Raw genomic sequence first — 57671 nt, forward strand, 5'->3', positions numbered from 1 at the left:
AAGTGGTCGGACCTCTTCACGCTCACGGAAGCCCTCGGCATGCCTTGTATCCGCTGCCTGCGGCACCCTCCGCTGCGAGCCTGTGCGGCACGCCAAACACGCAGTTTCCCGGAGCGCTGTGAGCACCCTCGATTCGACGAACGACTCCTACGCAGAAACACGGTCAACCAACGTTCGCTGGATGGTCTGCGCGATGCTGTTTGTCGCCACCACCATTAACTACATGGACCGCCAGGTCATCGGCATCTTGAAGCCCACGCTGATGCATGACATCGGCCTGAGCGAACAGAACTACGGCTACATCATCGCCTGCTTCCAGGTGGCATACGCGCTCGGCCTGGTCGCTGCCGGCCGGCTGGTCGACAAGCTGGGAACCCGCTTCGGCTACGCACTCATCATGGGCATCTGGAGCCTCGCCGGCATGGCCCACGCCCTGGTCACCACCGCGCTCGGCTTCGGTGCAGCCCGCTTCGCGCTGGGTCTGGGTGAGGCCGGCAACTTCCCTGCCGCCATCAAGACGGTCGCCGACTGGTTCCCCAAGAAAGACCGCTCCTTCGCAACGGGCCTGTTCAATGCGGGCACGACCACCGGAGCCATGGTCGCCCCCTTCTTCGTGCCCTGGATCACGCTTCGCTACGGCTGGCACGCGGCCTTCCTGGTAACCGGCCTGCTAGGCGCGCCGTGGATCGTCTGGTGGTACTGGAAGTACCGCACACCCGCCGCACACAAGACGGTGTCGCGCGCGGAGCTCTCCTACATCCAGTCCGATGAAGAAGCACCCACGGAAGGCGGCAGGCAGCCGCGCTGGCTGCAGTTGCTGGCGTACAAGCAGACGTGGGCGTGCTCTGCCGCTCGCTTCCTCACCGACTCCATCTGGTGGTTCTATCTCTTCTGGATGCCGGGCTTCCTGGACGCGCAGTACCACCTCGGCCTCTCCCACATGGGCGCACCGTTGATGATCATCTATGGCGCATCAGCCGTGGGCGGCATCGCCGGCGGCTGGATCCCAAAGGTCTTCGTGAAGAGCGGTATGCGCGAGGGCAATGCACGCCTGCTCGCGATGTTTATCTGCGCCCTCTTCTCGCTGCCCATGCTCTTCGCCAGCCACATGACGACGATCACCGGCTCCATCCTTGTGCTTAGCCTCGCCGTCTCGGGCCACCAGGGCTGGTCTGCGAATATGTACACCACCGTTTCCGACATCTTCCCGCCACGCGCGGTGGGCAGTGTCACCGGTATCACCGCCATGGCAGGATCGGTCGGCGGCGTTCTTCTGTCGCTGGAAGCAGGACACATCCTGCAGCTCACCGGCAGTTACGCATCGCTGTTCATCCTGGCCGGCAGCGTTTACATGATCGCCTGGGTCATCCTGCGCTTGTTCGCAGGCGGCCTGCAGCGCGTGAAATTGGAGGCATAAGCAAGTGAAGCATCCCCTGAGTTTGGAAGGCCGCGTCGCCGTCGTCATCGGCGGTACCAGCGGCATTGGTCACGCCATGAGCCTGGGCCTGGCAAAAGCCGGCGCAGACGTCGTCAGCACCGGTCGTCGCGTCGAGCAGGTCAACGAAGTCGCCACAGAGATTGAAGCGCTGGGCCGCAGAACGCTCCGTCAGCCCACCGACCAGACACACCGCGACCAGATTGAAGCCCTGCTGGAAGCCTGCATTCAGGAGTTCGGCAAGGTCGACATCCTGGTGAACTGTGCCGGCAAGATCAAGCGCAGCCCCACGCTGACCGTCTCAGAAGAAGAGTGGAAAGACATCATCGACACCAACCTGACGGGCATGCTGCGCGCCTGCCAGGTCTTTGGCAAACACATGATCGACAAGCAGTACGGCCGCATCATCAACATCGCGTCGCTCAACAGCTACGTCGCGTTGAATGAAGTCGCCGCCTACGCCGCCAGCAAGGCCGGCGTCCTCTCGCTGACGCGTTCGCTTGCGGTGGAGTGGTCGAAGCACGGCGTGATCGTCAACGGCATCGCCCCCGGCGTCTTCCGCACAGACCTGAACGCCGCGCTGTTGGACGGTTCGCCCCGTGGCCAGGAACTTCGCATGCGCACCCCGATGGGCCGCTTCGGCAAGACGGAAGAGCTCGTGGGCGCAGCCATCTACCTGGCAAGCGACGCAGCCTCCTTCACCAACGGCCACACCATCGTCGTGGACGGCGGCTTCCTTGCAAGCGGCGTGAACCAGTAAATCTGGTCCACCCGCTACCCCACGAAGTTGTCCTCGAAAATCGTGCGAAAGATGGAATCGCCGCGATCTTTGCAAGACAGGACTTCGCGAAGAGGGGTATCATCGAAACGTTTTTATGCGTTAGCCAAGGAGTCATCACCACCATGCAGCTACCCAAGTTTTCGCTCGGAATGGGCGACCGTTTTGCACACCAGGCAAAGGCCCAGCTACAGGCCTGCATTCTCGGTGCGGAAGCCGGTGCCGACGTGGCGCCGGTGTGGAACAAGAGCAACCGCGAGCACCTGATCATCGGCAGCGAACCCAGCGGCACACGCGCCGCGGCCGACGCAGCCGTCAAAGAGCTTGGCTGGACCAAGCCCTACTTCCTGGACGCCGACCACATCAACCTGAAGACCTACGAGCGCTTCGTAGCGCCCTGCGACTTCTTCACCATTGATGTGGCTGACAACATCGGCCAGAAGAGCGATGACGCAGAGATCGCCAAGTTCGTCGCACGTCACCCCGAACTGATCGGCGAGATCAGCATTCCCGGCATCGACAAGCCCTTCTCGCTCGACAAGGCCTTCGTCGAAAAGACCGCGAAGCAGTTCCTCGCAGCCGTGCAGCACGCCGCCGAGATCTACAAGGCCGTCGTCGAGAAGAAGGGCAACGAAGACTTCGTCGCCGAGATCAGCATGGACGAGACCGACGCGCCGCAGACGCCGCCCGAGCTGCTCATCATCCTCGCCGCGATCGCCGATGAGAAGCTGCCCATCCAGACCATCGCACCCAAGTTCACAGGCCGCTTCAACAAGGGCGTCGACTACGTAGGCGATGTGCCGCAGTTCGCAAAAGAGTTCCGCGAGGATCTGGCCACCATTGCCTACGCCATCGACAAGTACGGCCTGCCCGCAAACCTCAAGCTCAGCGTCCACTCCGGTTCGGACAAGTTCTCGATCTACCAGTCCATCCGCGAGGCGCTGAAGGACACGGGCGCTGGCGTGCACGTCAAGACAGCCGGCACCACCTGGCTGGAAGAGCTCATCGGACTTGCAGAGGCAGGCGGCGATGCTCTTGTTCTCGCGAAGGAAGTCTATGCCGAGGCCTTCGCCCATGCGGAAGAACTCTGCGCGCCGTATGCGACCGTCATCGATATCAAGACAGCAAACCTGCCCTCACCGGAGACGGTGAACGGCTGGACCAGCGAACAGTATGTGCGCGCGCTGCGACATGACGAAAACGACGCACAGTACAACGCAGACCTGCGCCAGTTGCTGCACGTCGGCTTCAAGGTCGCAGCAAAGATGGGCACACGCTACACCGATGCATTGCAGGCGAATGAGGAAGTGGTTGCGCGCAACGTGACGACAAACCTCTTCGACCGGCACATCAAGCCGATCTTCATTGGCTAACAAGATGTAGAAGTACCGCAGTCAAGACGAACTCCTTGATTGCAAAGAATCGTAAGGGCACGGCTTTAGCCATGCCGCAAAGGCACTACTGTTGAGGCGGCTTCAGCCGCTGAGGGTTGTTTGGAAACGTTCAAGCAGACCTCAGCGCTGAAGCCCACTCGATTCCGGTTCATCGTTGGCACGGCTCAAGCCGTGCCCTTACGATCCGGAACCGATCGATCATCTGCTAACGCGCGGCTTCCGCCGCTGAGGGAAATCAAGTGGCCTGGTTCAAGGTAGAAGCACCGCACGTATCGGATGCGCAGATCAAGGAAGCCTGCGATAAGCTGCTGAGCGAAGCGCGCACACGTATCAACAAGGACCTGAAGCGCGTCCTTCTGTTGCCGCCCGATCTCACGCGCGCACACAGCGGCAGCGGATGGATCACCGAGTATCTCTACAACGCTCTTCCCGACGCACACGTGGAAGTGATCCCGACGCTGGGTCAGCACGTGCCGCACACTGAAGCCGAGAACAAGTGGATGTTCGGCTCCATCCCCGAGGAGCGCATCTTCCCCCACGACTGGCGCAACGGCTGCACGCACGTCGCAACCATCCCCGCCTCGCTCGTGAAAGAGACGACGGACGGCGCTGCGGACTGGGATATCCCCGTCGACCTGAACAGCAAGCTCATGGATGAGCAGTGGGACCTGATCATCAACGTGGGTCACGTGGTGCCGCATGAAGTGCTCGGCTTCGCGAACCACAACAAGAACTACTACATCGGCCTGGGCGGCAAGGACACCATCTGCGCCTCGCACATTGCGGCCGCCGTCTATGGCATTGAGAACAATCTCGGCTGCCTCGTAACTCCCTTGCGCGCCTGCTACAACTGGAGCGAAGACGAGCACCTCGCATCGCTGCCCGATGTGTATCTGCAGATCGTGATGCAGCGCGATGAAGAGAACAAGCTCGTCACCAGCGGCATCTACGTCGGCGACGATCTCGACACCTATCTGCAGGCCGCAAAGCGCAGCCGCGACCAGAACATCACGCTCTTCGACAAGCCGTTGAAGAAGGTCGTCGCCGTCATGCAGGCAGACGAGTTCCGCGCAACATGGGTGGCCAACAAGGCCGTCTATCGCACCCGCATGGCAATCGCCGATGGTGGCGAACTGCTGATCCTCGCACCTGGCGTCGAACGCTTTGGCGAGCAGCCGGAAGTGGACGCTCTGATCCGCAAGTACGGCTACAAGGGCACACCGCGCACGCTGGCCCTCTACAAAACAGAGGCCGACATGCAGGAGATTCCGCACGGCGTCGCGCACCTCATCCACGGCAGCAGCGAAGACCGCTTCACCATCACCTACGCGCCCGGTCACCTCACAAAGGAAGAGATCGAGCAGGTTGGATATCAGTACGCCGACTTGGCCGAGATGACCAAGCGCTACGACCCGGCCGTGATGAAGGAAGGCTGGAACACCATGCCCGACGGCGAAGAGGTCTTCTACATCAGCACACCCTCCGCCGGCTTGTGGTCCACAAAGGAAAAGCTCGACAACCCCTCGCGCAAGGATCTCTCGCGCGAGCAGGTTGCCGCAGGCGACGTGGTTTAGTTTGTCATTCGATCAATGAGCAGCGTCATACGATACTGCTCGTGTTCGGAAGGGCACAGCTTTAGCTGTGCCAAAGAACGATTCTCCAACCCCTTTTCTTTGTTTCTCTGCCCGCAAAGCGGGCGGAGAAACAAAGAAGATATAACAACGGGCTTTGCGGCACAGCTAAGGTTGTGCCCTTCCAAACGCAGACATCCATGACAACCCCAGACGGCCAACTCGAAACCAATCGCACAGCCCTCCAGCAGGAGCTGCGCCGCTACGACCGGCTCGCCGTTGCCTACAGCGGCGGCGTGGACTCTGCCTATCTTGCCTGGGAGGCTTACCAGGTGCTGGGCGACCGCATGCTCGCCGTCATCGCCGATTCACCGAGCCTGCCGCGCACGCATCTCGCCTTTGCCATGCAATTCGCGCAGCAGAACAACATCCCGCTACGCGTCGTGCAGACCTCTGAGATGGACCGCGCGGAATACGTGAAGAACGACGGCGCACGCTGCTTCCACTGCAAGGATGAACTCTTCCTCACCATGGAAGGCGTGCTGCGCGAGACCGGCATCACCGCCATGGCCTACGGCCGCAACCGCGATGACAACGGAGACTTTCGCCCCGGCCAAAAGGCCGCCGAGCAGCACCACGCCGTGGCTCCGCTGAACGACGCAGGCCTTGGCAAGCTGGAGATCCGCGCACTGGCACAGGCTGCCGGCTTGACCGTGTGGGATCGCCCCGCATCCGCCTGCCTGTCGTCGCGCCTCGAATACGGCCGCCCTGTCACTGCGGAAGCATTGCGACAGGTGGAAGAAGCAGAAGAGTCGCTCCTCGCGCTCGGCTTCCGGCAACTACGTGTGCGGCACCACGGTGACCTGGCACGCGTTGAGATTGAGCGCAGTGAGCTGGCCTCTGCCCTGACGCTCGAGATGATGGCAAGCATCACGCAACGCGTGAAGTCCGCAGGCTTCACCTACGTGACGCTGGATACCGAAGGCTACCGCAGCGGCAGCATGAACGCTCTGCTGCCTGTCTCTAGCCTTCTCGCAGGCACAAAAACTCATGCAGCCTAAGAAAGCGGGTGCCCCGTACATCGCGCACCATGCGATGTGCGGGATCCAAATCCCGCGCCGCCAGAATATTTTGCATAGAACGCAGCGTTCTGAAGGGCACAGCCTGCCTTTAAAAGGAAAAGGCTGTTTCTCGGATCGGCAAAGATCGCTTTCGGATTGGCAGATATCGCGTTCGGATCGGCAAAGATCGCGTCCGGATTGGCAAAGATCGCGTTTGATACGGCACTGCTCGCGTCCGGAAGGGCACAGCTTCAGCTGTGCCAATGACCGCCTTCCACAGAGCAGGGCTTTAGCCCCTGAGGTCAGCTTTCCTCGATGCACCGAACGTACTTTCGCGGCGAAATCCCTTCGCACTGCCGAACCGCTCGGCTCAACTGCGCCCTTCCACTTCATCCAAGGTTTTCCCCATGCAGCGTGATGCTCTACTCAAACTCCTCAACGAACTGAGCGCCGGCACCCGCTCCGCAGACGAGGTCGCGGACAAGCTCGCCTCGCTTCCCTTCGAAGATCTCGACTTCGCAAAGGTCGATCACCATCGCAGCCTGCGCAGCGGCATGCCGGAGGTCGTCTTCGCATCGGGCAAGACCGCGCAGCAGACGGCGATGATCCTCGCACGCATCCACGCGAACGGCACACCCGCACTCGCCACGCGCGCCGATGAAGCAGCCTTCGAAGCCACGCGCGAACTGGTTAAGGAAGCGAAGTATCATGCAGTCGCTCGCTGCATCACCTGCGGCGAGGGCGCGAAGAAATCCGGTGGCCGAGTCGCCGTCATCTGCGCGGGCACCAGCGATCTGCCCGTTGCCGAAGAGGCTGCGCTCACCGCAAGCTTCTTCGGAGCAGAGGTCTCGCGCTTCACCGATGTTGGCGTCGCCGGTCTGCATCGTCTGCTCGCGCATCTGCCTGCGATCCGCACAGCAGACGCCGTCATCGTCTGCGCCGGCATGGAGGGCGCACTGCCCTCGGTCGTCGGCGGTCTCGTCGCTGTGCCGGTCATCGCTGTTCCCACCAGCGTCGGTTACGGCGCATCCTTCGGTGGTGTCACTGCCATGCTCGGCATGCTCAACAGCTGCTCACCCAACGTAACGGTGGTCAACATCGACAACGGCTTCGGCGCGGGCTACGTCTCCACGCTGTACGCGAACCGCGCAGTGCGATAGCCTCAGGCTGCCTGCACTCCTGCAGCGAGGCTGCTCTCTGAACGACGTTACCCCAACCAACGAACGCAGCCTGCGAGCACACCAGGCCATCACGCTCGCCCTGCTCTTCGCTGCAGGCGTCGTCAACTTCTTCGACCGCTCCTCGCTTTCCATCGCCAACACAACAGTCCGCGCGGAGCTGCATCTCTCCGGTACCGAGATGGGCTGGCTGCTCAGCGCCTTCTCCTTCGCCTACGGCCTCTCGCAACTACCGCTCATCGGCCTGCTCGACCGTATGGGAACGCGCAGCATCCTGGGTACAGGCCTGGCCATCTGGAGCGGCGCGCAACTGCTCACCGGCCTCGTCACCAGCTTCCCCATGTTCATCGCCTTCCGCATCCTGCTCGGCATGGGCGAAGCGCCGTTCTATCCCGCAGGCGTGCGCAGCGTTCGCGAGTGGTTCACCGACCGCACGCGCGGCCGCGCCACCGCCATCATGAGCAGCTCACAGACCTTCGGCCTCGCCATCGCTCCACCACTGCTGACCCTGCTGATGATCCGCACCGGCTGGCGCGTTATGTTCATGATCCTCGGCGCCGCAGGTCTCGTCGTCGCAGCCCTGTGGGTGTGGCTGCATCGCTCACGCGCACAGACACCCTACCGCGAAGCGGAAGCCGCACCGGTCACACAGAGTGCCTTCGCCGAACTCATCCGGCAGCGCACCGCCTGGGGCATGATGCTCGGCTTCGGCGGCATTAACTACACCAACTGGCTCTACACCGCGTGGCTGCCCGGCTACCTGCAGCAGGAGCGCCACCTCTCACTCGCGAAGAGTGGCTGGCTCGCCGCGATCCCTTTCCTCGCCGGCGCCGCAGGCATGCTCTGCAGTGGCTTCTCCGCAGACCTGTGGGCCAAGCGCGGCATCCGCCTGACCACCCTGCATCGCATCCAGCTCGTAACCGGCATGATCATCTCCGCCGCCGCAACGTTCTTCGTCTCACGCGCAGGCAGCACAGCCGAAGCCATCGCCGGCATCAGCTTCGCGCTCTTCTTTATTCACTTCGCCGGGACCAGTGGCTGGGGCTATGTGCAGACGGTCAGCCCCGCGCGCCTCGTCGCATCGCTCGGCGCACTGCAGAACTTTGCCAGCTTCGTCATCGCATCCGCTGCACCCGTACTCACAGGCTGGTTCTTCGACCGCACCCACTCGTTCACGCTCGGCTTCCTCGTGTGTGCCAGCGTCACGCTCCTCGGCGCCCTCAGCTACGCCACGCTCGCTGCACCCGACGGCATGCGAGTCGCCGACTAGCCGCGCATCATCCGCAGCACAGCCTCGCGCGTCGGCATCGACGGCTGCGCCCCCGCTCCCGTCGTCGAAAGCGCAGCAGCAGCACACGCAAAGCGAGCAGCAGCAACCGGCGCCTGCCCCTCCGTCAGCGCCACGGCAAAGGCTGCATTGAAGCAATCCCCTGCGGCCGTAGTATCCACGGCCCGCACCGCCGGCGCAGGAACCAGCGTGCTCGCAACGTCAGCTCCTGCAAGATAGACACCCCGCGCCCCAAGCTTCAACATCACATTGCGCACACCCAGCGCCAGCAGCCGCTCGGCAGCCTCTTCCATCGGAAGATCCTCCGCAACGCCAAGCAGCGTCCGAGCCTCCGACTCATTCGGCGTAAGCCATGCAGTCTTCCGCAGTAACGAGACAGACAGCGCCTGGGCCGGCGCAGGATCCAGCATCAGCGGCGTACCCGCAGCAGAGCAGACCTCCGCCAGCCGCACCACCGTCGCCATCGGCGTCTCCAACTGCACCAGCACCATCGCCGCTGAATCGATCGATGCCGCGTCGATCATCCCGGGCAGCAGCAGCGCATTCGCACCCGCGTAGACAACAATGCTATTGCCACCACTCCCATCGACCGTGATCGCAGCCACGCCACTCGCGCCGGGACACTCCCTCACACCAGCAACGTCGATACCCTCCGCAACCAGCCCCTGCCGCAGCAAGCCGCCAAAGCTATCCGACCCGACACACCCAACCATCCGCACCACAGCGCCCAGCCGTGCCGCGGCCACCGCCTGGTTCGCACCCTTGCCACCATGCACCATCGCAAAGCCGCGCCCGGCCACCGTCTCACCCGGCGCAGGCATACGGTCCACCGTGCTGACCATATCCATATTCAGGCTGCCGACAACAACGATCGTTCTCATAACCCTTGATAGCACGAAGCCACTTGCGCTCGCCGTCCCGCCAGCAGAGGATGATCGTGACGGACAGTCGTCCCGGAGCACTCGCCATGAAGATCCTGCAAACCTTCGCAGCCCTCGCCGTCGCGCTCGGCGTCACAGGACAAGCCCAGACCCCGCTCAAGACGGTCGATCACGTCGACCTGCAGCGCTATCTCGGCCGCTGGTACGAGATCGCCCGCATCCCCAACCGATTTGAAAAGAAGTGCGTCCGCGACGTCACGGCCGAGTACGCCATGGACGGCTCCGACATCACCGTCCGCAACACCTGCGTCCAGGCTGACGGCAAGCCCAACATTGCAAAGGGCAAAGCCAAGGTCGTCGACAAGACCACCAGCGCGAAGCTGAAGGTCACCTTCTTCTGGCCCTTCTACGGCAACTACTGGATCATCGGCCTCGACCCCGACTACCGCTGGGCCATCGTCGGCGAACCCGGACGCAAGTACGGCTGGATCCTCGCCCGCACACCGTCGCTCCCCGCCGCAACCCTCGACGCGATCCGCCAGCAGTTTGCCGCCAGTGGATACCGCCCCGCCGACCTCATCTATCCGCAACAAACCACAGCCCATTAACGCCCGCCCGCACCGCTGCAATCACGGGATAGTTTGCGCCAGTTATCATGGAAGATGGATAAATCCGGCGTGGCAGGGCTGCGCCTGTAGACAAGGAAACCGTGGCAGAGATTAAGAACCCCAATCAAGGAAAAGGCGGCACCAGCAACACCTCCTTCCTTGTCATGATGGTCGTGATGCTTGGCGTGTTTGCCGGGCTGCAGTTCTACCGCAGCAAGCAGAAGCAGCCGCTACAGCCGCCCACCGCGCAGACGCAGAGCCAGCAGTCCGCTCCCATCAGCGCTCCCACTGGAAGCAAGGCTTCGTTCAATGCAAACGCGGTGAAGGCGCCAGCAGCAAGCGCTGCGGCCGATGCCATCGCAGCCAGCGCAGAGCAGACCACCACCATTGAGAACGAACTCTACAAGATCACCTTCAGCAATCGCGGTGCGGAAGTTCGCAGCTGGATCTTGAAGAAGTTCAAGAGCCGTTACGGCGGCCCGCTCGACCTGGTCAACGCAGCCGCAAGCAAGGAATACGGCTTCCCGCTATCGCTGTACACCTACGACGCCGGCATGACGCGCGGTCTCCGCACCGCCCTCTTCGTACCCTCCGTCACCGGCAATCTGACCTCGCCGCAGACACTTACGTTCCGCTACCACCAGGGCAACGTCGATGTCACGAAGACCTTCCACTTCGACAGCACCTACGTCGTCAAGGCTGAGAGCACCGTCAAGGTAGACGACGCGCCCGTTCGCGCGCTGCTGTCGTGGCCCGCAGGCTTCGGCGATCAGGAGCAGGTAGGCGACTATAACTCCTCGCGCATCAACACCATGCGCAACGGTAAGAGCGAAGGCCTCGAGTTCAAGAAGGTCACCGGCGGCGAGACGCTGAACGCTCCGCTGCAGTACGCCGCAACGGACGACGCTTACTTCGTCGCCGCCTTCCTTCCGGACAACCCCGGCAGCGCAACGGCCGTGACCCTCCACAACACCATCGACGTCAACAAACTGATGAAGGACGGCAAGGTCTCCGGCAAGCCCGTTGACGTGCCCGTGGTCGGCGTGGCGCTCGGCGATACCGACGGCACGACCTCCACCCGTGTCTACGTCGGACCGAAGTCGGCTGAGGTTCTGAAAGCGATCCCGGTCTCCGGATCCTCCGATACCCTTGAGCCGCTGTTGGACTTCGGCTTCTGGGGACCGATCGCCAAGTTCCTCTTCTGGTTCCTGAACTGGATCCACGACCACATCGCCAGCAACTGGGGCTGGGCCATCGTGGCTCTCACCGTCGTCGTCAACCTTGTCCTGCTGCCCTTCCGCTTCCAGAGTCTCAAGAGCGGCCTCAAGATGCAGCGCATTCAGCCGCAGATGGACGCCATCAAGGCGAAGTACGCCAAGTACAAGGTGACCGACCCCAAGCGCGCCGACATGAACGCCGAGATCATGGCGCTGCAGAAGGACAACGGCGTCAACATGCTGGGCGGCTGCGTCCCCACGCTGCTCACCTTCCCGCTGCTCTTCGCCATGCTGGGCATGCTGCCCAAGGTCGTCGAACTGCGCGAGGCACACTGGTTCTGGCTGCATGACCTCACCGCCGCCGATCCGTATCACATCCTGCCCATCGTCATGGTGCTGTCGCAGTTCCTGACGCAGTTCTATATGCCGGCACCGGGTATGGATCCGCAGCAGCAGAAGATGATGGCCTTCATGATGCCGGTCTTCTCCGGCTTCATCACCTGGAACTACTCCTCTGGCCTGGCACTCTACTGGTGCGTCGGCAATCTCATGATGGTCGCTGCGCAGCTCGCCATGAACCAGACCAAGGAAGGTCGCGAGATGCGCGAACTCGCTGCCAAGCGCGCCCGCCGCAAGGTAGGCTCGCCGCAGGCCAAGACCATCCAGGGCAAACGGTAACGAAGAAAATAGCGCCGGCTGCAACCAATGCTGCAGCCGGCGCGTAATCCAAGAGACAAACATGGACGACAACCGCAGCCGCGGAGGCGATCCCCGGAGAGCAGTATGCAAGACCTGAAGACGGCCGCACAGCAGACACAAGACTTCCTCAAGATGCTGACTACCACCGGCGGCATGAAGCTTCGCTTCCGCATCACAGCCGGCGCGGGCGCAGCCGATCCCGATGGACTCGAAGACCGCCTGATCTACGTGGAACTGAGCGGTCCCGATGCGGACCTGCTGACCGCTCGCGACGGGGAAGTGCTCCGCGCTCTGGAACACGTCTGCGCCAAGATTCTGCGCCTCGAACCCGACGAACACGACCGCATCTCCTTCGACGCCAACGGCTTCAAAGCCGCCCGCAATCGCGTCCTGCTGGACACCGCAAAGGAAGGCATCGAAGCCGTCAAGACCAGCGGTCGCCCCTACTCCTTCGACCCCATGAGCAGCCGCGAGCGCCGCATGCTGCACCTCGCCCTCAAAGGCGCCGAAGGCATGCGCACCGAGTCCAGCGGCGAAGGCCCATCCCGCTTCGTCGTCCTTTACCCCGAAAACTGGCGCAACCGCGAAAGCGACGAACGAGCCAACAAAATCCGCGAACGCTTCCGCCGCCGCTAACACTTCGTGCCGTTCTCGACACGCTTCGCGCGTGTCAGTGCGGCTGCAAGATGCAGTGAAAGCCCGGCCTCGCGCCGGGCATCGCGCACATCCCATCCCCCGCCGAAGCTGTCATCCTGAGCAAAGCGAAGGGCCCCAGAACCGGGTGCCCCACCTTCGCGAAGCTAAGGTGGGAATTCGTGCGAAGCACGAACCGCTCACTCCGAAGCCGCCACAAACCCGGGTGCCCCATGTCTCGCACCTGAGACATGGGCCAGTGCCAAAGGCGCTCCCTCGCGCAAAGCGCGACAATCCATAGAATCAATCCATGACGGCCGCCAACCTCCTGGACGACACCACCATCGTCGCCATCGCGACACCTCCAGGCCGAGGCGGCATCGGCATCGTCCGTCTCTCAGGCCCATCAGCAATCGCCATCGCCCAAGAACTGCTCCCATCCCTCAAGACAGAGACCAGGCGCACAGCCCAATACGCCATCCTCCACGACGAAGCCGGAGCCCGCGTCGACGACGCAATCGTCACCCTCTTCCAATCACCCCACAGCTACACCGGTGAGGACGTCGTCGAAATCGCCACACACGGCTCCCCCATCGTCCTCGACTGGCTCGTACGTGCCTGTGTCCATCACGGCGCACAGCCAGCCCGCCCCGGCGAGTTCACAGAGCGCGCCTTCCTTCGCGGTCGCCTCGACCTCACCGGCGCAGAAGCAGTCCGCGACCTCATCGACGCGCAGACGCTCGGTCAGGCAAAACTCGCAGCACAACAGATGGGCGGCAGCATCGCCGCGGAGGTTCGGCCAACGAAGGAAGCTCTGGTCGCACTCATCGCAACACTCGAAGCCGGCATCGACTTCGCCGAAGACGACCTCGACACCTTACCCGCCGCCGAGATCGAGGCACGCATCGCAGCCATCGAACCCGCGCTGCAAGCACTGCTCGCCAGCTTCGCCCACGGACGCCTCATGCGCGAAGGCCTGCGCCTCGCAATCGTAGGCCGCCCCAACGCCGGCAAAAGCTCGCTCTTCAACCGCCTCGTCCAGCAGGACCGCGCCATCGTCACGGCCACGCCCGGCACCACGCGCGACGTCATCTCGGAACACATCAGCATCAACGGTGTCCCCGTCGAACTGCTCGACACCGCAGGCCTGCGCGAGACCGATGACGAGGCAGAGCGCCAGGGCGTCGCGCGCTCACGCCGCGCCATCGCAGACGCGGACGCCGTGCTCCTCATCCTCGACGCAAGCACGCCCACAGAAAAAGATCCCGCGCTCAACGAACTGCTCCGCGACAGGCCGGTCCTTGAAGTCCACAACAAGATCGACCTTCTGACCCGCGACATCAGCGCTTCAAACGAAGCCGTCGCACATACGCAGCGTCTCCCGGTCCGAACCTCTGCAACGACCGGCGAAGGGATCGCACGTCTACGCGAAGCGATCCTGACGATCGCGCGCGGTGAAGCGAGCACCCACAGCAGCGGAGCCACGCTAACCAACCTGCGCCAGCGCGAAGCCGTCGATCGCGCGCTCCAGGCTCTGCAGCGAGCACGCACCGCAGCCAACGGCACCCCACACGAGATGCTTCTGCTGGACCTCTACGAATCCCTGCGAGCACTCGACGAACTCACCGGCCAGACCACAGCCGACGACGTCCTGAACCTAATCTTTTCCAGCTTCTGCATCGGAAAGTAGAGAACCGTCCTCACTGGTCCAGAGAAGCTAGAGAGCATCAAGCCGTTTTAAAAGAGCCTCGTGAAGTACGCTGTCACAAGGGGGATGCATGATTGAAGTGCGTACTTGGGAAGAGTTTCGGAGGTCTGGATTGCTATGGTGGGTCAATCGCGGGCTGCATTTGTTCGGATGGGCTATCGTCGCGAAGGTAGAGGATGACGGCTCGATAAGCGCCATCTATCCAGCGCGCACACAGTATCGAGGTTTCGACTCGCAGGCAGAGGCGGAGGGCTTCGCAGCACTGAACGCTCATATGCTTGCTAACGCTGCTGCGCAGTTGGGCGTGACGAAAGAATAGCTGGTATCAATTCTCTGATTTGGGAGCTTACTAATTTCGATGCGACTTGAACGCTTGGATGGACTACGCACTATTGCTGTTGGGTTGGTTATTCTCCTACACCACTCCTTCGCACCTCTGGGCGGCGTCGGCGTTGATCTCTTCTTTGTGCTGTCGGGGTATCTGATCACCGGCATCCTGCGCCGCGCGCGAAACAAGGAAGAGTTCTGGGGTCCGTTCTATCTCAAGCGTGCCACCCGCATTCTTCCGCCGGTATTGATTCTCATCCCAATAGTCTTCCTGCTAACCCACAATGGAAAATTGTCCTCAGCCCTTGAATACCTGTTCTTCCTCGGCGGCGCGGATATCCTCGGCAAGAACTCGCTGCCGATCCTTGGCAACCTCTGGTCTCTGGCTGTCGAGGAGCACTTCTACCTGCTTTGGCCGTTCGCCGTCCGTTATCTGCCGAAGGCAAAACTGCGGGTCATCCTTGTCGGCATCCTCATCGCTGAACCCATCTTCCGCCTACTTGTCGTCCACTACATCAAGCATCCTGGCGACGTTACCTACTACCTCACGCCCTTCCGCCTGGATGGGCTGGCACTCGGAAGCCTGCTGGCCGTACTGCTGGAAGACAACGAGTGGAAGGAGCGCATCACGCGCTGGTCCTCTACCCTGGCAATCTCAGCCGGTGCACTCTATTCGGTCCTATACCTCGCCGACGGTGCTGACTTTCATCCGTTCTCGGATAGTGCGCTGTGGTGCGGATTCTCATACACCATCATCTCGCTCGCCATGGTTGGCGTGATTGCATATGTGCTGTTGCATCCGGGAGCGGTGGCAAGCCGTGTTGTTTCTTGGCGACCCCTTGTTTGGCTCGGCGCAATCAGCTATGGCCTTTACTTATTCGGCGGACTCATCGGCACGATCACGGCAAAGGCCCTGCACGCACCATTTCCCATCCCGGTAGCAACCCACCACAAGATGCTGATCTTCGATGTCCCGCTGATCATCATCGTGGCGTGGGCATCTTTCAAGTTCTATGAGCACCCGATTACCCTTTGGGGGAAACGGAAGGCGGACGGAAATGTTCGCAGTGAGACGGTAGCCGTTTAGCTCTGCAATCCCTTCAATAAGTCGATCAGGGAACCGAACGAAACTCGGAACAGTCGACGATGTAACCTACCAGCGCATCCCATTCTGGAGAGAACTCGTCGGGAAAGCGTCGAACTCACGGCCCCGAAGCCATACGTCGCAGCGCGTCGCCCTCAGGACAGATAACCTCTAGCGCTATCGAATGTAGTGGGGCGGACGCCCGATTAGCTGCCAGCGCTGTCGTTACCTTTCTTTAAGCGGCGAGGCACCGCGCGAAGGTAGGCTGTACACTCCGTCAGGCCACACTGTAGGGAGCTCCGAGAATGGGATCATCATCGCCGATCATCGGGGAGCTCAGGCGGACGCCCGTTTCAGGACAGCTCATGAAATCTCCTACGGCCAGATACACATGAGCCCTCTAAGCCTCAGAATGCGACGAGCCGCGAGACTTCTTCTCACGCTTCTTGGGCTTCTTCATCTTGGCACGATTGCACTGCGGACATCGGAACTTCCGCTTGCCGTGAAAGATGTGTCCCGAGATCTCACGCATCCGCACGCGGCATCGCTTGCAGGTCATCGCACTCCGCCGGGCGTTCTCACCTCAACACTCATCGATCGCGCACGCTGTTCTATCCGTTCCGAAACTTCGCAAGAAACGGCGCCGTCTTGCCGCCCTTGTGCGACGCCACGTGGGCGGGTGTTCCCGCCGTGACCACCTTGCCGCCCTCATCACCCGCGCCCGGACCGATGTCGATCACCCAGTCGCTGCTCGCCACAACATACATGTCATGCTCCACAACGACGACGGTGTTGCCAGCGTCTACCAGGCCATCGAGCTGTTTCATCAGCCGCTCCACATCCGAGGGATGAAGACCCGTGGTCGGCTCGTCCAACACATACAGCGTATCGCCACGCTGCGGCCGCTGCAGTTCCGTGGCAAGCTTGATGCGCTGCGCCTCGCCACCGGAAAGCTCCGTCGCAGGCTGACCAAGCCTCAGATAACCCAGACCAACCTCCAGCAGGATCCGCAGTGCGCGCTCGATCGTCGTGTCATCCTGGAAGAATGCATGAGCCGCTTCGACGGTCATGCCAAGAACATCTGCAATCGTCTTGCCGCGGAGCATGACTTCGAGCGTCTTCGCGTTGAAGCGAGCGCCATTGCACGTGGGACACGGCGAATACACGCTGGGCAGGAACAGCAACTCCACACAGACGAAGCCCTCACCCTGGCACGTCTCGCAGCGGCCCTTCGCCACATTGAACGAGAAGCGACCCGCATCGTAGCGCCTCGAACGCGCCATCGGCGTCGCGGCATACAGCTTGCGCACATGGTCGAACAGCCCTGTATACGTCGCCATATTCGATCGGGGCGTGCGTCCGATGGGCTTCTGATCCACTTGCACCAACCTGCGAATCTTCTCCTGACCACCCGCAAGCCGTCCGCCCGTCGTCACCGGCGCGACCTCTGCAGAAGGATCATCGTCAGGCTCCGGCGCATCCAGCGACTGCCCCAGGTGCTCGCTCATCAACTCGACCAGAGCCTGGCTGATCAGCGTCGACTTACCGGATCCGGAGACACCCGTAACGGAGGTGAAGACACCCAGTGGCAATGCCACATCCAGTGCGTCGAGATTGTTGCGAGTGACACCCTCCAGCCGCAACCAGCCCACCGGTTCGCGCGGTGTACGCGGCTGCGCATGAAAGCGCCCAAAGACGTACTTCGCCGTCTCAGAGTTCTTCACATGCGTCAGGCCATCCGGCTTGCCGCTGTAAAGAATCTCGCCGCCATTCGTTCCCGCGCGTGGGCCGACGTCCACAATCCAGTCGGCATGCTCAATCACATCAACCTCATGCTCCACCACGAAGAGCGAGTTACCCGCCTGCTTCAGCGAATCCAAAGCCTGCAGCAGCGTCCGGGTATCGGAAGGATGCAGCCCCGCCGATGGCTCATCCAGCACATACACCACGCCAAACAGGTTGGAGTGCAACTGCGTTGCAAGCCGCAGCCGCTGCAACTCGCCCGGCGAAAGCGTTGGCGTGCTGCGTTCCGGTGCAAGATACCCCAGGCCAAGATCGATCAACACATCCAGACGCGACACGATGTCCTTCGTGATCGTCTTCGCCGCCAACACCTTCTCAGGCGTGTGCGTCTCGTCCGAAGCCTTGCCCGTCGCAAACGGCGCCAGCAGTGCGCGAATACTCTTCATCGGCTGATTGCCCATGTCCGAGAGATCCAGCCCCGCGAAGGTCACATCCAGCGCATCAGATCGCAGCCGCTTGCCATGACACATGCTGCATTCGGTGCTCAGCATGTAGGCAGACACGCGCTTCTTCATCATCGCGGATTGCGACTTCGTGAACGTCTCCATCACGTAACGACGAGCGCTGGTAAAGGTGCCCTGATAACTCGGCTCCATCTTCGCCTTGAGCGCGCGCTTCGTCTCAGCCGGAGTCAGCCCCGCATAGACCGGCACAGTCGGCTGTTCTTCGGTGAACAGGATCCACTGCCGGTCCTTCTTCGGAAGATCCTTCCACGGTCGATCAACGTCATAGCCCATCGTTACCAGGATGTCGCGCAGATTCTGCCCCTGCCACGCCGTAGGCCACGCGGTCACAGCACGTTCGCGGATGCTCAGCGAAGGGTCATGCACCATCGACTCTTCCGTTGCGTCATAGATGCGACCAAGCCCATGGCACACAGGACACGCGCCCTCGATGCGGTTATACGAAAAAGACTCCGCATACAGCATGGGCCGATGCGGCAGGTAATGCCCGGCACGCGAGTAAAGCATCCGAAAGAGATTGGAGAGCGTCGTGACGCTGCCAACCGACGACCGCGTCGTCGGCGTGCCGCGTTGCTGCTGGAGCGCAACAGCCGGTGGCAAACCATCGATGGAGTCCACCGCAGGCACACTCAACTGATGAAACAGCCGCCGCGCATACGGCGACACCGACTCCAGATACCGCCGCTGCGCCTCCGCATACAGCGTGCCAAAGGCAAGCGAAGACTTGCCCGATCCCGAAACCCCAGTAAAAACCACCAGCGCATCGCGCGGGATATCGACGTCAATGTTCTTCAGGTTATGCTCGCGCGCACCACGCACCTGCACAAAGCCGTCTTTATGTTGGCTGCTCATACCCCATCGGATGCAGGCAGGTTGGCTCGCGAAACAGTAGCGGCGTCACCCACGCCGAAACGGCCGCAAATGTACGCCCGTATCGATGCCCTGATCGCACGAAGAAGCGATCAGTTCACCAAAGCCATCTGTCCCTGCCAGAACGCAGCCCGATTCCCCGCAGCATCCAGCACCGTAACCTGGCACTGATACTCACCCGCCGCAAGACCACCCAGCGGCACCGTGAACGACAGCGGCGTCACCCCAAGCCGCGAAGTCGCAATCGGTGTACTCGCAATCCCCTGCCCCTGGTAAGCCTTCTTGCCATCGCGATACAGCGTGACGTACGCCACAAGATCCTTCTTCCCATCCGTCGCAATGGCAGGCGCACCAGCCGCCGCCGCAGGCGTCGTGTAAGCCTGCAGAAACACATACAGATCACGATCGTTACGAAACACCCGCGTAACACTCGGGATCAGCTTCGCACCGTTCTCCACCAGCGGATTCGCCGCATCGTTCCGCGCCTGCTCCTTGCCATGCGCCGCGTTGAACAGCGCTGCATTCACATCCGAACGCTGGCTGCTCAACACAACCGAACTGATCGGAACGCGCTCAATCACCTTGTTCAGATTCGGGATCACAAACGTCGTCTGATACGTACCAATCCGTCCCGTCTCATCATCTCGCGCCAAAAACTTGATGCTGTAACGACCCGGCGAAAGTGTAAAGCCCGCGTCATACTCAACCGGCCGCTTGGACAGCTCCGCAGCGGTCGCATCGCTCAGCTTGATGTTCACGTTGTCACGCACGTTCGACACCGTCATGCCGCCGGCAAGGTCCTTCACCTCGCAGACAAAATCAATCAGCGTATGTTCGCCGCCAAGGCGTTTCGCCAACGCAAGCTCCCGCCCCGGGATCTTCACCGTAATGGGCACGTAGTACTCCGCACGATTCAACTGGAAGTAATTAATCTCCATCGCAATCGTCAAGTCCGTAACAGGATCCTCAAGAGCAAGCGCGTCTTCCAACTGCCGCTCTTTCTCAGTCCCGTTGAACTTACCGAACTCCTTGCCCGCGTAATATCCCTGGCGATAATCCAGCGTGGCATTTGCAATACCGTCCGCCGTAATCTTCACCTTGCGGAAGCGCCCATTCTGCACGGTGTTCGTCGTGTAATAACCCACAATGTAGTAATCCGAAACAGCATGCTGCGCATTCACAATCCCGCGGGTCAGATCGTTGTTATCGATCAGCGCCTTGCCGCCCGTATCCGCAGCCAGCGCATACAACGTGTCCTGCGACTTCTGAAAACGATCCGTCGTCGCCAGCGCGGCCGTGCCGTTATACATACCCGCATTCCCCGGCGAACCCTGCGTCGCATCACCCATCGGCGCCATCGCCACAAGCCCTCGCGCATCAATCGGCCAGAACGAAACGCCAGCACGCACCGCCGCATCGACCGTCGCATGCAACTGCGCCTGGTTGTCATTGCCATTCAGCCGCAGGCCGCTTGCAAAGTAAAGCAGCGTCTTCTTCTCATTCATCGCGCCCAGCATGCGCGCAGCCGTCTGCAGCGCGCTCAGCTGCCGGTCCGTATTGAAGATGTTGAACTCGCCGGAGTCCTGTCCAAACGCCGCGCCCGTATCCGCACTGCTGGCATCATCCGACGACTCAACATTGCCCTGCCCTTCCCCAACAACCATCGTCTCCAGAATGCTGAGCAACTTATTGCGGTCATCGCTGAAGTCCTGCAATACATCCACAGACCCGCCACTGTAACGCAGAATGGAAACCAGGTCCGCCGCCGTCATCTGCGTCCGGATGAACTTCTGCGCAGCCACCAGCGCACGCTCCTGGTCCTCCGGCCGCATCGCCGTCATGTCGAAGTACATCGCCATCAACCGATGATCTTTGTACTTGTTGCCCTTCGAACTCTCCGGCGCAATCGACGTGCGCGCCAGCCTCTTGTAAAGCGTCAGCTTCTCATCGTCGGCGCTCTGCGGCGGCAGCGGCTCCGCATCCACCGGCAGCGATTGATGCTCAAACAGCCGAATCGTCTGCGGCGTGCCATCCTCGGTAATCGTGAAGTCCTTCGCAGACAGCCCGGGAATAAACTTCCCGCCCTTGTCCTTGATGACCACCGTCTCCACCACCAGTTGCGACTTCACACTCAGCGTGTAAGTCCCATCCTTGCCGGCAGGTTGATTCGTGCCAATCGTCTGCCCGTGCATGGGAGCAATGGCAAGGGCAGCGAGAGCGAATTGCAGAAGGCGTGTGCGCATCAGAAACGGAGCCTCCCCGTAAGCTGCATCGTTCGCATGTCATTCGTATTGACCGGCAGACCGAACGTCGTGCTGTTCGTGATGTTGCTCCACATCGTGTAGACCGGATGATTCAGCAGGTTTTCCGCATCCATCCGCACATCCAGATTCAGTTTGTCGCGCACACGGAAGGTTCTGGCAAGCGAGCTATCCAGTGAGAACTGACTCGGCCCCACCATGGAGTTACGCCCCGCATTGCCCCACTGCCCTGCGCCGGGTGTCGCGTACGCGGCCGCGTTCAGGTGATACCCGTTGATGTCCTGATTCACCGGCACACCAACATTGCGATTCGCACGCAGCGTCCCCGTCACACCCGTCCCCGGCACCGCGGCCAGATACACCGGCGTCTCCGGCAGTCCGGTACCGGCTGAGATCTTCGCCGACACCGTCCACTCCTTCAACAGCCGCCCACTCCACCCCGTCATCAACGTCCCCGCATGCATGCCCATGCCGCTCGTGTACTGCACCTGTGCCGAAAGCAGGTGACGCTGATCGAAGCTGGAGTTGCTACGCTCCGCCCGCAGGTCGCGCCAGTTCTGCGCCGTCACCGATGTCAGAACGCTGCTCGTCGTCGTGCTGTCGTTGCTGGTCGATCCCACCACGTGCCCTGCACCGCCGAGCTCGGAATCGTTATCGATCGAGTGCGCGTACGTGTAATCAATCTGCGCCGCAAGGCCGCTGCGCAGACGACGCCGCAACTGCACCTGCGCAGCATGACGGATGGAAGCGCCATTCGATGTGCGATAAACAAAGCCCGTCGGACACTGCGGGCAGGGGTTCGCGCCACCAATGGGATACGTGTTCGGCAGAAACTGCTGCGGTCCGCGCGTCCCCTTCACGCCGCTATACGTTCCCGTAAGCACCATCGATCCGGGCAGGTCGCGCTGCACGGAAAGATTCCAGACCTGCGCGTAGCCCACGCGAAAGTTCGGATCGATCGCAAACGTGTTCGCCGTCGTACCCGCGCAGTTACGAAATCCATTTGCCAACGTCAGCGGACAAGCGCTGCTGTTACTCACACTCACACTCTTCGACAGCGGCGACTGCTGCGCCATCTGCTGCACAGACGCAAGATAGACCGACGTATCCACATAGATGCCGTAGCCTGCACGGATCACCATCGTCGAAGTAGGATCCGGTCGCAACGCGATCGAGACACGCGGCTGAAACTTACGGCGATCCGGCCGCACCAGCGACGACGGATAAACAGTGCCAGTAAGTGATCCCGTCGGATCGTTGCCAAGTACCGGCCTCACGGCTGCAAAGCCCGGCGCGATATCCAGATTCACCAGCCGCCCAAACAGTTCTGACATCGGCGCGCCATAGTCCCAGCGCATGCCCGCGGTGATCGTCAACTCCGGCTTCAGACGCCAGTCATCGGAGACAAAGCCGTCCAGCACCGTCTGCCGGAAGTACTTGTCGGCATTGCCGAAGGCGACGCGGCTTGCATCCGGCACACCCAGCAGAAAGTCCGCAATGTCCGATCCGCCATTGGCCGTGTTGCCCCGTGTCGCCGCGCCGGTAAAGGTGAACGAACCCCGCGGATTCGACTGCTGCAACTGGTTGTAACTCTGTCGCCGCAGGTCGCCGCCAAACGTCGTCACGTGACGGCCATGCGTCCACGTGGCACTCAGCGTAAGTGCATCCGTCCGGTTGCGGTTGAAGGCACTGATGCCATCCGAGAGAGGATAAATACTCGAGAACACCAGGTCAGGCGGACCGTAGTTCCTTGGGTCCTGTGCGTTACCCGTAATGCCTGCGGCGCCCGACACATTTTGACGATTCTGAAAGTACGGCAGCACATCCGTCCGCAATCGTGAGAAACGATATCCCGTATCCAGCAAAATGTGGTGCGGAAAGCGATGCGACCAATGAACATTCGTGTCGATCCCAAGCGTCTTCGTGGCATCCCGGAAGGCGAAGAGATTCTCCGTATCACCCCGCAGATTCTTCAAGGCAAAGCCGCCATAGACCTGGTCGCGCTTGCCGATGCTCTTATCCAGCTTCAGCTGCATCGTATCGGCGTGCGTCGCGTTCAGCACCTGCGTCTGGTAGTTATAGCGAGTGCTGCCTGCCAGGTTTGGCAGTGGATAGAGTGCCAGCAACGCGCGCGCCTGCGCACTCACCGGCAGCACACCGGTCAACGGATTCCCCGTAATCGGATCGTTCACCGCAACGGCATTGCCCTGCGCGTCGAGCGTGCCACGCAGATCGCCGTTCCGCTGCGCCGCAGTAGGCACCAGTCCCGAGATCGTGGAAGCCTCGCGATTGCGCGTCCACTGGTATGCCAGAAAGAAGTTGGGCCCATGCCGCATCAGCGGCGGTATATTCAGCGGCCCGCCCAGCGTCGCCACAATGGTCACACGGCTATAGTCGCCCTTGGGTGTCGGCAGGCCGGTCAGCGAATACGGCCGCGCGTCGAAGATGGATTGACCAACGATGGCGCCGATACTGCCGTTGTAAAGGCTCTTCGAGTTCGCGCGGCGATTGCCGAAGGCCGGCGCCAGGTTGTACTTTGATGTCGCCGCATTGCTCTCGCTGCCGCTGATCAGCAGCGCATCGGCACTCTTCGCAGCATTCTCGTCCACAGGTGCAGCCGCACTGGCCGCCGTGTCGGTCTTCGCCTCCGTCGCGGTGGGCTTGGCCGCGACACGCGGTACAAGTGCCGGAGCAACGATCGTCCGCTGCCGGCTCGCAGCAGCCAGGATCTCTGCCAAAGGCAGCATCTTCAGATCCCAGCGGCCTGCAGGCGTTGCAGCGGCAATCGCCACATCACGATCCACCGCTCCAAAGCCCGGCATCTCCACGCGCAGATGCCACGCGCCGTCAGCGATGTCGGCAAACTGATACACGCCCTGCTCGTCCGTCACCGTCGCCAGCGTCTTGCCATCGCGGGTTGCGGTCACCGTCGCACCAGGAACCGGCACCGTGCCAAAGAAGACGCGGCCATGATGCTCCGCAGCTCCTGCAGCCATGGCAGGCAGCAGCGCCAACGCACACACTGCCCGCCACTGTTGTCTTCTACGCCATTGCTGCATGCTAGTTTTCGCTCGGCTTCTCAACGTGGTCCAGCACCATCACATCTACCTTCGTCTTCGTCGAATCGAGCTTCAGGCCCAACTGCTCCTGCACGGCCTTGTAGATGGTGGGTGGGAGCTCCACTCCATCGGTCGGTGGTGGCGGACTTCTCATACTAGCCGGAGCACCGGGAAACTGCGTCTCATCCGGCGTCCACTTCAGGACGAAGTCCCAACGGCCTTCCAATCCCGTCTTGTTCACAACCGGCCGATCAAAAACGCTGTTCTGAATCATGCTTGTGAAGTCCGTCATGGTGGCGTTGGTCACGCGCAACTTACCCACGCCAGTGAAGAATAAACCGGGCAGCGTGCCTCCGCTGGTGTTCCTTTCCAGCTTCGGGACACCAGGGCCAGCAGAGAGAACATACGCCGCCATCTCGTGCTTATCTGGGTGAAACTTCAGGGCAAAGCGGTCGGCGACCAGCTTCTTGATCATGTTCTTTAACTGCACATCGTTGGGCTGCCCCTCTACGTCGGGCGTAGCGTTCAGGTCAAACTTATCGGTGGACACCCACGCGGGCGCGCCAACGATCTGTTTCTGCTGCACGTCATAGGCGAAGGCAATGACCTCGGCCAATGTTGTGTTGATGGTGAAGAAGCGCCGCCCGGTGACGCGGATGCCCTTGCCCTGCGTGTTCGGGTCGCTCGGCTTCACCGTGGCAATTTCGAACGTTGGATCAGCCTTCGGATCCATAGGCGGAACGCGCGCCGGCGGTGCAGGGATGTTCCACGCCGTCTCCGGTGTAGCACGCACGAAGACCACAGGTCCGGCCGGATTGTCTCCCCGCGTGAGGGTTCCCGTAAGGGTCGTTCCGTCGGACGACATCTTCACGTCGATGGTCGCGTCCATCACATCCACCCCGAGCTTCAGCGCGTTGCCCGCATAGCTGGTGCTCTTGACAGGGATCGGCTGAGCGCCCTGGTCGGCGTTGAAGATCTGCGTCTTCAGTGTGCCGTTCGGCTGCTTTTCGATCTTAAGCACCATCCGGAGATCGCGGCCAAGATGGACGGTGCCCTGCCAACTATCCACGATGTCAGTCTTCGTTGCGGACGCAGCCTGGGCCACGGCAAGCTGCGGTAAAAGCACGCCAACACAGGGCACACTCGCCGTGAGGAGACATACGACTACAGAACGGCTAAGCCGTCGCTTCCAAACCAACGCCATACGCGCCTCCGGTGTTGCCGTGAACGAGTGGGTGTGCAGTTGCTATGTAACCACTGGACGCTGAGGATGCCAAAGCGTCATCGGAAAGTACGGCGATTGCAGATTTTTTGTTCCGTGAAGACTCAGAAATATCTCCTAAGTCTTTAGGAGTCAAGAAAAAACCTCGGCCGAGGTGAGGGCACATAGCCCGATCCGGGACAAGAACACGCATGGGAACATCTTGACGCCCGGAGTGCAAACCCATACCAACCATAGACAAAGGCGGTGGCAACACCCACCGCCTCGTCAGCGCACGGAAGGCCCGCGACCTCGGCGAACCCCTTTCTATGAGGCGCCAGCGATGAACTGCAACCTGCAGAGCACGCCTACTGCCGGCATATCGCCATGGCGAAAGGGCGATGACGACACCCACCGCCTTATCCCAGCGGACTGAAGGTCCGCGACTTCCTAGCCCAGGGCAAAGCCCTGGGTCTTCGGTCAAGGAAGAGATTGCGGGCTGAAGGCCCGCGACAAACTCTCTCGCGCTCGTGCGATATGTGGAACTCAGATAACTGCCGCAAGACCTGCACCCGCAAAGGCAAGCCTGAGGACAACGGGTTCCGGGCGGGAGGCCCCGCGCAACTCCGATCCGCTTGACACGCGCGATACAATCAACACATACGAAGCGGGAGGGCCAGGCGGCCCTCCCGTTCTGTTTTTCGCCCATAAGTCCTTTGAAATCTAATTTTTACCCGTAACCCCTTTCGAATCTAATTTTTGCCGTTTCGGGAAACGTCAACTCCTTTGGAATCTGATTTTTACGGAAAACGGCGGGGGGGGCGGGGTCTCCACGCTGACGTCACAGACAAAGAAAAGGCTGGCGTCTCCGCCAGCCTCCTTCGATTCCTCTGCTGTCTACAACCGGCAGATCAGTAGCTCTCGTTCGTAGACCATCTCCGGTGGCAGGTGGTCATGGAGCAACAGGAAGACCTCCTCGTGTCCCATGACTTCTTTCTTCCATGTGGCTCGGTCGACATTCTGCAGTTCATTGAACTGTGTCTCCGAGAAGTCCATGCCATCCCAGTTGATGTCGTGGTACTTGGGCGTCCAGCCGATCGGTGTCTCCTGGCCGCGGACACGACCGCGGGTCCGGTCGACGATCCACTTCAGCACGCGCATGTTTTCGCCAAAGCCAGGCCAGAGGAACTTGCCGTCCTCGTTCTTGCGGAACCAGTTGACGTGGAAGATGCGCGGCGTCGCGGTCAGCTCACGCTGCATACGCAGCCAGTGCCGGAAGTAGTCGCCCATGTGATATCCGCAGAACGGCAGCATCGCCATCGGGTCGCGCCGCACGATACCTACCGTGCCGCCGGCCGCCGCGGTCTGTTCACTGCCCATGGTCGCGCCCACGTAGACGCCGGCGCTCCAATTGAACGCCTGGTAGACCAGCGGCATGGTCTCGCGACGCCGACCGCCGAAGATGATGGCGCTGATCAGCACGCCCTGCGGGTCTTCCCAACTCGGGTCGATCGTCGGGCACTGCGCAGCAGGCGCAGTGAACCGGCCGTTGGGATGCGCCGCTGGAGTCTGGCTCTCAGGCGTCCACGCGTTCCCGCGCCAGTCCAGGCACTCGGCGGGCGGCGCGTCGGTCATGCCCTCCCACCAGATGTCGCCGTTGGGCTCGCCGTTCTCGGTGATCAACGCGACGTTGGTGAAGATGCTGTTCGAACGCAGCGTCGCCATAGCGTTCGGATTCGTCTTCTCGCTGGTGCCCGGCGCGACGCCGAAGAAGCCTGTCTCAGGATTGATCGCGCGGAGCTGGCCGGTCGCGTCCGGCTTGATCCAGGCGATGTCATCGCCCACGGTCCACACCTTCCAGCCCTCGAAACCAGCGGGCGGAATCAGCATGGCAAAGTTGGTCTTCCCGCACGCCGACGGGAAGGCCGCGGCAACATAAGTCTTCTCCGTCGTGCCGTCGTCCTTCTTCGGACTTTCGACACCGACAATGAGCATGTGCTCGGCCATCCAGCCTTCGTCACGGCCAATGTTGCTCGCAATACGCAGCGCGAAGCACTTCTTACCCAGCAGCGCGTTGCCGCCGTAGCCCGAGCCGTATGACCAGATCTCGCGCGTCTCCGGATAGTGAACGATGTACTTGTTATCGTTCTGCGGCCACGAAACGTCCTGCTGGCCCGGCGCGAGCGGCGCGCCCACCGAGTGCACGCAAGGCACTACGCGCTTGTAATCCTTGTCGATCTCCGCATACACCGGCAAGCCGATGCGGGCCATGATGCGCATGTTCACCACGGCATACGCCGAGTCCGTCAACTGCACACCGATCTGCGCCATCGGCGATCCGATCGGTCCCATGCTGAACGGCATCACGTACATCGTCCGGCCGCGCATGCAGCCCTTGAACAGCGTCTTCAGCTTGCGCCGCATCACGAACGGGTCTTCCCAGTTATTCGTCGGCCCCGCAGCATCCTTCGAGAGCGAGCAGATAAACGTGCGGTCCTCTACGCGGGCAACATCGTTCGGCGAGGAGCGGGCATAGAAGCAGCCAGGCCACTTCACCGGATCCAGCTTGGTAAAGGTGCCCGCAGCCACTAACTCAGCGCACAGACGATCGTTCTCCTCGGCACTGCCATCCACCCAGTAGATCCGGGCAGGCTCGCAGAGCGCCGCCGTCTTCTCAACCCAACGAATCAAATGGCGATTCGTCGTCGGTGGTGTATTCATCGCAATCAATTCCATGCTGGCCTCTTTAAAAAGATTACTTCTGGAGATACAAGAATTCGTCCGGACAGCGCAGATCAAACGATACAAACGACTTGGAGTAACACAGCCTGAGGGGAAAACTAACTCTAAGTCGGGTTTCATCCCCCGGATGAGCCATTTATCAGGCGCCTTGGTGCATGCGAAACTCTCGTCAGTTCAGTAGGAAGTACTCCTAGAGGCGGCCTTCAAGAAGCGCCCCCAATGTAAGTGCAGTTTCCCCTGTCTCCCTTGTCCTGCTCCGGTTCCCCAAGCGACCGGTCACGCCAGCCGATTAAAGGAAGTAAATACCCCATGTTGACGAAACCTGTTTCGCAGGTCAGCGCAGATCTGCGCTCAAAATTCACCGGTATTCTCCGGCAAGCCTCGCTCTTCTGCGCTGCGGTTGCCCTGAGCTGGGCGACGTCCGCTGGTGCGCAGACCAAGGTGCAGCATCTTCCCGGGTCGGTCGCAGTTGGCATTACCTCCCCAGTCCAGCCGGTCACACTCACGGTGCAAGGCACCGTCGCGTCGATCCGCGTGGTCACGCAGGGGTCGGCCGGTTTTGACTTTGCAGACGCAGGTGGTGGTTCTTGCACCACCCAATCCTATCTGCTACCCCAGTCGTGCACCGTCAATGTTACGGTGTCACCCGCCGCCCCCGGCCGCCGCCTGGGCGCCGTGGTCCTGCGTGACAGCGCCAACCGCGTTTTGGCAAGCCAGGCGATCGACATGATGGCGACCGGTCCGCTGGCTGTGATCCGGCCCGGCATCCTGCAGACCATCGCGGGTAACAACCCGCAATGGCAGTACAGCTCCACCGATGAAGGCGCCCCCGCATACTCCGCGCACATCTTCCTGCCCAGCGGTGTTGCCATGAATGGCGCCGGCGAGCTCTTCGTCTCCGACTCCGGAAACAACCGCGTGCGCAAGGTCACACCGGCGCCCGCCACCGCCCCAGCCAAGAGCGACATCACCAAGGGAACGATCGTCACCTACGCAGGTGGCGATGTTGCTACGTCACTCAGCAGCCCCGCCGGTCTGGCCATCGATGGCGCCGGAAACCTCTACGTCGCAGACAGCGGCAACAACGTCATCCGCCGTATCGACACCAACGGCGTCATGACCACGGTGGCTGGGCAAGTGGCCAACTCCAGCCCCTACGCGGGAGACGGCCTTCTGGCCACGGCAGCGACTCTTAACGCTCCATGGAGCGTCGCACTCGATCCAGACGGCAATCTCTTCATCGCAGACACAGGCAACAACGCCGTACGCCGCGTCGATGCGATCACCGGCATCATGACCACGGTGGCGTCCAACCTCAACGCGCCCCGCGCTGTAGTGTTCGATCCCTCCGGCGTTCTGTACGTCGCCGACTCGGCCGACAACACGGTCCTGCGTGTCAACGCCGACGGCAGCTTCTCCACCTATGTTGGCATCTCGACGCCGCGTGGTGGCTCCTTCGACGGTGACGGTGGCGCTGCAACCGCAGCCCATCTGAACGGTCCCGCGGCTCTCGCCTTCGATCCCGCCGGCAACCTGTACATCGCCGACTCCGCCAACAATCGCGTACGCCGCGTTGATGCCCTGTCCAAGCTGATCACCACAGTCGCTGGCAATGGCGGCACGGTCATGGACGACACCGTGATGAACTCGGACATTGCTTCCTTCTCCGGCCCGTACGCCCTCTTCCTCGACAACGCAGCGAACCTTTACGTCGGCGATCTCTTTCACAACCGCGTCCGCCAGATCTCGAGCAACACCGCAGTCCTTACCTACCCGGCCATCCGCGTCACCAAGACCTCTGCGCCGCAGAAGGAGACGCTCGAGAGCGACGGAACAACGGCATTCACGCCAGGCGATCTGACCGCAGGTAACTCGTCGGTCTTCGACCAGACCGCATTGGATGCCGCCACCACAACCTGCCGCACCGGCAACGCGATCCAGCCCGGCAGCACCTGCGTCCTCGGCGTAGAGTTCGCACCCACCGTTGTCAGCGCACCGGGCTCCACCACGCCGGGCAGCTTCACCTTCAAATCCGACGCATCGAACGCGCCCGACATCGTCTACGTCAGCGGCCAGGTTCTCACAGTTGAGCCCACCGCCATCGCCCTCAGCTCCAACGCAAATCCTTCCGGCCTTGGATCGAGTGTCACTTTCACCGCGATCGTTGCGGAGACGGACGGCAACAACGGCAACGCCATCCCTACCGGCACCGTAACCTTCACGTACACGAACGGCACAGGCCCGGCGATCCAGTTGGGTAGCCCCGTTACCCTGGTCGGTGGTGTCGCGAGGACTTCCATAACCACGCTCGCCCTCGGTCAGCACACGATCACCGCCAACTACTCCGGCAACAGCACCGACGCCGCCAGCACCGCAAGCCTGTCTCAGAGCATCGTGCAGAACACGGTTCTCACGCTCAGCGCGAATCCGAACCCGTCGTACGCCACCCAGACCGTGACCCTCTCCGCGAAGCTCACGGCAAGTACAGGGAATGCGCCCATCGCCGGTGCGACCGTAACCTTCTTCAACGGCACCACGGCGATCGGCACAGCAGCGACCACGGACGCAAACGGTATCGCCACCACCACTGTGGCTTTCCCTACCGCAACTCCGGCAGGTTCGCCCCTGCCGCTAACCGCCAGCTTTGGCGGTGACACCAACAATCTGAAGAGCACCTCGAACGTGGTCTCGCAGACGGTTAACGCGACACAGACCACCACGCTGCTCTCTGCATCGCCGAACACGGCCGCTGTGGGCACGAACGTCACACTGACCGCGACGGTATCCAGCATCAACGGCCCCTTGCCCACCGGCACCGTAACCTTCAAGTCTGGCGCAACCACCCTGGGCACAGGAACGCTGGATGCCAACGGCAGCGCATCGCTTGCCACCTCATCCCTGCCACCCGGCCAGAATCCGATCGTCGCCACCTATAGCGGCGACGCCTCTAACCTGGGCAGCACTTCGGTTAGCACCGTTGTCACGGTAACCCGCCTCACCACCAACACGATTCTTACTTCCAGCGCACCGAACTCCAATGCAGGATCGACGCTGAACCTGACCGCCAACGTAACGTTGGGCGCGGGACAGACCGCTGTCGGCGCCATCAGCGGCATCGTCACTTTCTATGACGGTGCAACCGTCATCGGCAGTCAGCAGGTCGTCAACGGTGTGGCGGTACTGACCACCACTAACCTCAAGGTCGGAACGCACAACCTGACGGCAAGCTACAGCGGCAACACCAACTACGACGTCAGCACCTCGGCACCGATCGTGCAGACGGTACAGACCTCCAGCTCGACCACGGTGCTCAGTGTGAGTTCCGCCACAGCCGCCGGCGGTAAGCCTGTCACACTGACGGCGACGGTCAACACAGCCGGCGTCAAAGCAACCGGCAACGTCACCTTCACGGATGGCGCGACGGTACTTGGAACGGTTGCGCTCAACTCCAACGCAGTCGCTTCCTTGACCGTGACGACACTCCCGGTTGGCCAGCACAACATTGTCGCCACTTACAACGGCGATCCGGATTACAACGTCAGCGCATCCAGCACGTCCACGGTAAGCGTCTCGATCGGCAACACCGCCCTTGCATTGACCGGAACGCCCGGCTCAGCCACCTACAGCGCGGCCATCACCCTGACCGCCACGATGACCAGCGACGGTGCGCTTCCCTCGAACCCGACTGTTACGCTGACGGATAACGGTGCTCCGCTAACGAGTGTTACCATCTCGGCCGCGGGCAATGCATCCTTCGTCACCTCGACACTCAGCGTTGGCACGCACACCATCGTCGCGCAGTACGCCGGTGACCCCAACAACGCTGCGGCCCAGTCGCAGAGCGTAACGATCACCATCGAGGCTGCCAGGACGACCACCAGCCTCACCAGCAGCAACCCGGCATCGACCTTCGGCGATACCGTTACGCTGCAGGCGACCGTTGCCAGCCCCAACGCCAACCTGACCGGCACCGTTACCTTCCAGGAGGGCAGCACCAACCTGGGCACGGTTGCCATCAACTCAGCCGGTGTCGCTTCGCTGCCGATCTCTAACTTCTCGGTTGCACAGCACAGCATCGTCGCCATCTACAGCGGCGACAGCACCCACTCCACCAGCACCTCGGCTGTGCTGAACCAGTCGGTGGTCGCTCCCACGAACATCTCCCTCAGTTCCAGCACCAATCCTGCCATCGGCGGCAATGCGGTCACCTTCACGGCGCAGGTTGCCGGTGCAGCAGCCAACAGTGGTGTGACAGCGGCTCCCACGGGAACCATGATCTTTCATGAGGGCGCAACCGTCCTCGGCACCGTCGCTCTCAACGGCGCAGGCGCTGCTTCCCTCACCACATCGTCCCTCACCGTGGGTTCGCACAACATCGTTGCAACGTACAGCGGTGACGTGCGGTATGGCGGCAATGACTCTGCCATACTGACCCAGGTCATTCGCAACGCCAGCTCGCAGAGCGTACTGACCACCAGTGCCAACCCCTCCGTCTTCGCTGCGCCGCTGACCCTGACGGTCCGCGTCACCGGCAACGGTGGAGCACCGACCGGTAACGTGAACTTCCTGGACGGTACCACCACCATCGGCCAGGCAGCACTCAACGCTGGCACGGCCGTCTTCACCACCAGCTCACTGGCTCCTGGCATCCACTCGCTGTCGGCCATTTACGTCGGCGACAGCAACAATTCCGCCTCGACCACCGTTGCGGTGAATCAGCAGGTACAGCAGATCACGCAGATCGCAGTCGTCAGCAGCAGCAACCCCGCGCTGACACTGGATCGCCCAACCCTGACGGCGACGGTACGCACCGTCACCGGCGCCTTTGCAACGGGTAACGTCCGCTTCACCGATGGCACCGTGGTTCTGGGTACGTCGGCGCTCACCGGCGGTGTGGCAACGTTGGTCCCCAACGCCTTCACCGCGGGCACGCACAGCATCACCGTGGCCTACTCGGGCGATACGTCGGATCTGCCGTCCGTGTCTCCGGCACTGCAACTGATCGTGAACCTTCGCCCAACCCAGAACACCGTCACCGCCACCCTGCCCACAACACTTAGCGGCGGCGTCCTGACCCTTATCTCCGTGCTGAAGTATGACGGTCCTGTCTCGCCCACCGGCGTGACAACCTTCAGCACCGCAACCGGTGTCATCGGTAGCGCAAGCGTCGGCGCCAACGGCATCGCAACGCTCAACGTCCAGGGCTCTGCGATCCCCGGCAAGATCACGGCAACCTACAGCGGTGATGCTTCCTACTCCGCATCGACATCACAACCCACAGACATCACGACCGCTTCCGCAACCAACTTCACCCTGTCGGTCACACCCACGACCTTCACCGTGGCCAGCTCCAAGTACGTCGTATCCCAGATCACCCTTCACTCCAACGATGGCTTCTCGGACACCATCAACCTTGGCTGCGGCGGCATGCCGTATGCCGCAACCTGCACCTTTGACCATGACAGCATCAAGCTGCCGGCTAACGGTACCGTCACGGTGAAGGTCACCATCGACACCGGAGCACCGCTGACCTCTGGAGGCCAGTCCTCAGCAAGCGTGCAGACAACGCGCGGCACCTCTGCCCTGGCACTGTTACCCGCGGGCGCGGTACTGATCCTGCTGGCCTTCGGACGCCGTAAGCGCAACGTACCCGCACTGTTGCTCCTCTTGCTTGCCTCGGCTCTGCTGCCCGTCATGGGCTGCGGCACCATCAACCAGAAGAGCACGCCGGCCGGCGCTTACAACCTGGCGATCAGTGCCGTCGGCCAGGGCACAGGCGTCACGCTCTCGCAGGTCATCAGCATGACGGTGACTCAGTGATCACTGTGCTCCGTAAGCACCGCCAACGCCTCCTCGCGCTCTTCGCCGCCGTGGCTCTCACCATCACGGCGGCGGGCACCGCCACCGGACAGGCCAAGCCTGCAGGCGTTGGGCCTGGCCTCTACACCACCGTCGGTATCGCTGGCTCCGTCTACCGCAGCGACTACGGCAAGCTGACCTTCTTCGCACCGACGATCTACATCGATGCCAACATCCATCGCTATGTCGGTATCGAGGCAGAAGCCCGCTTCCTGCGCTACGGCGGCAAAAACGGTGTTACGCAGGACACCTATCTTATCGGCCCGAAGTACAGCTTCAAGCCCGAGGGCTGGGTGCCGTACGTGAAGATGCCAGTCGGCCTCGGCCGCATGAAGTTCCCCTACGACCTCGCCACTGGCAACTACTTTGTGCTGGCGCCCGGCGGCGGCCTGGAGTACTGGACACACAACGACAACATCCACATCCGAGTCGTCGACGTCGAGTACCAGATGTGGCCGCAGTTCACCTTCGGCACGCTCCATCCCTACGGCGTAAGCGCCGGTGTCAGCTTCCGCATCTGGTAGAGAGCAGCAGACAGGGGACCGGCGCTTCAGCGCCGATCCCCTCCACCGAACAAGAGATGGTCATTATCCGGCAGGCAGGCGGCCTCAAGAAGTCACACATTGCTCATCCGCCATCGCCAGATGCTTATCCAGCAGCGCTACTCCAAAATCGATCTGCTCCTTCGAAACAATCAGGGGCGGAGCAATGACAAAGTGCGATACCCACGACTGCACCGTCATCCCATCCGCCACACACTTCCCAGCAATCTGATCCACAAGCAAGGCCTTGCCACTGACCTTGTCGGCATAGGTGGCAAACGGCTCCTTGGTCGCGCGATTTTTCACCAGGTCCAGCGCCCAGAACAGCCCCTTGCCGCGCACCTCGCCAACGCAGACATGCCTCGTCTGCAGCTCTCGTAGCTTCTCGCCCAGATAGAGCCCAAGCTCCGCAGACCGCTCCACGAGTCCAAGCCGTTGCATCTCCTTGATGGTCGCTACGGCGGGCTTCAGCGTAATCGGATGCGCCTCATAGGTGTGGCCGTGCGAGAAGTAATGGTCGTCAAAGTACGCGGCAATCTTCTCGTTCGTAGCGCACAATCCCAGCGGAACATAGGCACTCGTAATGCCCTTCGCAGTCACCAGGATATCGGGCGCAACACCCCAGTGCTCCATCGCGAACCACTTTCCGGTACGACCCCATCCACTCATCACCTCGTCCGCAATCAGCAACACGTTGTGCTTCGTGCAGATCTCGCGCAACCGAGGCATGTACCCCTCAGGCGGAACGATGACACCATTCGTTCCAACGATCGGCTCCACGATCACTGCGGCAACATCGCTCTCATTCACGATCATGTGCTCGATGTAATTCGCGCACGCATTCCCGCAGTTGGCTGCGGCATGACCCAGCGGGCAGCGATAGCAGAAGGCCTCCGGCGCAAAGATGACACCGGGCAGCTTACCCGCAGGCTCCATCGCCCAGCGACGCGGATCGCCCGTTGCCGCAATCGATCCCGACGTCGACCCGTGATAGCTGCGGTACCGCGCAATGATCTTGTTCTTACCCGTATACATACGCGCGATCTTGAACGCAGCCTCATTGGCTTCCGTGCCGCTCGTCGTAAAGAAGAACTTATTCAGCCCCTGCGGCAACACCTCCAGCAACAACTGCGAAAGCTCCGCTCGAGCCGTCGTCGCATATCCGGGCATCGCATAGGCAAGCTGTTGTGCCTGTTCCGCGATCGCAGCAATTACCGCCGCGTTCTTGTGCCCAAGGTTCGAACACATCAACTGCGAACTGAAATCGAGATAACGCTTACCGTCGCCGTCGATAATCTCGCAGCCCTCGGCATCCACCACATGCATCGGCATCCAGCCCTTTTGAAAACGCCACGTGCCGTAGTTCAGCGTGCGTGTAAGGTCGACAACTTCCTGCGATGTAAGTTCTGCCATGATTGCTATCCCTGTGCTTTGTTGGGGTGCACTACGATCTCAAGCGCTCTTACGCGAAGCCGCCCGCATTCGCGGCGCGAGCGATGAACCTGCCGCGGCCGGTCTCGCCGATCCAATTGCCATCTTCCACAACCAGCTCGCCGCGACTGAAGACGTGCTTCGCATTGCCCTGCACCGTCCAGCCTTCGAACATGTTGTAATCCGTTGCCATGCACTGCGTCGCTGCCTGGATGGTGTAACGCTGCTTCGGATCCCACAACAGAATGTCAGCGTCTTTGCCCGGCTTAAGCTCGCCCTTTTGCGTCATCCCGAAGATGCGAGCCGGCGCAGTCGACGTCAGTTCCACGAAGCGCTCGGGTGAGATGCGACCACTGTTCACGCCGAAATTCCACAACACCTGCAGGCGATTCTCGATGCCCGGTCCGCCATTCGGAATCTTGCTGAAGTCACCACGTCCCATCGCCTTTTGCTCTGTCGTAAAGGGACAATGATCCGTGCTGACAACCGAAAGCGTGCCATCATCCAGCGCACGCCACAGAGGCTCCTGGTTCTTCTTCTCACGCAACGGCGGCGTGAAGACAAACTTCGATTCGTCCCAGCTCTCGCCCGGCATCTGGTCCTCGATCGACAGCACCAGGTACTGCGTACACGTCTCCGCAAGCGCGCGATCGTAGTGCCGCTGCGCATGCTTCAACTCGCGCAACGCCTCCTCGTTTGACAGGTGCACAATGTAGACCGCACACCCCGTCATCTCCGCAAGAGCAATCGCCCGATGCGTAGCCTCGGCCTCAGCCTTCGCCGAGCGCGAATGTGCATGGAAGTGCGGCGCGGTCTTACCCTCCGCCAGCATCTGCGCCACGACGACATCAATGGCAGATCCGTTTTCTGCATGGATACAGCACAGCGCGTTCAGCGCAGCAGCACGCTGCATCACGCGGAACATCAAACCGTCATCGATCATCAACACATTCGGATACGCCATGAAGAGCTTGAAGCTGGTGACACCCGTCGCGACCATCGCCTCCATCTCATCCAGCGTCGCGCCATCCGCTCCAAGATCCGTAATAGCCATGTGCAGCGAGTAGTCCACGCATGCTTTGCCACGCGACTTTGCAAGCCACGTCTCCAGCGCCTCTGCAAGCGAATGACCGCGGGACTGCAGCGCGAAATCAATCACACTCGTCGTTCCACCAACCGCCGCCGCGATGGTTCCGGTCCGGTAGTCATCCGCAGACACTGTCCCCCCGAACGGCATGTCAAGATGCGTATGCACATCGATCCCGCCCGGCATCACCAGCAGCCCCTCGGCATCGACGATGCGATGTTCACTGCCGTCGATGCGCGGCGCTACCTGCTCAATGCGCTCACCGTCGATCAACACATCGGCTCGACGCGAACCCTCTGCCGTAACAACCGTTCCGTTCTGTATCAGGATGCCCATTGGATCTATACCTCCGCGGGAAGCGCGCACTCGGTCGCGCTGGATGGTGTGGTGCCGTCGGCCACGCGCTGCTCCCACGTGTAACTCGGCAGACCGTTGTCCACCGGCACCATCGTGATGCAATCGTCGACCGGGCAAACCAGTGAGCACAGATTACAGCCGACACAATGATGCTCATCCACGCGTGGGATACGCTCCAGCGGTGTAACGCCGTGCAGCAGTCCCGCGCCACCGGCATCCCGCTTCGGGATCGGCGTCATGCTGATGCGTCGTGCGCTTGCCCCCAGTGTTTGTGCCGGTGTTGACCTGTCCTCACGCACACGATCGTTATGAATACACTGATGCGCACCATCCCAACAAGCCGTGTAACAAAGCTGGCAGCCGATGCACTTCGATGCATCGATCTGCGCGACTACCTTGTAGTTCATGTTGAGCTGTTTCCACTCACGCATCTTCGGCAGCGACAGGCCGCGGAAATCGTCGATGGTCTCAAAGCCCTTCTCACTCATCCACTGCAACATCCCATCGGCCATATCTTCCACGATGCGATAGCCGTAGTGCATGACGGCCGTGCACACCTGTACATTGCCAGCACCCAACAGCAGGAACTCCACAGCGTCGCGCCACGTGGCAACACCGCCGATACCGCTCAGCGGCAGCGCAGCCTCCGCATCACTCATGATCTGCTGCACCATGCTCAACGCAATGGGCTTCACTGCAGGTCCGCAATAGCCGCCGTGTGTGCTGCTGCCATCGACTTTCGGCCTCGGCTCCAGCGTGTCCAGATCGATGCCTGTGATGCTGTTGATCGTGTTGATCGCGCTCAACGCATGGGCACCACCACGTTTCGCGGCACGAGCAGGCATGCGAATATCACTGATGTTCGGGGTCAACTTCACGATGACCGGTGTGCGCGCCTTCTCCTTCACCCACGATGTAATGCGCTCTGCATACTCCGGCACCTGCCCCACCGCAGACCCCATGCCGCGCTCACTCATCCCATGCGGGCAACCGAAGTTCAACTCAAGTCCGTCAGCACCCGCGTCTTCAACCTTCGCGACAATGTCATGCCAGCTCTCACGATTGCTCTCCACCATCAGCGATGCAATCAACACATGCTTCGGATAACGCCGCTTGACCTCAGCAATCTCGCGCAAGTTGGTGATGGTCGGCCGGTCGCTGATCAACTCGATGTTGTTCAGGCCCATCATGCGGCGGCCCTCCCAATCGAGCGAGCTATAACGCGACGAGACATTCGTCACCGGCTCACCAATCGTCTTCCACACGGCCCCGCCCCAACCCGCGTCGAAGGCCCGCATGATCTGCTCACCGCAGTTGGTAGGCGGCGCAGAAGCGAGCCAGAAAGGATTCAGACAAGGGATGCCGCAAAAGGTATTCTCAAGCGTTGGCATAGGGTCCTCCTAGGCCATTAGGAGTCGCAAGAAGTTGTGCAGCCATCGCGATCCCGGCACGCTTGCCATCCGCGACCGCATCTACTACCTCACGGCCACCATTCGTGCAATCACCGCCTGCAAAGTACTTCGCGTGACTCGTCTGCCCCGTGACCCGATCGATAACAACACGGCCGCGCTGCGTCTCAACCACCCCAGTCAAAAAGTGCGTATGGGTACCCTGCCCTATCGCCAACACCACGCAATCGCACGCAAGCAAAAACTCCGACCCCGCAATCATGCCCAGAGAGCCATCGTCACCCGCCTCCATCCGCACCAGCGTCACACCCTCCACACGTTCGTTGCCATTGATCGCAACGGGCTGCACGAACCACGCAAAGCCGATGCCCTCTCGCAATGCATGGTGATACTCCGACGCAAACGCCGACATATGTTCCGGACCGCGCCGATACACCATCGTTACCTCAGCAGCACCCAGTCGCTTCGCCGCGATCGCCGCGTCGATTGCGGTGTTTCCAGCGCCCACGACCACCACGCGTGAAGGCAACGAGCCGATCATGCCGCCCTTATAGCCAGCGATCAGATCGAGAGCATCGGTGACCTCCGGCAGATCTTCCCCGGAAACGTCAAGGCGATGGATCGCACCCAGTCCCATCCCAAGAAAGACCGCATCGAACGTCTGCTCCAGCTCTGCAAGCCTGTCACTGTCGATCATCATCTCTGCAACAAACTCCACACCAAGCGAACGAATGAGTTCAACCTCATGCAGCGCAACGCCGAAGGGCAACTTGTACTCTGCGATCCCATACGTGTTCAATCCACCGGGCAGCGGACGCGCGTCGTAGATGGTGGCCGCAATGCCGTTGCGTCGTAATTCTGCAGCGCATGCAAGGGATGCAGGACCGGCGCCGATCAACGCGACGCGCTTGCCGGTATCTTCAGCAGGCGTAAACGGCAGCGGCAATTTTGCATCATGCATGCCTTCCATCGCGTACCGCTGCAGCAGACCGATTTGAATCGGCTCGCGGCCCTGATGATGCAGCACGCATGCGCCCTCGCAAAGCACCTCAACGGGGCACGCACGTGCGCAACTGGCGCCAAGAATATTCGCATCAAGGATCGTCCGCGCAGAGCCAATGCGATTGCCGCTCGCGATCTTCTTGATAAACGTAGGAACGTCTATATGTGTGGGGCATGCGTTCATGCACGGCGCGTCAAAGCAATAGAGGCAGCGGTTAGCCTCCGCAATGGCCGCGCCCTGCAGCAGCGAAGGCTTCAGGTCGCTGAAGCGAGGATCACGTGGATGTGTCACGTCGTAGCTCATCGCGCGCCTCCTTTTCGGTAAGGTGTTGTGCTGCGAAGGTCAAAGAAACGCCTCCAGATTCTCGTTACGTTCGCGCCGGGAGCGTCGATGATTGCACTGATGCCGCCGCCATGCAATCCCTACGGACGTTCGTCAGTCGTAATCCAGGCGATCGTCTTCTGCGCCAATCGATACAAAGCGACGACTGCCATCTGCAGGTGATCCTCGCGCGTGTCTTCAATCTTGTTGTGGCTGATGCCGTTCAACGATTGCGTGAACAGCATCGCGGTAGGAATGCCGGCACGCGCAACCTCCGCCGCATCATGCAGCGGGCCAGAAGGCAGATGATGAACTGTCCCGGACACCGACTGCACCGCGTCCTCCGCAAATGCCAGTAACTGCGGATGGAATGGCACAGGTTCAATGCTCCAGATGCGCGACCACTCCACCGTGCAACGTTCTTCCGCAGCGAAGCGCTCGCTCGCGGCCCTTGCTTCTGTAAACATCTTCGCAAGCACAGTGGCATCCAGATCGCGCATGTCCAGCGTCGCTTCGCATCTGCCAGCGACCGCAGTCACAATACCCGGGAAGGTCTTGACGCTTCCCACCGTCGCGACCGCATCCGCGTGTCGCATCGCGATGGGCCGTACCTCCAGCGCCAGCTTAGCGCAGGCTGCAAGCGCATCGTGTCGCGCGTTCATCGGCGTCGATCCAGAGTGCGCCTCCTGCCCATGGAAGGTAAGGGCGTGGCGCTCGACACCCTTCGTACCGGTGACCACACCCAGCGGCAGACCCATGCTCTCAAGCACCGGCCCTTGCTCGATGTGCAGTTCCAGATAAGCCGCAGCATTAGCGCGCTGCTCGGTGCATGCGCCGATCTGATCGATGCTGACTCCACAGCGTGCAAGTGCATCCTGCATCGAGATGCCATTTTTATCCGTACGCACACGATCGGCCGCGATACTGCTGTTCCCTGCAAACGCTGCGGAGCCAAACAGGCTGCGCCCAAAGCGCGCGCCCTCCTCATCCGCCCAATCCACAATGCGAATCGTAACGGGGGGTCGTCCGTCGTACTGCTCGCTAAAGGCGCGCATCACTTCAAGCGATGCCATTACACCCAGGCAGCCATCAAGCCACCCGCCGTTGGGTACCGAATCAAGATGGCCGCCCAGCAGCAGCGCACGATCACTCTCACCCTGCAGTGTCACCCACACGTTGCCGGCCTCATCCTGTACGCGTGTCACCGGCAGGTCTGCGTGCTTCCCGGCGAACCATGCACGTGCGCGAAGCCATGTATCCGTCCACGCCACACGTTGTGCACCGTCGGCGTCGCCGGTCAGCGCACGCAGCTCTTTCAGTTCCTCAATGGTCCGTTGCGGATCGAGCGCCATGAGAAAGAAATACCATGCGGCTGTCGCTCAGGCAGTACGTACCAGATCACGAAGCCTCTGGGCATTGCCGAAAGCCGCGCCCGACGCCGTGTTGTCGAAGATGCACCATACCTGCGCGCACCCCTTCGAGCTCGCTTGCAAAGTCTCCGCGAGCTGCGCCAACCATGCGTCGTCATACGCCGAGTAATAAGTCCGCGGCGATCCATGCAGCCGGTAATAGATCCAGCCAGCGTCGCCCGCAGGCGTCATCGCCTGCGGCACCCGCATGGGATCCGCTGCGACGCGGGCGATTGCGAACCGCTGCAACAACTCGTCCGCCTCATCCGTGAACCAGCTCGCGTGACGCGGCTCCAGCACGGCTCCGCCCTTGTAATGCTCGCGGAGCATCTCGAAGAAGTCTGCCGCCCGCTGCATTTCCAGCGCTTGCTTCGGCGGCAGTTGCAGCAAAAGCGGCCCGCGCTTTTCACCGAGCGCCGAACTCTCCTCCAGAAACCGTTGCAGCGTGGCAGCATCCGGAGCGAGCGCACCCTCATGCGTCAACGTCCGTGGCACCTTCACCGAAAACTGAAATCCGTCCGGCACCGCTGCCGCCCACTTGGCATAGGTGCCGGGCATGTGCGGTCGATAGAACGAGGAGTTGATTTCCGCACAGGACAGTTGTCGCGCATAACGATGCAGATGCGCGCCTTCGCCTGGCGCCTGGTCCGCAAACACTCGCGGTATAGACCAACCTGCCGTTCCGATGCAGATTTTGCCGCCGTCGCTCACGACAACCGGCTGACCGTAGCAGCGTCTTCTTTGCCACGGAAGTACTTCGCAAGAGCAGTGTGGAATTCGCTACCGGCTTCACCCGCAGCGCGAGCGAACAACGTCACGGACGAGTGGAACTTCATGTCGTCAGGCGAACCAAAGATCGCCCCCAACGAGCGCCCCTCCACGGCATTCACCAGGGCAGTGCACTCACGCAGACGTTCGCCGAGCACAGGGTGCGCCAGATAGGCCCGCGCCTCTTCAAGACCGCCGATCGCATACCGCTGTGCCATGCTGCTGAACCCAAGCCCGGCGATCTGCGGAAAGATGAACCACATCCAGTGGCTGCGTTTTTCTCCAGCCTCTAACTCTGACCGCACCGTCGTGTAGACACCAGCCTGTGCATCCACAAATCGCTGCAGGCCATATTGATCTTCCGTCATAGCAGCATCCCTCTCGCCTGAATGAGATGGCAAACAGCGAAGATGCGGCGTAGCCTTCTGCCTATGAAGACCGCAATGACGCTGCTTGCCGCGCTAGCTCTCTCTGCCACCGCTGCTCCTGCCCAGACGGGGTCGCTCCTGGTGCTCTCCAAACACGACCACACACTGGCCGTAATTGACCCGAAGACTCTGAAAGTCGTCTCGAAGGCGCCCGTAGGCGACGATCCGCACGAGGTGATCGCCTCCGCCGACGGACGCATCGCGTGGGTCTCAAACTACGGTGGCGGATGGTCGCTGCACACGCTCGCCGTGATCGACCTTGTGAACGCGAAGGCATTGCCGTCAATCGACATTGCACCGCTGCGAGGCGCGCATGGGCTGGCCTTCTCTCAGGGCAAACCATGGTTCTCCGCAGAGGGATCAAAGGCCTTCGGCAGCGTGGATCCAGCCACGGGTAAGGTGGACTTCCTGATGGGCACCGGCCAGGACCGAACCCACATGCTCTGGGTGGCGCCCGATGGCAAGGAATTCATCACCATCAACATCAATTCGGCAACGGTCTCCTTCTTTCAGCAGGTGCTGGCACGCGATCACACCGACTGGACCGCAACCCTTGTTTCCGTAGGTCGCGGTGCAGAAGGCTTTGACCTGTCGCCCGACGGCCGCGAACTGTGGGTGGCAAACGCACAGGACGGGACCGTCTCCATCATCGATCGCGCAACAAAGAAGGTCACCGCCACGCTGTCCATCAACGGCAGCAGCGCCAATCGGCTGAAGTTCACGCCGGATGGCACACATGTCCTCGTCTCCCTCTTGAGGTCCCCGGATCTGATCGTGTTGGACGCAAAGACGCATGCCGAGGTGAAGCGCCTGCCGATCGGTCACGGTGCCGCGGGCATCCAGATGGAGCCCACGGGCGCCCGTGCCTTCGTCGCCTGCACCCCCGACAACTACGTCGCCGTCATCGACCTGAAGACACTCACCGTGGTCGGCCGTATCGACGCAGGTGGCGAACCCGACGGCATGGCCTGGGCTGCTCGCCCCTAGAACTGACGCCAGTTCCACAACGGAAAAGGGACGGCTCATGCCGTCCCTTTTCTCCATGTGTAACGCAGCGCTGCCGCATACTTTCCAAGCCACCTGCAGAACGGCAGCTTTTCGGGCACCCGAAGCACACGCGACATTCGCCCTGAAAAGCGAATCGCCTTCGGGGAGTCGGATCCCCGAAGGCACACTTCAACTGCAGGAGGTGGTTATGCCCAAAGAACCGGGTATCCGCATCTCGATGGCCGTGTCAGAGAAAATCGCTCTGTCACTACTCGGGTTGCTGTTACTCATTCTCACGCACTACCTCAAGGAATAACCCTTGAAGCCCCGGGGCGGCTTGCACACCGCTCCGGGTTCGTTGCTTGTATTCAAGGCCCGTCACCACGATCAGTCAACGGTTTTCTACACCTCAAGCCCAATTTAGGCCTTGGCAAGTTCCGTAGCCTTCTCGACGTAAGGCTTCTTCCAGTCCTCTTCGCTGATCTTGCCGTACTGGATACCGCTTGCACCGCCTGCACCCAGAAACGTCACATCCGTGAGTCCAATAAAGCCGAAGATGTGCTTCAGGTAGGGCGTCAGCATGTCGTATGCCGCGCCGGGCGTACCCGCCGGATACTCGCCTGCGCTGGCAACGATAACCGTCACCTTCTTGCCGTGAAGCTGGCCCTCAGGGCCATTCGCCGTGTAGTTCACGGTCACGCCAACACGAACCAGGTGATCGATCCACGCCTTCAGCACGGCCGGAACCTGGAAGTTGTACATCGGCGTCGTGATCAGGATGTGATCGGCCGCCTTCACCTCTGCAATGATGTCGTCGGAAAGCTTCAGAGCAGCCTTATGCTCCTCGGTCAGCTGATCGGGCGGGGTGAACGCGCCACCAATCCACTGCACATCCACAAAGGTGGGCTGGTTCTTCGCCAGGTCGCGCGTGACCACCGTGCTGCCGGGGTGCGCCGCCTGGAAGCTGGCGAGAAACGTCTCGCCAAGCTGGCGCGAATAGGAAGCGTCGCCGCGCGGGCTGACGTCGATCTTGAGCAATGATGCCATGGGAAACTCCTGGAGTTTGAAACTACAGGCATCGGATGATCCTTCGAGGTCGAAGGATTCGTTACAAATGTGAGAATCCCGAAACGGCGGAAACTAGCATTCGAACCGAAACCGCAAGTTCGGTTCCCCGTCCCAACTGCCCGCACCCTGGCCGGGCTCCCCGTCCCAGCCCTGCAGGTCGAACACCTCTTGCGGATGCACATGGCCACCGGCCTGCGAGGGTCCTTCATGCTGCGCTGCCAGAGATTGACGTGCCATACGGCGCAGTGTGCCGCGCAGCATCAGCAACGTCGGCTCGGTCAGTAGAAGAAAACCGCAGCCGCACACAGGACACTGCACGTCAAAGCTGGTCTCCGTTGGGAGGCAAGGGATATTCATTTGTTCCTCAAGTCACTCGACGCGGTTGTGCGCCCATTCTTACCCATTCGGTTGCCGGGCAGATGCCGCCCCAAAACGCCGGGTGCCGCTCCGTCCGCAAAACTGGCTTAGCAGGTCTCCACAGCCATCGGCGTCCAGTCCACGACGAAACCCATTGCAGGATGCTCGCAATCGCCGTGCTGCTCCCGCAGCATCCGCTGCACGATCGCACGCACCGATCGTCGCTCCTCGGAACTGTGCCGGTCCCCGTACAGCAGAAAACCCTGGCCACAGACCTCGCAGCGAACATCGCTACAAACGTTAGACGGACGACATTCGATGGACACGTTCACGCACTCCGGAAATCCTGAGTGCAGCCTGGGGGAAAGTGGTGCAGGGCTGCCTGGAATTCAACATAGCCCCGCCCATTCGTCCGTCCCATTCCACGCCTGTCTCACGTGGCTACAACCTTAGCGGGCAGTACCTGCACCGGTTCGGAACCGAAAAACAGGTAACGAAAGTCACCTTACTGCTGTCTACCCCTTCAGATTCGGGCCAACGGCCATCACAAAGTACTTTGCCGGAACCGTCCCAACATTGCGGAGGCCATGCATCTGCATGCTGGCGGCATACAGCACATCGCCGGCATGTGCGGGCTGCGGCTTGCCGTCCACGACCCACTCCACATCACCCTCGCGCAGAAAAAGCCACTCCGAATGCATGTGCTGGTGCGGCGGATGCGGCGCCATGCCGGGCAGCAGCACCGTGTTGTGCATCTCCACGCCCTCGCCCGTCGGAAGAACGCCCTGCGTCACCGCCTGCGAACTGCCCGTCGCACTCGTCTTGATCGGCAACTGGTCCCCGCGAAAGATCGTATTGTGCGCGAACGTCGCCGTTCCGAGCGCAATCTTCGCGGGATCGGGCTTCGCCTCCGCAGCAGCAGCAGGAGCAGCCTGGGCAAAAGCATTGCCGCCAAGCGTTTCCGCAAACAGCGCAAGGGCGGGCAGAGAGAGGCAAAGATCACGGCGAGTCGTCATGGCTCCGCAGCATACACCGGCCGGGTAGGCCCCGTCTTGCGGATTCCGTGATGCGCACACAGCCATCGCAGTATCCTGTTACCTGTGAGCGATCTCGTGAACGACCCGATCAAAGTAACCCTTCCCGATGGCAGCGTGCGTGAAGTGCCGCGCGGCACCACGCCCTTCGCCATTGCGCACAGCATCTCCCCCCGGCTCGCCGACGCAGTCGTCGTCGCCCGCATTCGCACCGCGGCCGGCAATACGACCGACGGCGCCGAGGAGCAGACCGACGACGCCCATCGCGGCGCCCAGACCGAAGAGAGCATGTACGCCGAGGCCGCATCCGCCGAGCGCATCGTCGACCTCGCCGAGCCGCTCAACGAAGACGTCCACCTCTGGCTCCTCAAGGAGCAGGATCCCGAATCCCTGCGCGTCGTCCGCCACTCCGCCGCACACGTCATGGCGACCGCCATCACGGAGCTATACCCCGACGTCAAACTCGGCCACGGCCCCGCGACCGACAGCGGTTTCTTCTACGACATCCTGCGCGAGAAGCCCTTCACGCCCGAGGATCTCGCCGCCATCGAAATCAAGATGGCGGAAGTCGTCGCGCGCAACGAGCCCTTCCGTCACGAATACATCTCGCACGAAGAAGCGCTCACCGGCTACGAACAGCAGGGCGACTTCATGAAGATGCACTTCATCTCGAAGTTCACCAAGCCCGGCGACAACGTCAGCTTCTATCGCAACGGCGAATTCGTCGACTTCTGCCGCGGACCCCACGTGCCCTCCACCGGCCGCGTCAAGGCCTTCAAGGTCATGAGCATCGCCGGCGCATACTGGCTCGGCGACGAGAAAAACCCGCAGCTCCAGCGCATCTACGGCACCGCCTTCTACACGCAGAAGGAACTCGACGCACACTTCAAGCACCTCGAAGAGATCAAGGCACGCGACCACCGCGTCCTCGGCAAGCAGCTCGACCTATTCAGCATTCAGGAACTCGCAGGCTCGGGCCTCATCTTCTGGCATCCCAAGGGCGCCATCATCCGCAAGACCATGGAAGACTGGATGCGCGAAGAGTGCCTGCGCCGCGGCTACGACCTCGTCGTAACGCCGCACGTCATGCGTCGCGAACTCTGGAAGATCAGCGGCCACGAAGGCTTCTACGGCGACAATATGTACGCGCCCATGGAGCTTGACGACGCCGAGTACCGGCTCAAGCCCATGAACTGCCCGGGCCACATCCTCATCTACAAGAACAGCCCCAAGAGCTATCGCGACCTGCCCGTGCGTTACGCCGAACTGGGCAACGTCTACCGTTACGAACGCAGCGGCACCATGCACGGCCTTCTGCGCGTCCGCGGCTTCACGCAGGACGACGCACACATCTTCTGCACACCGCAGCAGATCGAAGACGAAGTCGTCGCATGCGTCGAGTTCGCCGAAGAAGTCCTTCACAAGTTCGGCTTCACCGAGTTCAAGGTCGAGCTCTCCACCTGGGACAAGAACGACGCCAAGAGCTACGTCGGCGCGCCTGAAGACTGGGAACTAGCCGTCAACGGCCTCAAGACAGCACTCGGCCGCAAGGGCATTCCCTACAAGGAAATCCCCGGCGAAGCCGCCTTCTACGGCCCCAAGATCGACGTCAAACTCGTCGACGTGCTCGGCCGCCTCTGGCAACTCAGCACCGTGCAGTTCGACTTCAACCTGCCCAAGCGCTTCGAACTTGAGTACACCGGCGAGGACGGCGAGAAGCATCAGCCCGTCATGGTGCACCGCGCACTCTTCGGCTCGGTCGAACGCTTCTTCGGTGTGCTCATCGAGCATTACGCTGGCGCCTTCCCGCTCTGGCTCGCACCCATCCAGATCGGCCTCGTGCCCATCAGCGAGAAACACACCGAATACGCAAAGAAGGTCAAGGCAGAACTCGAAGCCATCGGCCTCCGCGTGGAACTCGACGCTCGCAACGAACAGATGAAGGCCAAGATTCGCGAACTCGCCCTGCAGAAGATTCCCTTCGTCCTCATCATGGGCGACAAGGAATCCGAAGCCAGCGCAGTAAGCGTCCGCACCCGCGGCAAGGGCGACGAAGGCTCCGTCCCGCTCGCAGACTTCATCGCTCGCTGCAAGACACTGCTCGCAGACAAGAGCGCAACACTTTAAAAATGTGAGCCGAGAATGATTCAGGTTTATGCGATCGAGGATGGAGAACTTAAGGATCTTCCTCACAGCAAGCTGAAAAAGGAAGACGACCTACAGCGCTGGATAGCCAACGATCCTAGCGTTCTGGGGCTGGATATATTGGTCCTGGGTCGCGAGATCTCCACGGATTTCAGAGGTCGTATCGACGTTCTTGGGCTTGACGCCGAAGGGAACCTTGTAGTCGTAGAGTGCAAGAGAGATCAGACTCCACGCGAAACCATAGCGCAGTTGCTCGATTACGGCTCATGGGTCGCGGCACTGAGCACGAAACAAGTACACGAACTTGCGATAACTAAACTCGGCAGACCCTTAGCGCAGGCCTTTATGGAGCGTTTCGATTCCGACCTTCCAGAAAAGCTAAACACTACTCACTCTTTAATTGTCGTTGCGACCGAGTTTGATGCTTCGTCTCGACGGATTGTTGAGTATTTGGCCCAAGTCCATCAACTGTCGATCAATGCGATTTTCTTCTCGAGCTTCAACCACGCGGGGCAAGATCTCCTTGCGATCGAGTGGCTCCTAGATCAAGAAGAGGTGGTTCAGCGTGCGGAGAGCAAGACGTCCGCGCCCTGGACTGGACTGAATTACGTGAATATTGGAGAGAGCAAGGATCGTAACTGGGACGACATGCGTGAGTACGGCTTTATCAGTGCGGGAGGGGGTCCTAGGTACGTGGGATCTCTACAGAAACTTGCACCAGGCGACCTTGTCCTCTCTTACCAAAAGAAGACGGGGTACGTTGGCTTCGGGAGTGTTCTGGACACTGCCGTCCCGGTCGACCAGTTCACAGTAGCTGGCCGTCCGATCCTCGAGAGTCCGCTGCGTGCGACAGATTTCGGGCACGACGTTGGCGACGCCTCGATGTGCGAGTTTGTCGTGAGGGTCAAGTGGATCAAAACCTTCGGGCTGAGTGAGGCTAAGACCTTCCCGGGCGTTTTCGCGAATCAGAATATCGTTTGCAAACTGACCCATCCGGCCACCATTGAGTTTCTGAAGAGTTACTTTCCGATCAGCGCTAGCGACTAGGCGAAAAGCGATCGTTAGACGCACGATGCGTGACGCCTAGCGCATCCCAAAATCTGCGGCTACAACCTTCGTCCGACACGAAGAAGCATGGCCACACAATCAAACCCACAACAATCAGCGTCCTACCGCATATGTTGATCCCCGAATCCATGCGAGAGATATGCCGCCGCAAACTGCTGCGACCGCTCTTGTGCCTTTTGCGCGACGGCATCTCGACGCGCCGCATGGCGTGGAGTCTCGCCATTGGCATGGTCATCGGGGTCAACCCATCGATCGGCATCACAACGCTGCTGGTGGTGTTGCTGGCATGGCTCTTCGGTCTTAACCAGGTGGCATCACAGATCGGCACACACGTGGTGGCGCCATTTCATCTGCTGCTCTTCCTGCCCTTCATTGAGGCGGGCGTCTTCCTCTTCCGCACCCGCCATATGCCATTCAGCAAGCAGCAGATTGAGCACCTGAGCCATCACCCGCTACGCATGGTGCAGGAGATCTGGCAGTGGCAGTGGCATGCACTGATCATCTGGGCGGTTGTCGCAGCAGTCGTTACGCCACTGCTCGCACTCTACCTGCGCAGGATGCTTGTGATGTTCCTACGCCAGCACAAGACGCTGCTTCACTCCGTTCCGGCAACACACTAGGAACTCCAGCGTGAGTGATCACGCAACTCAGGTATCGGACCTCAGGAACTCCCGCAACTCCTCGTTGCATCGCTCCGTAGCATCCTGCTGAACCCAGTGCGACACACCGGGCAGGTAACGCAGACGAAGATTGCGCACATAACGGTCCGTGTCATAAGTCGTGTACTTCGCCAGAAACTTGTCTTCCTCGCCCCACAGCATCAGTGTCGGCACCTCAATCAAAGGCCATCCAAGCTTCATCTGGCGTCGCAACCCGCCACCGCGGATCAACGCTCGATACCAATGGATCATCGCCCGCAGCGCGCCGTGCTGTGCGGCATTGGCACGAGTAGCTTCCAACAAATCACGAGGGAAAGCATCAGGCGCGGTCGACGTCCGCAACATCGACTTCGGCACCGCAGCCGCACCATTGCGACCAAGCAGCCGCTCCGGCAGCCACGGAATCTGGAAGAGCATCGCATACCAACTCCGCAGCATCTGCCCCGGCCGCCGCAGACTCTGCGCAAAGCGCGCCGGGTGCGGCACATTGATGATCACCAGAGCCTCCAGCGGACGAATACGCCGCACCGCAAAACACCACGCCACGATCGCACCCCAGTCATGCCCCAGCAGCACCACGCGCTTTGCGCCGGAAGCATCGATCAGGCCCGCAACATCCGCCATCAGGTGCTCGATCGCATAATCCTGCACCTGCGTTGGCCGCGACGATGCCCCATACCCACGCTGATTGGGCGCCCACACGCGATACCCCAAAGCAGCCAGCGTTGGCATGTTGTCGCGCCAGCTCAGCGCGACCTCCGGAAAGCCATGCAGGCACAGGGCCAGCGTATCCCCACTGCCACACGTCAGCACCTCGAACGTCTGGCCGTTCGCCGGGACCAACTCAGTGCGGATCTCGCAGGTTGCCATCTTATTTCTTTCGCAGAAGCGCAAGACAAAGCGCAAGCCCTACGCCACCGACGATCGCGGCAGCAACTCCCGGATGCGTCCGTGCCGCGGTATACGTGCTGGTGCGGCCCTTACCCTGCCATCCGCTCGTCCTACCGTCTTCGCCTGCCTCGTACAGCGCGCCCGCCTGCTGGTTGGGTTCATCCTCCAGCTGCATGTTCTTGAACATCGTCGCGGTCAGGTCATAAAGCGTTGGAGCAAACTCCTCCACCAGCGTCATTAACTTACCCGCTCCACCAATGTGCACCGTGCGGCGCGGCGTCTCCGCCGCCGACAGAATCCCTTGCGCAACTGACTCCGCGGAATACAACGGTGAGGGCAGTTTTGGCTTCACGCCGGTGTAGTTCTTCGCATGCTCCGCGAACGGAGTCGCAATGGCCGCAGGCTGGATCAGCGTCACAGACACCGGCGCACCTTCATCCGCAAGCTCGCGTCGCAACGCAGAAGTGTACCCCTTGATCGCATGCTTCGTCGTCGAGTACATCCCCTGTACCGGCAGCGCAACGTCCGACGCGATACTGCCCAGATTAATCAGTGCACCGCCGCGCTTCTTCAGCGTCTTCAACGCAATCGTTGATCCGTGCACAACGCTCCAGAAGTTGGTATCGAACAGTTGACGATGGTCTTCATCCGAGACCTCTTCCAGCTTGCCCCACAGGCCCTGACCCGCATTGTTGACCCACGTGTCGAAGCCGCCGAACGTCTTGATCGCCTTTGCTGCCAGCCGCTCCAAATCCTGCCGCCGGCTGACATCCGTCACCACATAGATCGCCCGCGCCCCCTTTGACTCCAGGTTGCGCACGATGGACTTCAAAGCCTCCTCGTTGCGCGAAGCCAGGACGAGCGTAGCGCCCTGCGCCGCCGCCTCTTTTGCAGTGGCAAGTCCAATACCGCTGGAGGCGCCGGTGATAACGATGACTTGCTCGGAGAGGGGTTTCAAGTTGATCGACATGTCTTACTTAGAAGCACAGGCAGGGATACAGGGAGTCTGCCATACACGCGCCGATCCGCGCTTTTCTGTTTTCTTCCGGGCAAAGAAAACGCGCCACCCGAAGGCGGCGCGTCTCTGAAAAGCAGACTTTGTTAGAAGCGGTAAACGAAGCTCGCGCTTGGCTCCGCATTCACACGCCAGCTACGCGTGCTGAGTGCGGCATTGTTGAAGTTTGGCGCACGGTAGAACAGTCCGCGGCCCTGAAGACGAAGGGCAAGCTTGCGGCCGGTGTTCGGCATCGCAATCTCGAAGCCCGTCTCGACCAGTCCTGCTCCGCGCCACTGGTTCTGTCCACCGGCCGTCGGCACAAAGTCGATCGCGCCGCCACCGATGTTCACAAAGGGCTGGAACGGGATGTGCTTCGGGTGGAACTGGTAAGCAGCCGTTGCTTCATGCGTCGTGGTCGGAATGCTTGCAACCTGCGTCGCTGCACGGCCCGTGATGTTGTAGTTGAAGCGCTCGGAGTAGTGCTGGTATCCGTAGTTCACTTCAACACCAGCCCACGACACGGGATGGAACTGCACCGAGGTCAGGAAGCCCACCGAGGAAGTGATGTACTGCTCCTGGTTCGTCACCGTGTTCGTCAGCGTAACGCCATTGACGACCGAGTTAAACGTATAAGGGCTCGGATTTGTTGTAAGTGGTTTCACGAAGTTACCCGTGGCGCCCACGGAGATGCTTCCGCCATGTTCCGGCAGGTACTTGTAGAACTGTGCGGGCATCTTTGCAGCAACTGCCAGTAGTGCCAGCAGGGGAAGGGAGCGCTTAAGGGTAGACAACATCGTGACCTCCAGAATGTATGCGGTGATTCATCGGGCGCAGACTATCGTTCGAGCCAAAGGCCCGTGTCCGTGCGTCGACTGGTTCCGAGGGCGCTACCGCATGGCGCCGTCGTTTTGGGGGTTAATCATCACCCTGCCGTCGTAAGGCGACATAAGATGTCGCTCGGCAAAGGGCATACTCCAGGGCGCACGTCTGCTCGGCTATGGGTTCGCCGCGCGACGGTAGAAGGAGTTGTACGGTAAGTTGCTGCGTTCGGTAACTCACCAGTTATGTACGATCAGCTGCTGACTTACGAGCAAGCGATGTATAGATAGACCGCATACTCGGCCCAGTGGTTGCCCAAAAATTCATCGGGACGCCACTTAGAGGGCATCAGGTTGTGCACGGCACGTCGTTATCCGCCCAACCCCAAATATCAGTAACCAAAGGGGTTCAGTGGTATTGTCAACACGAATCCGATTCGCCGTTCACGCATCGCGTCGATTTTGTAAGTCGGGAACGACTGGGCCTTCCCACCATCCGCAATAGTTTTGCGTCCTAATCAACATGCTGGTGCGCGAATCGATCCGTGAGTTCTTTCGTTACAGGATTCTGCGACCTCTGCTCTGCCTGCTGCGGGGTGGCGTGACACCGCGACGCATGGCATGGAGCCTCGCACTCGGTATGGCGGTTGGCATCAACCCATCGGTGGGACTCACAACGCTCGTCGTGATTCTTCTCGCATGGGTCTTTGGTTTGAATCAGGTCGCATCACAGATCGGCACACATCTCGTCGCACCGTTGCATGTCGTTCTGTTCCTGCCATTCGTGCAACTCGGAGTGTTCTTGTTTCACACCCGGCGGCTGCCTTTGAGCGGCGAACAGATCAAGCACCTCAGCCATCATCCCCTGCGCATGGTGCGTGAGATCTGGCAGTGGCAGTGGCACGCGCTGATCGTGTGGGCCATCATCGCCGCAATCATCGCTCCGGTGCTTGCCATCTATCTGCGGCGCGGCCTCATCCTGCTCATGCGTCATCACCGCACGCTCATCAACTCACGCCCGGCAACACACTAGAAGCATCGCACCGGCGACGTTACAGGTGCAACCACCGGTCCGCGCCCAGCACCAATCCAAGCGTGATCATCGCAATCACCACTTCCCCAATCGCTCCAACTGCAAACGGCTTCAGCCCCTGCTTCGCAAGATCCTTGAAACTCGTACGAAGACCCACACCGGCGAACGTAAGCAGGAACGCCCAGCGCGAAAGATTGCCCAGCGCAGTAAGCTGAGCCTTGTCGAAGACACCAAACGTCGCAAGCGTCGAAATCAGCAGGAAGCCCAACACAAACTTCGGAAACTTCTTCCAGAGAAACGAGGCCTTGTTGCCGATCACGGCAGCCTCACCGCGCGACGCCCAGTAGATCGCGTAACCAAGCACCACAAAGCCAATCATGGCATTGCGACAGGTCTTCACCAGCACGGCAAACTTACCCGCGGTCTCACTGAACAACGCACCCGCCGCTGCCGTCTCGGCAGTATTGTCAACGGCAAGCCCAGTCCAAACACCATAGGCTTGATCAGACATGTGCAACGTGTGACCCACCAGCGGAAACAGGAATAACGACAAAGCACCCAGCGCAAGAATAGCCGCAATCGCAACGGACGAATCCTCTTCATCCGCCTCAATCGCACCCTGCGTTGCAATGATCGCGGAGACACCGCACACCGACGATCCCACCGCGAGCAGCGTCACCAGCTTGGGCGGCAGCTTGAAGCCGCGCCCCAGGTAAGTCATGAAAGTCAGTGCCAGCACCAGTTCAATACAGACCAGTGCCAGCGACACCGAACCCAGCTTGAGAATGTCGCCAAGAATGAAGCGAGCGCCAAGCAGAATAATGCCGGCCTTCAGCCAGAACTCGTAAGTCGCAACGCCCGCACGGAAGATGCGCGGCAAACCCACGGTGTTCGTGATCAACATGCCGATCAGGATCGCCCACAGCACATACTCGATGTTCGGCAGGGCCAGATGATGTGCCTTCAGAAAAGCCGCATGCGACTTCCCGAAGCCTGTAATCGACTGCTCAATGAACTTGCCCGCGTACCCAACTGCAGCCAGCAGGGCGATGCCCGGCAGCAGCCCCAGCGGCGACGTCTTCTCCACACGCTCGACTACCAGGGCACACGTCCAATCACATGCAGCTTCACCAGAAGCGCGAGGGCAAGCGACAGCAGAACAGCCCATGTATCCGTAGACAGACGGAACCCGCGGGTGGCAGACGGCGATGCATTAGGTGCAGTCACAAAGGTCTCCGGTGGAATCACTCCATCCTAAACATCAACTCGACGCCGGAAGCAAAACCCTTACTCCGAAAACGGCACACCAAACGCCAGCACAGCCACCTTCGGCGGCCGATGCTGCTCTCCGATGACAGTCGGCGTACGACCCATCGCACGCCAAACTGTCAGCGCAACCGCATTCATGTAGAAGATCCGCGCCTGCTCGCGCGACGTTCCCTTGTCCGTGTAAATCGACAGCGTGCGCAGCAGCGGCTCCTGAGAGGTCGCAAGCAGGTAAGGCCAGATCGTCAGACTGGGTGCGTTGTCCGGTTGCAGCATCTCGTCGCGACTCTGCGCAATGATCGTGTAGTTCATGGCCATGCTGCGATGCTACGCGCGTGGTGCCCAGCGTCCCCGCACCGCATCCAATACGCAGGAGATTCTGACGATGGCAACCGAGACGGCGATTCTGGCAGGTGGATGTTTCTGGGGCATGCAGGAACTGCTGCGCGACTACCCAGGCATAGTGAGCACACGCGTAGGCTACAGCGGTGGCGACGTGCCCAACGCAACCTATCGCAACCACGGCACGCACGCAGAAGCCGTAGAGATCGTCTTTGATCCCGCAAAGATCACCTACCGCAACATCCTCGAGTTCTTCTTCCAGATTCACGATCCAACAACACCCAACCGCCAGGGCAACGACCGCGGCGTTAGCTACCGCTCCGCCATCTTCTACAACAGCGAAGAACAGAAGCGAGTAGCCGAAGACACCATCGCCGACGTCAACGCCAGTGGCCTCTGGCCCGGCAAAGTCGTCACCGAGGTCGCGCCCGCGGGCCCCTTCTGGCTCGCAGAACCCGAACACCAGGACTACCTCCAGCGCATCCCCTACGGCTACACCTGCCACTGGGTCCGCCCTGAGTGGAAGCTGCCCGTCCGCTCGGTCGAAACAACGGTCTGATCAACAAGTTGGATACCCCACGTCTCGCTTCTGAGACGTGGGGTTTTCTTGGACCGGTATGCACCCACCGAGAACTCCCGTGTAGCCTTCCGTCATGGACGTTCACCTGATCGACGGCACCTATGAACTCTTCCGGCACTTCTACGCATGGCCCTCCGTGCGCGAGGCCGACGGCCGCGAAGTCGGTGCCGTGAAAGGCGTACTCGCCTCCATCCTCGCGCTCGTGAAAGACGGCGCTACCCACATCGGCGTCGCCACCGATAAGGTCATCGAGTCTTTCCGCAACGACCTCTGGCCCGGCTACAAAACAGGGGCAGGGATCGATCCCGACCTGTGGTCGCAGTTCCCCTTACTCGAAGAGGCTCTGGCCGCCATGGGCGTCACCGTGTGGCCCATGATCGAGCACGAAGCAGACGACGCCCTTGCCTCCGCCGCAGCCATTGCCGCGCGCGATCCCCGCGTCACCCGCGTGCTCATCTGCACCCCGGACAAAGATCTCTCACAATGTGTCATTGGTAGCCGCGTGCTGCAGTTCGACCGCCGCAAGCGAGAACTGCGCGATGAAGTCGGCGTCGTCGCCAAGTTCGGCGTAAAGCCCGAATCCATCCCCGACTACCTCGCCCTCGTCGGCGACGCCGCAGACGGCTTCCCCGGTCTGCGTGGATGGGGCGCCAAAGGAGCGGCGGCAGTCCTGGCAAAGTACAGCCACTTCGAAGCCATCCCGGAAGATCCACTCCAATGGGGAGTCAGCGTCAGCAATCCGCGAGGTCTCAATGCCACGCTACGCGCGGAATGGGCCAACGCCCTGCTCTTCCGCGACCTCGCAACCCTGCGCGCACACCTGCCGCTCTTCGAAAACGTAGACAGCCTCAAATGGCGCGGTCCAACGCCAGCCTTCGAAGCACTCGGCCGCCGTATGGACGCCGCAAAAGTCAGCAAAGAAAAGCGTTCCGGTCCGCGCTAGGGCCGGAAGTACCAGCGCACCTGCGCTTCGCCATACACGTTGCTGTGCGTCCCCGGCGACATCAATGGCGCACGCCACACCTCGCCCTTGACCGCACCGGTAATCTCAATATCGCGCCTGGGCCGAAAGGCCGTGCTGATCCCGAACTGCTGCTGCGTCGTACCACCCGCCAGGAATAGGTTTGAAGCCTTGGCTGTGCGCCAGTCCAACTGCACAAATTCGCCCGGATGCAGATGCCACGTCAGCCACGCCTGCGCACCCTTTCCCTGCCTGCCAATCCAGTCACCCATCAACTGGCCCTTGTTGGTATAACCCTCAGGCTGCGCATTCTCCCAATAGGTATAGCGGCCCAGGTCCACGTTGCGAATGCTCGTATCCGTACTCGTCGACTCCACGCGCAGATCCGCCGTATGCATCCATGGCAACCGGGTGATGAGGATGCCCGGTCGCCATCCACTGCGCGGTGGGTTTGAGATCGGGAACACATTGTCATGCGTGATCGAGTCCGTGTAGATCGTCACCAGGTGGTGCTGCCACGGAATCCGCCATGAGAAATCGAACGAACTGAATCGCGCGCCGGGGTCTTCCCGCGAAGCCTTCTGTGCGG

The 57671-nt window shown here is 60.9% G+C and carries 45 protein-coding genes (1 of these 45 only partly in view); 22 read left to right on the forward strand and 23 right to left on the reverse strand.

The window, feature by feature from the left end; all coding sequences use genetic code 11:
• The first annotated feature begins 118 nt into the window (after nucleotides 1-118).
• From TERRO_RS21240 to TERRO_RS21270, 7 genes are all read left to right on the forward strand, one after another.
• Nucleotides 119-1417 (forward strand): MFS transporter, encoded by a 1299-nt coding sequence (locus TERRO_RS21240; protein ID WP_245536165.1) that lies wholly within the window; start codon nucleotides 119-121, stop codon nucleotides 1415-1417.
• Nucleotides 1418-1421: 4 nt separating this feature from the next.
• Nucleotides 1422-2195 carry an SDR family NAD(P)-dependent oxidoreductase gene (locus tag TERRO_RS21245; RefSeq protein ID WP_014787775.1) on the forward strand — a complete coding sequence of 258 codons (774 nt, stop codon included), beginning with the start codon at nucleotides 1422-1424 and terminating at the stop codon, nucleotides 2193-2195.
• A 143-nt stretch (nucleotides 2196-2338) separates the two neighbouring features.
• Nucleotides 2339-3586 (forward strand): tagaturonate epimerase family protein, encoded by a 1248-nt coding sequence (locus TERRO_RS21250; protein ID WP_014787776.1) that lies wholly within the window; start codon nucleotides 2339-2341, stop codon nucleotides 3584-3586.
• A gap of 260 nt (nucleotides 3587-3846) precedes the next feature.
• Nucleotides 3847-5181: a nickel-dependent putative hexonate epimerase gene (locus tag TERRO_RS21255; protein WP_014787777.1), complete on the forward strand. Its 1335-nt coding sequence runs from the start codon at nucleotides 3847-3849 to the stop codon at nucleotides 5179-5181.
• Between the two features lie 197 nt (nucleotides 5182-5378).
• Nucleotides 5379-6239 (forward strand): ATP-dependent sacrificial sulfur transferase LarE, encoded by an 861-nt coding sequence (gene larE, locus TERRO_RS21260; protein WP_014787778.1) that lies wholly within the window; start codon nucleotides 5379-5381, stop codon nucleotides 6237-6239.
• Nucleotides 6240-6646: 407 nt separating this feature from the next.
• Entirely contained in the window at nucleotides 6647-7399 is a 753-nt protein-coding gene (gene larB / locus TERRO_RS21265) for a nickel pincer cofactor biosynthesis protein LarB (protein ID WP_014787779.1), read from the forward strand.
• Between the two features lie 100 nt (nucleotides 7400-7499).
• The gene (locus TERRO_RS21270) at nucleotides 7500-8687 is read left to right on the forward strand and encodes an MFS transporter (RefSeq protein WP_245536300.1); all 1188 of its coding nucleotides are present in this window, start codon (nucleotides 7500-7502) and stop codon (nucleotides 8685-8687) included.
• Here TERRO_RS21270 and rbsK read toward each other — a convergent pair.
• Nucleotides 8684-9586, reverse strand: a complete 903-nt coding sequence (gene rbsK / locus TERRO_RS21275; RefSeq protein ID WP_014787781.1) for a ribokinase — start codon at nucleotides 9584-9586, stop codon at nucleotides 8684-8686. The two genes, TERRO_RS21270 and rbsK, sit on opposite strands and share 4 nt — an antisense overlap.
• An 86-nt stretch (nucleotides 9587-9672) precedes the next feature.
• Here rbsK and TERRO_RS21280 point away from each other — a divergent pair, with 86 nt between their 5' ends.
• From TERRO_RS21280 to TERRO_RS21310, 6 genes are all read left to right on the forward strand, one after another.
• Nucleotides 9673-10194: a lipocalin family protein gene (locus tag TERRO_RS21280; RefSeq protein ID WP_014787782.1), complete on the forward strand. Its 522-nt coding sequence runs from the start codon at nucleotides 9673-9675 to the stop codon at nucleotides 10192-10194.
• 101 nt (nucleotides 10195-10295) lie between these two features.
• Nucleotides 10296-12089 carry a membrane protein insertase YidC gene (gene yidC / locus TERRO_RS21285; RefSeq protein WP_014787783.1) on the forward strand — a complete coding sequence of 598 codons (1794 nt, stop codon included), beginning with the start codon at nucleotides 10296-10298 and terminating at the stop codon, nucleotides 12087-12089.
• A gap of 105 nt (nucleotides 12090-12194) precedes the next feature.
• Nucleotides 12195-12746: a Jag family protein gene (locus TERRO_RS21290; RefSeq protein WP_014787784.1), complete on the forward strand. Its 552-nt coding sequence runs from the start codon at nucleotides 12195-12197 to the stop codon at nucleotides 12744-12746.
• A 307-nt stretch (nucleotides 12747-13053) separates the two neighbouring features.
• Complete coding sequence (mnmE, locus tag TERRO_RS21300) at nucleotides 13054-14433, forward strand: tRNA uridine-5-carboxymethylaminomethyl(34) synthesis GTPase MnmE (protein WP_014787785.1); 1380 nt, start codon at nucleotides 13054-13056, stop codon at nucleotides 14431-14433.
• 88 nt (nucleotides 14434-14521) lie between these two features.
• A complete protein-coding gene (locus tag TERRO_RS21305; RefSeq protein ID WP_014787786.1) occupies nucleotides 14522-14770 on the forward strand; it encodes a hypothetical protein in 249 nt (82 codons plus the stop codon).
• Between the two features lie 39 nt (nucleotides 14771-14809).
• Nucleotides 14810-15865, forward strand: a complete 1056-nt coding sequence (locus TERRO_RS21310) for an acyltransferase family protein (RefSeq protein ID WP_014787787.1) — start codon at nucleotides 14810-14812, stop codon at nucleotides 15863-15865.
• 608 nt (nucleotides 15866-16473) lie between these two features.
• On the opposite strand, the gene uvrA is transcribed toward TERRO_RS21310, so the two are convergent.
• The 5 genes from uvrA to TERRO_RS21335 all read right to left on the reverse strand — a co-directional run bounded on the left by uvrA (nucleotide 16474) and on the right by TERRO_RS21335 (nucleotide 28256).
• Nucleotides 16474-18981, reverse strand: coding sequence for an excinuclease ABC subunit UvrA (gene uvrA / locus TERRO_RS21315; protein WP_014787790.1), 2508 nt, complete (start codon nucleotides 18979-18981; stop codon nucleotides 16474-16476).
• Nucleotides 18982-19091: 110 nt separating this feature from the next.
• Entirely contained in the window at nucleotides 19092-21242 is a 2151-nt protein-coding gene (locus TERRO_RS21320) for a VWA domain-containing protein (protein WP_014787791.1), read from the reverse strand.
• Nucleotides 21242-24256 carry a carboxypeptidase-like regulatory domain-containing protein gene (locus tag TERRO_RS21325; RefSeq protein WP_245536166.1) on the reverse strand — a complete coding sequence of 1005 codons (3015 nt, stop codon included), beginning with the start codon at nucleotides 24254-24256 and terminating at the stop codon, nucleotides 21242-21244. Before TERRO_RS21325 ends, TERRO_RS21320 begins: the two co-directional genes overlap by 1 nt.
• 64 nt (nucleotides 24257-24320) lie before the next feature.
• Complete coding sequence (locus TERRO_RS21330) at nucleotides 24321-25523, reverse strand: TIGR03435 family protein (protein WP_014787793.1); 1203 nt, start codon at nucleotides 25521-25523, stop codon at nucleotides 24321-24323.
• Between the two features lie 894 nt (nucleotides 25524-26417).
• Nucleotides 26418-28256 carry a phosphoenolpyruvate carboxykinase (GTP) gene (locus TERRO_RS21335; RefSeq protein WP_014787795.1) on the reverse strand — a complete coding sequence of 613 codons (1839 nt, stop codon included), beginning with the start codon at nucleotides 28254-28256 and terminating at the stop codon, nucleotides 26418-26420.
• A gap of 315 nt (nucleotides 28257-28571) precedes the next feature.
• On the opposite strand from TERRO_RS21335, the gene TERRO_RS21340 reads away from it, so the two are divergent.
• Nucleotides 28572-34082, forward strand: coding sequence for an Ig-like domain repeat protein (locus TERRO_RS21340; RefSeq protein WP_014787796.1), 5511 nt, complete (start codon nucleotides 28572-28574; stop codon nucleotides 34080-34082).
• Nucleotides 34079-34645: a hypothetical protein gene (locus tag TERRO_RS21345; RefSeq protein ID WP_014787797.1), complete on the forward strand. Its 567-nt coding sequence runs from the start codon at nucleotides 34079-34081 to the stop codon at nucleotides 34643-34645. The genes TERRO_RS21340 and TERRO_RS21345 overlap by 4 nt, the downstream gene beginning before the upstream one ends.
• 84 nt (nucleotides 34646-34729) lie before the next feature.
• On the opposite strand, the gene TERRO_RS21350 is transcribed toward TERRO_RS21345, so the two are convergent.
• The 7 genes from TERRO_RS21350 to TERRO_RS21380 form a co-directional block, all read right to left on the reverse strand.
• On the reverse strand, nucleotides 34730-36076 hold the full coding sequence (locus TERRO_RS21350) for an aminotransferase family protein (protein ID WP_014787798.1): 1347 nt from the start codon (nucleotides 36074-36076) through the stop codon (nucleotides 34730-34732).
• Nucleotides 36077-36125: 49 nt separating this feature from the next.
• Nucleotides 36126-37517: a dihydropyrimidinase gene (hydA, locus tag TERRO_RS21355; RefSeq protein ID WP_014787799.1), complete on the reverse strand. Its 1392-nt coding sequence runs from the start codon at nucleotides 37515-37517 to the stop codon at nucleotides 36126-36128.
• A gap of 5 nt (nucleotides 37518-37522) precedes the next feature.
• Nucleotides 37523-38929: an NAD-dependent dihydropyrimidine dehydrogenase subunit PreA gene (gene preA, locus TERRO_RS21360; protein ID WP_014787800.1), complete on the reverse strand. Its 1407-nt coding sequence runs from the start codon at nucleotides 38927-38929 to the stop codon at nucleotides 37523-37525.
• Nucleotides 38916-40253: an NAD(P)-dependent oxidoreductase gene (locus tag TERRO_RS21365; RefSeq protein WP_014787801.1), complete on the reverse strand. Its 1338-nt coding sequence runs from the start codon at nucleotides 40251-40253 to the stop codon at nucleotides 38916-38918. Before TERRO_RS21365 ends, preA begins: the two co-directional genes overlap by 14 nt.
• 119 nt (nucleotides 40254-40372) lie before the next feature.
• On the reverse strand, nucleotides 40373-41623 hold the full coding sequence (locus TERRO_RS21370) for a Zn-dependent hydrolase (RefSeq protein WP_014787802.1): 1251 nt from the start codon (nucleotides 41621-41623) through the stop codon (nucleotides 40373-40375).
• A gap of 27 nt (nucleotides 41624-41650) precedes the next feature.
• Entirely contained in the window at nucleotides 41651-42391 is a 741-nt protein-coding gene (locus tag TERRO_RS21375) for a DUF72 domain-containing protein (RefSeq protein WP_014787803.1), read from the reverse strand.
• Complete coding sequence (locus TERRO_RS21380; protein ID WP_014787804.1) at nucleotides 42388-42816, reverse strand: DUF1810 domain-containing protein; 429 nt, start codon at nucleotides 42814-42816, stop codon at nucleotides 42388-42390. Before TERRO_RS21380 ends, TERRO_RS21375 begins: the two co-directional genes overlap by 4 nt.
• Nucleotides 42817-42879: 63 nt before the next feature.
• Here TERRO_RS21380 and TERRO_RS21385 point away from each other — a divergent pair, with 63 nt between their 5' ends.
• Nucleotides 42880-43863: a cytochrome D1 domain-containing protein gene (locus tag TERRO_RS21385; protein ID WP_014787805.1), complete on the forward strand. Its 984-nt coding sequence runs from the start codon at nucleotides 42880-42882 to the stop codon at nucleotides 43861-43863.
• Between the two features lie 420 nt (nucleotides 43864-44283).
• On the opposite strand, the gene TERRO_RS21395 is transcribed toward TERRO_RS21385, so the two are convergent.
• The 3 genes from TERRO_RS21395 to TERRO_RS21410 all read right to left on the reverse strand — a co-directional run bounded on the left by TERRO_RS21395 (nucleotide 44284) and on the right by TERRO_RS21410 (nucleotide 46304).
• Nucleotides 44284-44910, reverse strand: a complete 627-nt coding sequence (locus tag TERRO_RS21395; RefSeq protein ID WP_014787807.1) for an FMN-dependent NADH-azoreductase — start codon at nucleotides 44908-44910, stop codon at nucleotides 44284-44286.
• Nucleotides 44911-45003: 93 nt separating this feature from the next.
• Nucleotides 45004-45288 (reverse strand): hypothetical protein, encoded by a 285-nt coding sequence (locus tag TERRO_RS21400; RefSeq protein WP_014787808.1) that lies wholly within the window; start codon nucleotides 45286-45288, stop codon nucleotides 45004-45006.
• Nucleotides 45289-45803: 515 nt separating this feature from the next.
• Nucleotides 45804-46304: a cupin domain-containing protein gene (locus TERRO_RS21410; protein WP_041592772.1), complete on the reverse strand. Its 501-nt coding sequence runs from the start codon at nucleotides 46302-46304 to the stop codon at nucleotides 45804-45806.
• Between the two features lie 84 nt (nucleotides 46305-46388).
• On the opposite strand from TERRO_RS21410, the gene thrS reads away from it, so the two are divergent.
• The 3 genes from thrS to TERRO_RS21425 all read left to right on the forward strand — a co-directional run bounded on the left by thrS (nucleotide 46389) and on the right by TERRO_RS21425 (nucleotide 50155).
• Nucleotides 46389-48449 carry a threonine--tRNA ligase gene (thrS, locus tag TERRO_RS21415; RefSeq protein ID WP_425358496.1) on the forward strand — a complete coding sequence of 687 codons (2061 nt, stop codon included), beginning with the start codon at nucleotides 46389-46391 and terminating at the stop codon, nucleotides 48447-48449.
• 15 nt (nucleotides 48450-48464) lie between these two features.
• Nucleotides 48465-49514 (forward strand): PDDEXK family nuclease, encoded by a 1050-nt coding sequence (locus TERRO_RS21420; protein WP_014787811.1) that lies wholly within the window; start codon nucleotides 48465-48467, stop codon nucleotides 49512-49514.
• Nucleotides 49515-49645: 131 nt separating this feature from the next.
• Nucleotides 49646-50155, forward strand: coding sequence for a DUF2062 domain-containing protein (locus TERRO_RS21425; protein WP_014787812.1), 510 nt, complete (start codon nucleotides 49646-49648; stop codon nucleotides 50153-50155).
• Nucleotides 50156-50182: 27 nt separating this feature from the next.
• On the opposite strand, the gene TERRO_RS21430 is transcribed toward TERRO_RS21425, so the two are convergent.
• The 3 genes from TERRO_RS21430 to TERRO_RS21440 all read right to left on the reverse strand — a co-directional run bounded on the left by TERRO_RS21430 (nucleotide 50183) and on the right by TERRO_RS21440 (nucleotide 52876).
• Entirely contained in the window at nucleotides 50183-51064 is an 882-nt protein-coding gene (locus TERRO_RS21430) for an alpha/beta fold hydrolase (protein WP_014787813.1), read from the reverse strand.
• Between the two features lies 1 nt (nucleotide 51065).
• A complete protein-coding gene (locus tag TERRO_RS21435; protein WP_014787814.1) occupies nucleotides 51066-52055 on the reverse strand; it encodes an SDR family oxidoreductase in 990 nt (329 codons plus the stop codon).
• Between the two features lie 131 nt (nucleotides 52056-52186).
• The gene (locus TERRO_RS21440) at nucleotides 52187-52876 is read right to left on the reverse strand and encodes a hypothetical protein (RefSeq protein ID WP_014787815.1); all 690 of its coding nucleotides are present in this window, start codon (nucleotides 52874-52876) and stop codon (nucleotides 52187-52189) included.
• 547 nt (nucleotides 52877-53423) lie between these two features.
• On the opposite strand from TERRO_RS21440, the gene TERRO_RS21445 reads away from it, so the two are divergent.
• Entirely contained in the window at nucleotides 53424-53933 is a 510-nt protein-coding gene (locus TERRO_RS21445; RefSeq protein WP_014787816.1) for a DUF2062 domain-containing protein, read from the forward strand.
• 19 nt (nucleotides 53934-53952) lie between these two features.
• Here the strand turns inward: TERRO_RS21445 and TERRO_RS21450 are convergent, their stop codons facing one another.
• From TERRO_RS21450 to TERRO_RS21455, 3 genes are read right to left on the reverse strand one after another with little or no spacing between them, the layout of a single operon-like run.
• The gene (locus tag TERRO_RS21450; protein WP_245536167.1) at nucleotides 53953-55020 is read right to left on the reverse strand and encodes a YeiH family protein; all 1068 of its coding nucleotides are present in this window, start codon (nucleotides 55018-55020) and stop codon (nucleotides 53953-53955) included.
• Between the two features lie 8 nt (nucleotides 55021-55028).
• Nucleotides 55029-55160, reverse strand: a complete 132-nt coding sequence (locus TERRO_RS23870) for a hypothetical protein (RefSeq protein ID WP_281047882.1) — start codon at nucleotides 55158-55160, stop codon at nucleotides 55029-55031.
• 60 nt (nucleotides 55161-55220) lie between these two features.
• Nucleotides 55221-55517 (reverse strand): hypothetical protein, encoded by a 297-nt coding sequence (locus TERRO_RS21455; protein ID WP_014787818.1) that lies wholly within the window; start codon nucleotides 55515-55517, stop codon nucleotides 55221-55223.
• Between the two features lie 67 nt (nucleotides 55518-55584).
• On the opposite strand from TERRO_RS21455, the gene msrA reads away from it, so the two are divergent.
• Together msrA and TERRO_RS21465 are read left to right on the forward strand one after the other, a co-directional pair.
• Entirely contained in the window at nucleotides 55585-56100 is a 516-nt protein-coding gene (msrA, locus tag TERRO_RS21460; RefSeq protein ID WP_014787819.1) for a peptide-methionine (S)-S-oxide reductase MsrA, read from the forward strand.
• Nucleotides 56101-56194: 94 nt separating this feature from the next.
• Nucleotides 56195-57064: a 5'-3' exonuclease gene (locus TERRO_RS21465; protein WP_014787820.1), complete on the forward strand. Its 870-nt coding sequence runs from the start codon at nucleotides 56195-56197 to the stop codon at nucleotides 57062-57064.
• Here TERRO_RS21465 and TERRO_RS21470 read toward each other — a convergent pair.
• Nucleotides 57061-57671 carry the 3' portion of a capsule assembly Wzi family protein gene (locus TERRO_RS21470; RefSeq protein ID WP_157178486.1) on the reverse strand. It continues 1084 nt past the right edge of the window, so 611 of the gene's 1695 nt are visible here — the last part of the coding sequence; its start codon lies off the right edge, out of view — the gene reads right to left on this strand; its stop codon occupies nucleotides 57061-57063. The genes TERRO_RS21465 and TERRO_RS21470 overlap by 4 nt on opposite strands.

It is taken from the genome of Terriglobus roseus DSM 18391, assembly GCF_000265425.1.
Classification (GTDB): domain Bacteria; phylum Acidobacteriota; class Terriglobia; order Terriglobales; family Acidobacteriaceae; genus Terriglobus; species Terriglobus roseus.

What these genes read in the sequence shown, in the direction of transcription:
- TERRO_RS21250 (WP_014787776.1), top strand. Translation starts at nt 2,339, where the DNA reads ATGCAGCTACCCAAGTTTTCGCTCGGAATGGGCGACCGTTTTGCACAC.
- larE (WP_014787778.1), top strand. Translation starts at nt 5,379, where the DNA reads ATGACAACCCCAGACGGCCAACTCGAAACCAATCGCACAGCCCTCCAG.
- larB (WP_014787779.1), top strand. Translation starts at nt 6,647, where the DNA reads ATGCAGCGTGATGCTCTACTCAAACTCCTCAACGAACTGAGCGCCGGC.
- rbsK (WP_014787781.1), bottom strand. Translation starts at nt 9,586, where the DNA reads ATGAGAACGATCGTTGTTGTCGGCAGCCTGAATATGGATATGGTCAGC.
- TERRO_RS21280 (WP_014787782.1), top strand. Translation starts at nt 9,673, where the DNA reads ATGAAGATCCTGCAAACCTTCGCAGCCCTCGCCGTCGCGCTCGGCGTC.
- TERRO_RS21290 (WP_014787784.1), top strand. Translation starts at nt 12,195, where the DNA reads ATGCAAGACCTGAAGACGGCCGCACAGCAGACACAAGACTTCCTCAAG.
- mnmE (WP_014787785.1), top strand. Translation starts at nt 13,054, where the DNA reads ATGACGGCCGCCAACCTCCTGGACGACACCACCATCGTCGCCATCGCG.
- TERRO_RS21305 (WP_014787786.1), top strand. Translation starts at nt 14,522, where the DNA reads ATGATTGAAGTGCGTACTTGGGAAGAGTTTCGGAGGTCTGGATTGCTA.
- TERRO_RS21310 (WP_014787787.1), top strand. Translation starts at nt 14,810, where the DNA reads ATGCGACTTGAACGCTTGGATGGACTACGCACTATTGCTGTTGGGTTG.
- uvrA (WP_014787790.1), bottom strand. Translation starts at nt 18,981, where the DNA reads ATGAGCAGCCAACATAAAGACGGCTTTGTGCAGGTGCGTGGTGCGCGC.
- TERRO_RS21320 (WP_014787791.1), bottom strand. Translation starts at nt 21,242, where the DNA reads ATGCGCACACGCCTTCTGCAATTCGCTCTCGCTGCCCTTGCCATTGCT.
- TERRO_RS21325 (WP_245536166.1), bottom strand. Translation starts at nt 24,256, where the DNA reads ATGGCTGCAGGAGCTGCGGAGCATCATGGCCGCGTCTTCTTTGGCACG.
- TERRO_RS21330 (WP_014787793.1), bottom strand. Translation starts at nt 25,523, where the DNA reads ATGGCGTTGGTTTGGAAGCGACGGCTTAGCCGTTCTGTAGTCGTATGT.
- TERRO_RS21335 (WP_014787795.1), bottom strand. Translation starts at nt 28,256, where the DNA reads ATGGAATTGATTGCGATGAATACACCACCGACGACGAATCGCCATTTG.
- TERRO_RS21340 (WP_014787796.1), top strand. Translation starts at nt 28,572, where the DNA reads ATGTTGACGAAACCTGTTTCGCAGGTCAGCGCAGATCTGCGCTCAAAA.
- TERRO_RS21350 (WP_014787798.1), bottom strand. Translation starts at nt 36,076, where the DNA reads ATGGCAGAACTTACATCGCAGGAAGTTGTCGACCTTACACGCACGCTG.
- hydA (WP_014787799.1), bottom strand. Translation starts at nt 37,517, where the DNA reads ATGGGCATCCTGATACAGAACGGAACGGTTGTTACGGCAGAGGGTTCG.
- preA (WP_014787800.1), bottom strand. Translation starts at nt 38,929, where the DNA reads ATGCCAACGCTTGAGAATACCTTTTGCGGCATCCCTTGTCTGAATCCT.
- TERRO_RS21365 (WP_014787801.1), bottom strand. Translation starts at nt 40,253, where the DNA reads ATGAGCTACGACGTGACACATCCACGTGATCCTCGCTTCAGCGACCTG.
- TERRO_RS21370 (WP_014787802.1), bottom strand. Translation starts at nt 41,623, where the DNA reads ATGGCGCTCGATCCGCAACGGACCATTGAGGAACTGAAAGAGCTGCGT.
- TERRO_RS21380 (WP_014787804.1), bottom strand. Translation starts at nt 42,816, where the DNA reads ATGACGGAAGATCAATATGGCCTGCAGCGATTTGTGGATGCACAGGCT.
- TERRO_RS21385 (WP_014787805.1), top strand. Translation starts at nt 42,880, where the DNA reads ATGAAGACCGCAATGACGCTGCTTGCCGCGCTAGCTCTCTCTGCCACC.
- TERRO_RS21395 (WP_014787807.1), bottom strand. Translation starts at nt 44,910, where the DNA reads ATGGCATCATTGCTCAAGATCGACGTCAGCCCGCGCGGCGACGCTTCC.
- TERRO_RS21400 (WP_014787808.1), bottom strand. Translation starts at nt 45,288, where the DNA reads ATGAATATCCCTTGCCTCCCAACGGAGACCAGCTTTGACGTGCAGTGT.
- TERRO_RS21410 (WP_041592772.1), bottom strand. Translation starts at nt 46,304, where the DNA reads ATGACGACTCGCCGTGATCTTTGCCTCTCTCTGCCCGCCCTTGCGCTG.
- TERRO_RS21420 (WP_014787811.1), top strand. Translation starts at nt 48,465, where the DNA reads ATGATTCAGGTTTATGCGATCGAGGATGGAGAACTTAAGGATCTTCCT.
- TERRO_RS21425 (WP_014787812.1), top strand. Translation starts at nt 49,646, where the DNA reads ATGTTGATCCCCGAATCCATGCGAGAGATATGCCGCCGCAAACTGCTG.
- TERRO_RS21430 (WP_014787813.1), bottom strand. Translation starts at nt 51,064, where the DNA reads ATGGCAACCTGCGAGATCCGCACTGAGTTGGTCCCGGCGAACGGCCAG.
- TERRO_RS21435 (WP_014787814.1), bottom strand. Translation starts at nt 52,055, where the DNA reads ATGTCGATCAACTTGAAACCCCTCTCCGAGCAAGTCATCGTTATCACC.
- TERRO_RS21440 (WP_014787815.1), bottom strand. Translation starts at nt 52,876, where the DNA reads ATGTTGTCTACCCTTAAGCGCTCCCTTCCCCTGCTGGCACTACTGGCA.
- TERRO_RS21445 (WP_014787816.1), top strand. Translation starts at nt 53,424, where the DNA reads ATGCTGGTGCGCGAATCGATCCGTGAGTTCTTTCGTTACAGGATTCTG.
- TERRO_RS21455 (WP_014787818.1), bottom strand. Translation starts at nt 55,517, where the DNA reads ATGGCCATGAACTACACGATCATTGCGCAGAGTCGCGACGAGATGCTG.
- msrA (WP_014787819.1), top strand. Translation starts at nt 55,585, where the DNA reads ATGGCAACCGAGACGGCGATTCTGGCAGGTGGATGTTTCTGGGGCATG.
- TERRO_RS21465 (WP_014787820.1), top strand. Translation starts at nt 56,195, where the DNA reads ATGGACGTTCACCTGATCGACGGCACCTATGAACTCTTCCGGCACTTC.